47 protein-coding genes, 3 tRNA genes and 1 pseudogene (2 of these 51 running past the window's edge) are annotated in these 57,671 nt (G+C 42.9%); 25 read left to right on the top strand and 26 right to left on the bottom strand.

What is annotated here, in order from left to right:
- Nucleotides 1-329 carry the 5' end (the start) of a chromosomal replication initiator protein DnaA gene (gene dnaA / locus HQ39_RS01440; protein WP_036862947.1) on the bottom strand. The gene continues 1,045 nt to the left of window position 1, outside the view, so 329 of the gene's 1,374 nt are visible here — the first part of the coding sequence; its start codon is at nucleotides 327-329; its stop codon lies off the left edge, out of view.
- Between the two features lie 323 nt (nucleotides 330-652).
- On the opposite strand from dnaA, the gene HQ39_RS01435 reads away from it, so the two are divergent.
- The 4 genes from HQ39_RS01435 (at nucleotide 653) to HQ39_RS01420 (ending at nucleotide 5,547) form a co-directional block, all read left to right on the top strand.
- Nucleotides 653-1,240, top strand: a complete 588-nt coding sequence (locus HQ39_RS01435) for a LemA family protein (RefSeq protein ID WP_036849066.1) — start codon at nucleotides 653-655, stop codon at nucleotides 1,238-1,240.
- 110 nt (nucleotides 1,241-1,350) lie between these two features.
- Nucleotides 1,351-2,640, top strand: coding sequence for a TPM domain-containing protein (locus HQ39_RS01430; RefSeq protein WP_036862945.1), 1,290 nt, complete (start codon nucleotides 1,351-1,353; stop codon nucleotides 2,638-2,640).
- 76 nt (nucleotides 2,641-2,716) lie between these two features.
- Nucleotides 2,717-4,264, top strand: a complete 1,548-nt coding sequence (gene gltX, locus HQ39_RS01425) for a glutamate--tRNA ligase (RefSeq protein ID WP_036862943.1) — start codon at nucleotides 2,717-2,719, stop codon at nucleotides 4,262-4,264.
- Nucleotides 4,264-5,547 carry a 3-deoxy-D-manno-octulosonic acid transferase gene (locus HQ39_RS01420; RefSeq protein WP_036862940.1) on the top strand — a complete coding sequence of 428 codons (1,284 nt, stop codon included), beginning with the start codon at nucleotides 4,264-4,266 and terminating at the stop codon, nucleotides 5,545-5,547. The genes gltX and HQ39_RS01420 overlap by 1 nt, the downstream gene beginning before the upstream one ends.
- A gap of 236 nt (nucleotides 5,548-5,783) precedes the next feature.
- Here HQ39_RS01420 and obgE read toward each other — a convergent pair whose 3' ends face one another.
- The 3 genes from obgE to HQ39_RS01405 form a co-directional block, all read right to left on the bottom strand.
- Nucleotides 5,784-6,938: a GTPase ObgE gene (gene obgE / locus HQ39_RS01415; protein ID WP_036862937.1), complete on the bottom strand. Its 1,155-nt coding sequence runs from the start codon at nucleotides 6,936-6,938 to the stop codon at nucleotides 5,784-5,786.
- Between the two features lie 21 nt (nucleotides 6,939-6,959).
- Complete coding sequence (locus HQ39_RS01410) at nucleotides 6,960-7,535, bottom strand: adenylate kinase (RefSeq protein ID WP_036862933.1); 576 nt, start codon at nucleotides 7,533-7,535, stop codon at nucleotides 6,960-6,962.
- A gap of 70 nt (nucleotides 7,536-7,605) precedes the next feature.
- On the bottom strand, nucleotides 7,606-8,148 hold the full coding sequence (locus HQ39_RS01405; protein ID WP_036792472.1) for a phosphoribosyltransferase: 543 nt from the start codon (nucleotides 8,146-8,148) through the stop codon (nucleotides 7,606-7,608).
- A gap of 571 nt (nucleotides 8,149-8,719) precedes the next feature.
- Here HQ39_RS01405 and ychF point away from each other — a divergent pair.
- The 6 genes from ychF (at nucleotide 8,720) to mnmA (ending at nucleotide 14,936) form a co-directional block, all read left to right on the top strand.
- On the top strand, nucleotides 8,720-9,823 hold the full coding sequence (gene ychF, locus HQ39_RS01400; protein ID WP_036862931.1) for a redox-regulated ATPase YchF: 1,104 nt from the start codon (nucleotides 8,720-8,722) through the stop codon (nucleotides 9,821-9,823).
- 66 nt (nucleotides 9,824-9,889) lie between these two features.
- A complete protein-coding gene (locus tag HQ39_RS01395) occupies nucleotides 9,890-10,618 on the top strand; it encodes a Bax inhibitor-1/YccA family protein (RefSeq protein ID WP_052079317.1) in 729 nt (242 codons plus the stop codon).
- Complete coding sequence (locus tag HQ39_RS01390) at nucleotides 10,602-11,261, top strand: hypothetical protein (protein ID WP_235317631.1); 660 nt, start codon at nucleotides 10,602-10,604, stop codon at nucleotides 11,259-11,261. Before HQ39_RS01395 ends, HQ39_RS01390 begins: the two co-directional genes overlap by 17 nt.
- A 9-nt stretch (nucleotides 11,262-11,270) precedes the next feature.
- Nucleotides 11,271-11,741 (top strand): SsrA-binding protein, encoded by a 471-nt coding sequence (gene smpB / locus HQ39_RS01385; RefSeq protein WP_036862923.1) that lies wholly within the window; start codon nucleotides 11,271-11,273, stop codon nucleotides 11,739-11,741.
- 39 nt (nucleotides 11,742-11,780) lie between these two features.
- Nucleotides 11,781-13,832, top strand: a complete 2,052-nt coding sequence (gene metG / locus HQ39_RS01380; protein ID WP_036862920.1) for a methionine--tRNA ligase — start codon at nucleotides 11,781-11,783, stop codon at nucleotides 13,830-13,832.
- Between the two features lie 6 nt (nucleotides 13,833-13,838).
- Nucleotides 13,839-14,936 (top strand): tRNA 2-thiouridine(34) synthase MnmA, encoded by a 1,098-nt coding sequence (gene mnmA, locus HQ39_RS01375; protein ID WP_036792460.1) that lies wholly within the window; start codon nucleotides 13,839-13,841, stop codon nucleotides 14,934-14,936.
- Nucleotides 14,937-14,944: 8 nt separating this feature from the next.
- Here mnmA and menA read toward each other — a convergent pair whose 3' ends face one another.
- From menA to HQ39_RS01350, 5 genes are all read right to left on the bottom strand, one after another.
- Nucleotides 14,945-15,823: a 1,4-dihydroxy-2-naphthoate octaprenyltransferase gene (menA, locus tag HQ39_RS01370; protein WP_036792457.1), complete on the bottom strand. Its 879-nt coding sequence runs from the start codon at nucleotides 15,821-15,823 to the stop codon at nucleotides 14,945-14,947.
- Entirely contained in the window at nucleotides 15,816-17,150 is a 1,335-nt protein-coding gene (locus HQ39_RS01365; protein ID WP_036862916.1) for an aspartate kinase, read from the bottom strand. The genes menA and HQ39_RS01365 overlap by 8 nt, the downstream gene beginning before the upstream one ends.
- 8 nt (nucleotides 17,151-17,158) lie before the next feature.
- Nucleotides 17,159-17,845 (bottom strand): cell division ATP-binding protein FtsE, encoded by a 687-nt coding sequence (locus HQ39_RS01360; protein ID WP_036862914.1) that lies wholly within the window; start codon nucleotides 17,843-17,845, stop codon nucleotides 17,159-17,161.
- A gap of 192 nt (nucleotides 17,846-18,037) precedes the next feature.
- Complete coding sequence (locus tag HQ39_RS01355; RefSeq protein ID WP_160216096.1) at nucleotides 18,038-19,615, bottom strand: PH domain-containing protein; 1,578 nt, start codon at nucleotides 19,613-19,615, stop codon at nucleotides 18,038-18,040.
- 7 nt (nucleotides 19,616-19,622) lie between these two features.
- A complete protein-coding gene (locus tag HQ39_RS01350) occupies nucleotides 19,623-20,174 on the bottom strand; it encodes a PH domain-containing protein (protein WP_036849040.1) in 552 nt (183 codons plus the stop codon).
- Between the two features lie 577 nt (nucleotides 20,175-20,751).
- Here HQ39_RS01350 and HQ39_RS01345 point away from each other — a divergent pair.
- Both HQ39_RS01345 and HQ39_RS01340 read left to right on the top strand, forming a co-directional pair.
- Nucleotides 20,752-20,825 (top strand) — tRNA-Thr (locus tag HQ39_RS01345).
- A gap of 23 nt (nucleotides 20,826-20,848) precedes the next feature.
- A tRNA-Asp gene (locus HQ39_RS01340) sits at nucleotides 20,849-20,922 on the top strand.
- Between the two features lie 293 nt (nucleotides 20,923-21,215).
- Here the strand turns inward: HQ39_RS01340 and HQ39_RS01335 are convergent.
- Genes HQ39_RS01335 through HQ39_RS01325 form a run of 3 tightly spaced genes read right to left on the bottom strand, consistent with a single transcriptional unit; the run spans nucleotide 21,216 to nucleotide 27,077 of the window.
- Nucleotides 21,216-22,145 carry a hypothetical protein gene (locus HQ39_RS01335; RefSeq protein WP_036862909.1) on the bottom strand — a complete coding sequence of 310 codons (930 nt, stop codon included), beginning with the start codon at nucleotides 22,143-22,145 and terminating at the stop codon, nucleotides 21,216-21,218.
- Nucleotides 22,132-23,712, bottom strand: a complete 1,581-nt coding sequence (locus tag HQ39_RS01330) for a RagB/SusD family nutrient uptake outer membrane protein (protein WP_052079316.1) — start codon at nucleotides 23,710-23,712, stop codon at nucleotides 22,132-22,134. The genes HQ39_RS01335 and HQ39_RS01330 overlap by 14 nt, the downstream gene beginning before the upstream one ends.
- A gap of 11 nt (nucleotides 23,713-23,723) precedes the next feature.
- A complete protein-coding gene (locus tag HQ39_RS01325) occupies nucleotides 23,724-27,077 on the bottom strand; it encodes a SusC/RagA family TonB-linked outer membrane protein (protein ID WP_081965348.1) in 3,354 nt (1,117 codons plus the stop codon).
- Between the two features lie 410 nt (nucleotides 27,078-27,487).
- Here HQ39_RS01325 and HQ39_RS01320 point away from each other — a divergent pair, with 410 nt between their 5' ends.
- The 4 genes from HQ39_RS01320 to radA are packed head-to-tail and all read left to right on the top strand — an operon-like array spanning nucleotide 27,488 to nucleotide 31,955.
- Entirely contained in the window at nucleotides 27,488-28,006 is a 519-nt protein-coding gene (locus HQ39_RS01320) for an NAD(P)H-dependent oxidoreductase (RefSeq protein ID WP_036862901.1), read from the top strand.
- A 22-nt stretch (nucleotides 28,007-28,028) separates the two neighbouring features.
- A complete protein-coding gene (locus tag HQ39_RS01315; protein ID WP_036862899.1) occupies nucleotides 28,029-29,315 on the top strand; it encodes an L-fucokinase in 1,287 nt (428 codons plus the stop codon).
- Complete coding sequence (locus HQ39_RS01310) at nucleotides 29,312-30,550, top strand: hypothetical protein (protein WP_052079315.1); 1,239 nt, start codon at nucleotides 29,312-29,314, stop codon at nucleotides 30,548-30,550. Before HQ39_RS01315 ends, HQ39_RS01310 begins: the two co-directional genes overlap by 4 nt.
- 22 nt (nucleotides 30,551-30,572) lie before the next feature.
- On the top strand, nucleotides 30,573-31,955 hold the full coding sequence (radA, locus tag HQ39_RS01305) for a DNA repair protein RadA (RefSeq protein WP_036862896.1): 1,383 nt from the start codon (nucleotides 30,573-30,575) through the stop codon (nucleotides 31,953-31,955).
- A gap of 2 nt (nucleotides 31,956-31,957) precedes the next feature.
- Here radA and HQ39_RS01300 read toward each other — a convergent pair whose 3' ends face one another.
- Both HQ39_RS01300 and HQ39_RS01295 read right to left on the bottom strand, forming a co-directional pair.
- A complete protein-coding gene (locus HQ39_RS01300; protein ID WP_052079314.1) occupies nucleotides 31,958-32,668 on the bottom strand; it encodes an MgtC/SapB family protein in 711 nt (236 codons plus the stop codon).
- A 64-nt stretch (nucleotides 32,669-32,732) separates the two neighbouring features.
- Entirely contained in the window at nucleotides 32,733-33,209 is a 477-nt protein-coding gene (locus HQ39_RS01295; protein ID WP_036862894.1) for a helix-turn-helix transcriptional regulator, read from the bottom strand.
- 637 nt (nucleotides 33,210-33,846) lie between these two features.
- On the opposite strand from HQ39_RS01295, the gene recF reads away from it, so the two are divergent.
- The 5 genes from recF to HQ39_RS01270 are packed head-to-tail and all read left to right on the top strand — an operon-like array spanning nucleotide 33,847 to nucleotide 37,680.
- Nucleotides 33,847-34,962 (top strand): DNA replication/repair protein RecF, encoded by a 1,116-nt coding sequence (gene recF / locus HQ39_RS01290; RefSeq protein ID WP_036862892.1) that lies wholly within the window; start codon nucleotides 33,847-33,849, stop codon nucleotides 34,960-34,962.
- Between the two features lie 6 nt (nucleotides 34,963-34,968).
- Nucleotides 34,969-35,274, top strand: a complete 306-nt coding sequence (locus HQ39_RS01285) for a hypothetical protein (protein WP_036862890.1) — start codon at nucleotides 34,969-34,971, stop codon at nucleotides 35,272-35,274.
- 30 nt (nucleotides 35,275-35,304) lie between these two features.
- Entirely contained in the window at nucleotides 35,305-35,898 is a 594-nt protein-coding gene (locus HQ39_RS01280) for a thymidine kinase (RefSeq protein WP_036792427.1), read from the top strand.
- Nucleotides 35,899-35,903: 5 nt separating this feature from the next.
- Entirely contained in the window at nucleotides 35,904-36,449 is a 546-nt protein-coding gene (gene rfbC, locus HQ39_RS01275; RefSeq protein WP_036792895.1) for a dTDP-4-dehydrorhamnose 3,5-epimerase, read from the top strand.
- A 7-nt stretch (nucleotides 36,450-36,456) separates the two neighbouring features.
- Nucleotides 36,457-37,680 (top strand): anaerobic sulfatase-maturation protein, encoded by a 1,224-nt coding sequence (locus tag HQ39_RS01270; protein ID WP_036862887.1) that lies wholly within the window; start codon nucleotides 36,457-36,459, stop codon nucleotides 37,678-37,680.
- A gap of 124 nt (nucleotides 37,681-37,804) precedes the next feature.
- Here the strand turns inward: HQ39_RS01270 and HQ39_RS01265 are convergent, their stop codons facing one another.
- The 10 genes and pseudogenes from HQ39_RS01265 to HQ39_RS01215 form a co-directional block, all read right to left on the bottom strand.
- On the bottom strand, nucleotides 37,805-38,293 hold the full coding sequence (locus HQ39_RS01265; protein ID WP_036862884.1) for an HU family DNA-binding protein: 489 nt from the start codon (nucleotides 38,291-38,293) through the stop codon (nucleotides 37,805-37,807).
- Between the two features lie 235 nt (nucleotides 38,294-38,528).
- Complete coding sequence (locus tag HQ39_RS01255) at nucleotides 38,529-38,867, bottom strand: hypothetical protein (protein WP_036862879.1); 339 nt, start codon at nucleotides 38,865-38,867, stop codon at nucleotides 38,529-38,531.
- Nucleotides 38,868-39,093: 226 nt separating this feature from the next.
- Nucleotides 39,094-39,579, bottom strand: a complete 486-nt coding sequence (locus tag HQ39_RS09750; RefSeq protein ID WP_036862876.1) for a gliding motility lipoprotein GldH — start codon at nucleotides 39,577-39,579, stop codon at nucleotides 39,094-39,096.
- 79 nt (nucleotides 39,580-39,658) lie between these two features.
- A pseudogene (locus HQ39_RS01245) lies at nucleotides 39,659-40,810 on the bottom strand (stage 0 sporulation family protein); the annotation flags it as partial.
- A gap of 63 nt (nucleotides 40,811-40,873) precedes the next feature.
- Entirely contained in the window at nucleotides 40,874-42,925 is a 2,052-nt protein-coding gene (uvrB, locus tag HQ39_RS01240; RefSeq protein WP_036862874.1) for an excinuclease ABC subunit UvrB, read from the bottom strand.
- 20 nt (nucleotides 42,926-42,945) lie between these two features.
- Entirely contained in the window at nucleotides 42,946-43,764 is an 819-nt protein-coding gene (locus HQ39_RS01235) for a UDP-2,3-diacylglucosamine diphosphatase (RefSeq protein ID WP_052079312.1), read from the bottom strand.
- Nucleotides 43,764-44,102 (bottom strand): metal-sulfur cluster assembly factor, encoded by a 339-nt coding sequence (locus HQ39_RS01230; protein WP_410524592.1) that lies wholly within the window; start codon nucleotides 44,100-44,102, stop codon nucleotides 43,764-43,766. The genes HQ39_RS01235 and HQ39_RS01230 overlap by 1 nt, the downstream gene beginning before the upstream one ends.
- Nucleotides 44,090-45,124, bottom strand: a complete 1,035-nt coding sequence (locus HQ39_RS01225; protein WP_036862868.1) for a S41 family peptidase — start codon at nucleotides 45,122-45,124, stop codon at nucleotides 44,090-44,092. Before HQ39_RS01225 ends, HQ39_RS01230 begins: the two co-directional genes overlap by 13 nt.
- Before the next feature lie 14 nt (nucleotides 45,125-45,138).
- The gene (locus tag HQ39_RS01220) at nucleotides 45,139-46,095 is read right to left on the bottom strand and encodes a hypothetical protein (protein WP_036862865.1); all 957 of its coding nucleotides are present in this window, start codon (nucleotides 46,093-46,095) and stop codon (nucleotides 45,139-45,141) included.
- Complete coding sequence (locus tag HQ39_RS01215; protein ID WP_036862863.1) at nucleotides 46,092-48,758, bottom strand: DNA gyrase/topoisomerase IV subunit A; 2,667 nt, start codon at nucleotides 48,756-48,758, stop codon at nucleotides 46,092-46,094. The genes HQ39_RS01220 and HQ39_RS01215 overlap by 4 nt, the downstream gene beginning before the upstream one ends.
- A 959-nt stretch (nucleotides 48,759-49,717) precedes the next feature.
- On the opposite strand from HQ39_RS01215, the gene HQ39_RS01210 reads away from it, so the two are divergent.
- The 4 genes from HQ39_RS01210 to hydF all read left to right on the top strand — a co-directional run bounded on the left by HQ39_RS01210 (nucleotide 49,718) and on the right by hydF (nucleotide 54,945).
- Complete coding sequence (locus HQ39_RS01210) at nucleotides 49,718-51,184, top strand: monomeric [FeFe] hydrogenase (RefSeq protein WP_036792390.1); 1,467 nt, start codon at nucleotides 49,718-49,720, stop codon at nucleotides 51,182-51,184.
- On the top strand, nucleotides 51,168-52,214 hold the full coding sequence (hydE, locus tag HQ39_RS01205) for a [FeFe] hydrogenase H-cluster radical SAM maturase HydE (protein WP_036862861.1): 1,047 nt from the start codon (nucleotides 51,168-51,170) through the stop codon (nucleotides 52,212-52,214). Before HQ39_RS01210 ends, hydE begins: the two co-directional genes overlap by 17 nt.
- A gap of 86 nt (nucleotides 52,215-52,300) precedes the next feature.
- The gene (gene hydG / locus HQ39_RS01200) at nucleotides 52,301-53,722 is read left to right on the top strand and encodes a [FeFe] hydrogenase H-cluster radical SAM maturase HydG (protein ID WP_036862858.1); all 1,422 of its coding nucleotides are present in this window, start codon (nucleotides 52,301-52,303) and stop codon (nucleotides 53,720-53,722) included.
- 32 nt (nucleotides 53,723-53,754) lie between these two features.
- Nucleotides 53,755-54,945: a [FeFe] hydrogenase H-cluster maturation GTPase HydF gene (gene hydF / locus HQ39_RS01195; RefSeq protein WP_036792381.1), complete on the top strand. Its 1,191-nt coding sequence runs from the start codon at nucleotides 53,755-53,757 to the stop codon at nucleotides 54,943-54,945.
- Nucleotides 54,946-55,942: 997 nt separating this feature from the next.
- On the opposite strand, the gene HQ39_RS01190 is transcribed toward hydF, so the two are convergent.
- Nucleotides 55,943-56,014 (bottom strand) — tRNA-Arg (locus HQ39_RS01190).
- Between the two features lie 110 nt (nucleotides 56,015-56,124).
- Nucleotides 56,125-57,671, bottom strand: the 3' portion of a protein-coding gene (locus HQ39_RS01185) for a fructose-1,6-bisphosphatase (RefSeq protein ID WP_036848996.1). The gene runs 421 nt beyond the window's last position; 1,547 of the gene's 1,968 nt are visible here — the last part of the coding sequence; its start codon lies off the right edge, out of view — the gene reads right to left on this strand; it ends in the stop codon at nucleotides 56,125-56,127.

Genomic DNA, 57,671 nt, shown 5'->3' with positions numbered 1-57,671 from the left:
TTGTCAGAGTTTTTAACAGGTGTGCTTATGGCTTGTACATCTACCTTTTCAGCAGAATATTTGGGTACGGCAACACCCTCAAATATTTCGTATTCAAGCTCAAAATTTTCCCCAATATACTTTTCTAGAGATCTCTTAAACGGATCTTTATACTGCTTCTCTATATGGTCAAAATGAAGCTCCGAAGGTAATCTTAGCGTGAGCTTTTTACCCTCCAAACTAACAGGAACGATCGGCGCGAACCATCGGGTATAATCCGAAGGAGAGCTGATCTCTTCACTGATGTAGCTTAGACATTGCTGCCAAACTTGTTGGAGAATATGGTTCATTCTTTCTATATAGTTTATTATTAGAGCCAAGACTTTTGGCTTTCAACCAATGCAAAGTTTGGGAAAATAAAGAAGAAAAAAAAATGACCCTTTTGTTGCTTTTTTTGATGCCCCTTACTGACAAGAAATTAGGGATAAGTGGTTGCTTTGTAGTACTCTATTTTACCATCTAAATGTTAAATCATTGGGCAACAGATAGGTTCCTTTCAAATGTAAATAATGTTATTTTTTTTTAATACGAGCCTTCCTGTTTGATAGTCAAATAATTGAAAAATAAGGGCTATCTTTGTTACATAAATCGTTTAACAAACTACGAAATAAGTATGAGAAAATCTAAGACGTTAATTGCAGTAATAGTAGTATTGGGCATTCTTGCATTTTATTTGGGAAGCCAGTATAACAGAATGGTTGTATTGGATGAAGAGGTCAAGGCATCTTGGGGACAGGTGGAAAATGTTTACCAGAGAAGAGCCGATCTTATACCAAATCTGGTCAATACCGTAAAGGGATATGCCAATCACGAAAAAAGCACTCTGGAAAGTGTGATCCAAGCAAGAGCCAGTGCTACTCAGGTTAAAGTTGATCCTGATAACTTAACGGCTAAGGATATGGAAGAGTTCATGGCAAAACAAAGTGAACTTTCCAGTGCATTGAGCAGGCTTCTTGTTTCTGTAGAAGCATATCCGGATCTAAAGGCTAACGAGAACTTCAAAATGCTTCAAGTGCAGTTGGAAGGGACAGAAAACCGCATTACCGTGGAGAGATCTCGATTTAATGATGTTGTAAAGGATTATAATCAATACATCCGAAAGTTCCCGAAAAACTTGGTTGCAAGCATATTCGGATTTGGAGTAAAGCCTCTTTTTGAAGCCAAAGAAGGAGCAGATGTTGCTCCGGAAGTGCAGTTTTAACAGGGGAATCCTCTTAAAGAAATGCTAAGCATGAAGACCTAAACCTTCTTGCTTAGCATTTTTAGATATTAAATGTGCCTGTTCTTACCATATAAATATCAATCTGACCAATGAGTTGTTTTGATTTCAAACTTAAATCTCTCTTTTTTCTGCTTCTTGTTCTGAATACATCTTTCTTGAATGCTCAAACGATAAGGAATGTTGATGATGTCAAGAATGTTCAGAAAGCGGATGCCTCTCTGTATATAACAGATGAGTCGAAGCTTTTGAGCCCTTCGGCCTATAATGAAGCCAATCAACTGATAGGTAATATCCGAGAAGAGATGGGCGTCGAGATAGCAATAGTGATATTGGAAAGCATTGATGGGCAGGATCTGCAAAGCTTTGCACACAATATCCTAAATACATGGGGAGTTGGCTCTAAGAGTGATGATAATGGGCTGGTGATACTATATGTTTACAAGCCAGAAGAGAGAGGAATATCATTTGAAGTAGGTTATGGGTTGGAGCATGTACTGCCTGATGCTCTCTGTTATATGATACAGAAAGAAGATATGATACCTTATCTAAAGGCTGGAAATCCTGATAAAGCGATAATAGAGGGAATAAAATCTATAGAAAAGAACTTGAGAGAGGAGTATGACTCCACCACAAAATCTTTTACTGTTAGGACTCCGAGTGTCTGGGATGATAAAGAACTACAGCTGTATTGGACTATCATAAAGTATGGTTTTCTTATTTCATACATTTCGGGATTTCTTTTAATGTTTCTGATAACCGGTGCCAATATCAAGGGTGGAGATGGAAGAACTCCCGTGGAGCGTTATCTGAAAGCGGAGTTGACGGCGAAAAGATTATTTCTAAGTCTGTTTGCTATACTTTTTCTTCCCGTAGTTCTTTATTATAAGTTACTTTGGATTTTCGTCTATAAAAAGAAGCTATCTTCTCAGATGCAGAAATGCGTTGCATGCCACACGGACAATAGTATTACACTTCATCGTACTCCCAATGAAGTGCTTCCGTATCTTACGACAAAGGAGAGTATCGAACAAAATATCGGATCCGTATCATACATAGCGGCAACATGCCGATTTTGTAATAATAAAGAGGTATATGGGACTCTTAAATACTCACCATACATACAATGTCCCAATTGTAAAGGTATAACAATGAGAAAAGAAAATACCTCTATTACCCCAAACTACATATATACAACATACTTCTGCTTATACTGCAAACACACCAAGGAGGATAAGGCTTCTCGATTATCCTCTGCATCTTCTGCGGCACTCGGAGCAGCAATTGGGGCTGTTGGAGGATTTAGAGGAGGTGGAGGTTCCTTTGGAGGTGGCTTCGGGGGAGGACGATCTGGAGGAGGTGGAGCAACTACTCGTTTTTAGTAGTCCCTATAACACTCATATCATCAGTAATAACTACCTTTGTGATCCGTGATTATACATATAAAACAGTTCGTTTATGAAAAATAACAACATAGATAGAAGAGTTCGAGTACGTTTTGCTCCAAGTCCGACAGGCCCTCTGCACATAGGTGGTGCCAGAACAGCCTTATATAACTATCTCTTTGCTCGTCAAAACGGGGGAGATATGATTATTCGGATAGAAGATACAGACAGCCATAGGTTTGTTCCTGGAGCAGAAGATTATATCATAGAAGCACTTCACTGGTTGGGTATAGAGATAGATGAAGGTATCGGGACTACGCCGGAAGGTCCTCATGCTCCTTATCGTCAAAGTGAGCGTCGCGATATATACAGGAACTATGTAGGACAACTCCTTTCAGAGGGAAAGGCTTATTATGCTTTCGATACCCCTGAAGAGTTGGAGAAATACAGAGCCGAAATTCCGAACTTCCAGTATGACGCCCAAAATCGTCTTTCTTTGAGAAACTCTCTATCTCTTACAGAAGAAGAGGTAAAGAAGTTGATAGCAGATGGTACTCAGTATGTCGTGCGTTTGAAGATAGAGCCGGATGTTGATATAACAGTCAATGACATCATCAGAGGAGAGGTAGTCATCAACTCTTCTGTTCTTGATGACAAAGTGTTATATAAAAGTGCAGATGATCTTCCGACCTACCACTTGGCAAATGTCGTAGATGATCATCTCATGGAGATAAGTCATGTCATTCGCGGTGAAGAGTGGTTGCCATCCTCACCTTTGCACGTATTATTATATCGTGCATTCGGATGGGAAGATACCATGCCTCAGTTTGCCCACCTGCCTCTACTGCTTAAACCTGAAGGCAATGGCAAGCTAAGCAAAAGAGATGGAGACAGACTCGGATTCCCCGTATTCCCTTTGCTTTGGACGGATCCGGTTACTCAAGCCATAAGTTCAGGCTATAGAGAAAGCGGGTATCTCCCTAATGCTGTTGTCAACTTCCTTGCTCTGTTGGGTTGGAATTCGGGAACAGATCAGGAGATATTCTCAATGAAAGAGTTGATAGACTCGTTCGATCTGAAAAAATGTTCCAAGAGTGGCGCTAAGTTCGACTACGAAAAAGGAAAATGGTTCAATCATAAATATATCCAAGAACTCTCCGGAAAAGAGATTGTATTGCTTGCGAAAGCTCACATAGAAAGAGCCAATCTTCCTTATGATGAAGATAGACTCGCTGCAGCCACCGAGATCATAAAAGATCGTATAACGTTGCTTTCGGATCTCCCGGCTCTTATCTCTTTCTTCTTTGTCGCACCAACCTCTTATGACGAAAGTGCTATCAAAAAAAGGTGGAAGGAAGACACACCTGCTCAGCTACAAGAAGTGCGCTCTTTTCTTGCTTCAATAACGGATTGGAAGTCGGCTCATTTGGAAGATACACTCAAGTCGTTCATCGCCGAAAAAGGATTCAATCTCGGAGGCATCATGAATCCTCTTCGTCTTAGCCTTGTAGGAGCTCTTCAAGGACCTCATCTATTCGATATTCTTGAGTTCATAGGGAAAAACGAGACATTGGCAAGAATAGAAAAAGCGATAGATACAATAGGATCTCTCAAGCAGTAATGAGTAGTGTCTTATACAATACCGGAGTAAAGGCTTACTTCACTCTTCTTCGGCTGATCTCTCCTTGGCATCCGAAAGCAAAAAAGATGATACAAGGTAGGCGGTATGCTCTTTCTGACCTTGAACAGAAGAGAAAGAAAGGAGTACCTACGATATGGATACATGTCTCCTCTTTGGGAGAGTACGAGCAAGGGCATCCTCTTTTGGAGCGAATAAGGAAAGATCTTCCGGAAGTAGAGGTTGTGCTGACGTTCTTCTCTCCTTCGGGATATGATGTGCGCTGTAACACGCCATTAGCCGATATTGTAACCTATCTTCCGGCAGACACATCTCCGGAGTTGAAGACCTTTATAGAGACTCTGAATCCAACAATTGCACTCTTTGTAAAGTATGAGTTTTGGCTCAATACCATCTCTATATTGCATCAAAAAAGAGTTCCTGTATTCTTGGTTTCTGCCATTTTCCGTTCCAATCAGATCTTTTTCAAATCATGGGGAAAAGAGTTCAAAGAGGCTCTATGGCAGTATGATCATCTTTTTGTGCAGGATGAGAACTCCTTGCAACTGCTCAAAAGCATCGGTCTAAGCAACGATAAAATTACCATAGCCGGAGATACGAGAGCAGACAGAGTGTGTCAGATAGCAGCTCAACCGAAAAAGATAAAAGAAGCCGAGTATCTCAGGGAAGATGCCAAGCGAAAAGGGCAACTTGTTTTGGTCATCGGAAGCAGTTGGGAAGAGGACGAAAAGATCATCCTGCCCTATCTTCTCACTCTTGATAATATAAGACTTATCATTGCCCCACATGAAGTTCATGAAAAGCATTTGTCCCATTTGGAAGAGCTCATCGGGAAGTCCAATCTGGTCTATCTCTCCCACAAACCATCCGAAGCAGAGATAGCCAATGCCAAAGCCCTTATCATAGATGGTTACGGACTTCTTTCTTCGCTGTACAGATATGCGGACATTACCTACGTAGGAGGTGGTTTTGGGAAAGGGATACACAACACGCTCGAAGCAATAGCATTTGGAGCACCCGTCGTGTTTGGTCCTAAATATCATAAGTTCAGGGAAGCAGTCTCTCTCCTAAAAGAAGGAGGTGGTTTCTCCATCGCATCCAAGGAGGAGGCAGACCTGCTTATGGCAAAACTCATCTCCGATAAAGATTACCGCCAAACAGCAGGAGACAGAGCTGAAAGATATTTATCCGCAAACAAGGGAGCCACAGACGCTATTTTTGCAAAGATTTCCGATACATTGGAAAACCGGTTTAACAGCCGATAAATATGATGAAAGCTATATAGGAATCAGCTAAAAGCCATATAGGAATAAGCGGAAAGTCCATAAGGATTTCCGGAGAAAGGTTCTCGGACAGCTTCGGAAAGTGCATCAAAGAGGCTATTCCATAAAGATCAAGAAGGTCAAAAAACATTTGAGGAGACTTGTTAAAGCAACAAGCCTCCTCAAATATTTTTATCGAGCATGTAGATAAAGACTCTTTGGGAAGGGATCCATAAGAGTTACCAATCCACTTCTACATCGGTCTCATCGGGGTCATAATACTCCTCATCTTCTTCCTCTTCAAAGTAGATAGAGTCCATGTCGAAGTCATCCTCAAGGAATGATGCCGACAACCCCTCTCTCATATTTTTTCTCACGATGTTGGAGACATCATGTCTGTTGTCCGACACAATGGCTTGCCAGATCGTATCTTTCAGAAGTTGTAATCCCTGACCGGAAACAGAGGAGAAAAAGACCGTCTTTACTCCCTCCGGAAGATGTTCGGAGAGCATCTCTTTCAGCTCATCATCTATAAGATCGCACTTGGAAATTCCCAAGACACGATTTTTCTCAAGCAGTTCGGGGTTATACTTTTCAAGTTCGGACAGCAGGATCTCATACTCCTTGGCTATATCATCCGCATCGGTAGGGACAAGGAAAAGCAGAACCGAATTTCTCTCGATGTGCCTCAAAAAACGTAGTCCAAGCCCTCGACCTTCCGCCGCACCCTCTATGATGCCCGGAATGTCTGCCATCACGAAAGATTTGTGATCCCTGTACGAAACAATCCCCAGGCTTGGCTCCAGTGTGGTAAAAGGATAGTTGGCAATCTTGGGTCTTGCCGCGGAGACAGAAGAGAGGAGTGTGCTTTTCCCCGCATTTGGGAATCCCACCAAGCCTACATCTGCAAGCAACTTAAGCTGCAAGATAACCATTCTCTCCTGAGCAGGCTCTCCGGGCTGGGCATAACGCGGTGCCTGGTTGGTAGGGGTCTTGAAATGAGTATTCCCAAGTCCGCCCCGACCTCCTTGCAGAAGCAAAATCACTTCGTCATGATCGTTTACTTCGCAGATGTAATCACCTGTTTCGGCATCATACGCCACTGTTCCGCACGGCACATCTATATATATATCCGCACCGGCTTTTCCTGTGGAATTTTTGCTTGATCCCGGCTCTCCGCTTTCGGCAACCTTATGCCTGTCGTACTTCAAGTGGAGAAGCGTCCAAAAGTTACGGTTACCTCTCAGAAAGATGCTACCGCCTCTACCGCCGTCTCCTCCGTCCGGACCTCCCTTAGGGATATATTTTTCTCTCCTGAAATGGGCAGAACCACGCCCTCCCTTTCCGGATTTGCAATAGATCTTTACGTAATCTATAAAATTGGATTCTGCCATAGGAAAAACTTCTTTTGCTCTTTATAATACACTGTCTATTGCTTCGGATATGGATGCAAAGATGTCATCCATCTCTCCCAAACCATTTATGGGAGTGAGAGTACCTTCCTTTCTGAAATACTCTTTCAGAGGGAGAGTCTGACTATTATATACGACAAGACGAGACTTTATGGCCTCAAGGTTGTCATCGCTTCTACCGCTTATCTTTCCGCGTTCGAGCAATCGTCTGATTAGCTCATCTTCAGGTACGTTAAGATCCAATACAATAGAAACCTCACAATCATGCCTTGCCAGCATACGTTTCAACGCATCGGCTTGAGGAATGGTACGAGGGAAACCATCGAAAATGAAACCTTTGACCTTGCCCAACTTCCCTTCTAAGTGGTGTTCCAACATAGCTACCACATCTTCATCAGGTACAAGGTGTCCCTCCTTTATATAGTCTTGCGCCAATATCCCAAGAGATGTTTGGTCTGCAATCTCTTTTCTCAAGATATCTCCGGTAGAGATATGTTCCAACCCAAAAGTTTGGGCTATTCTTGCACTTTGGGTCCCTTTTCCCGAACCGGGCGCACCAAATATTAAAACATTTATCATAACAATAGGTTATTCTTGTGTTTGATACAGTTAGTTTTAGTGTTGTTCGCTCTCAAAGAGTGTGTCAGTTCTATTCTATAAGTTTATATATGTCTTTATAGAGACGTCCTCTTCCGTCATAATCCAAGCCATGACCTACGATAAAATCGGGTGGGATTTCCAAACCAAGATAGTCCGGTTTGACATCCACTACCTTCGGAGCATCCGGTTTATGCAGAAGCACAGCCAGCTTTACCTCTTTTGCTCCTCTCGATGTATAGAGAGCACGTATATGATCCAGCGTGAGACCGGAGTCGATCAGGTCTTCCAATATAATGACATGACGACCTTCCACCGAAATTTGAGGCTTCATAATCTCCTGAATAGCACCTGTCGAGCGTGTCCCGCTATAAGAAGCATATTGTGCGAAGCAGAGTTGATAGTCTCCATCTATCTCTCTCATCAGCTCGGATGTAAACATAAAGGAGCCGTTGAGAATGCAGATAAAAAGAGGATTCTTATCTCCCATATCGGCAACAATCTCTTTTGCCATTCGCTTTATCTGTGGCTGGATTTCAGAGTCATGAATATAGATCGAAAAACTCTTATCGTTAAGTGTTATTTGTGCTGGCATAATTCTTAGTCCATTATAATTAAAAGGAAGAACAAAGTTAGGGAAAAATAACATAGGTGAGACATATAGAGACGATTAGCGAGTCTCTTTTTTGAAAAACAGGGTAGTGGAGAGCTTTGTAAAAGAGTTTGAATCCGGAGTATGGTAAAGCGTTAGCCCTTTTCGGGTAATCCCAAAAACAAATCTGTTTTATCCTATTTGAAAGATGATTTGAACGTTAAAAGAAGTGTTTCTAAACATTTAGAGATTTATAAATCAAGCCCTTAATTGTGGAAATCAAGCCTTGAGTAGAGGCTTTCAAGATTTGATGTGCACCAATCAAGCCTTGAAACCAAAGTCTGAATATAAATAACCAAACTATTGTTAAGCTTAAAACACTTTTGGGAAGCTATTAAAAAATAGTAGGGAAGAGGGAGATTGTAGTAGCGAAACAGACAAGAGAAAATATCGGAAAGGATTTCGGAAACCACTTATCCGTCACAATGCACCTTACTTGTATTGGGCACAAAATCACTATCTTTGTAAACTCAAAAGATTATACACAGATAAATATAGAACTCAATACAAAGATATGGCTCTACAATGCGGCATAGTAGGTCTTCCCAACGTGGGGAAATCTACCCTTTTCAATTGTCTTTCCAATGCAAAAGCACAGAGTGCAAACTTTCCATTCTGTACCATAGAACCCAATGTGGGAGTTATAACCGTTCCGGATCCAAGACTTAACGAATTGGCAAGATTGGTCAATCCGCAACGAATAGTTCCCAATACGGTTGAGATAGTCGATATTGCCGGGCTTGTCAAAGGTGCCAGCAAGGGAGAAGGGCTGGGGAATAAATTTCTTGCAAACATTAGAGAGACGGATGCGATTCTGCATGTATTGCGTTGCTTTGACGATGATAACATAACTCACGTAGACGGATCCGTGGATCCCATTAGAGATAAAGAGATCATCGACACAGAGCTTCAGCTGAAAGATTTGGAAACGGTAGAGAGTCGCATCCTAAAGGTAAAAAAGCAAGCTCAAACAGGAGGAGATAAACTTGCCGCACTGCAATGCTCCGTATATGAACGCATCCAAGCTGCTCTTCTCAAGGGAGAGAATGCTCGTACCGTAACGTTTGACAGCAAAGATGAAGAGAAGGCGGCATCCGAGCTTTATCTGCTCACTGCGAAACCTGTACTCTATGTCTGCAATGTGGACGAAGGCTCTGCCGTTACGGGAAACAGCTATGTGGAGCAGGTCAAGGAGGCTGTCGCCGCCGAGAATGCACATATACTGGTTGTTGCGGCAAAGATAGAGAGCGAGATTGCCGAGCTTGAGACCTACGAAGAGCGTCAAATGTTTTTGAACGAAATCGGGTTGGAAGAGTCCGGTGTTTCTCGCTTGATAAGGGCGGCATACGCTCTTCTCAATCTGGAAACCTACTTCACCGCAGGTGTACAGGAGGTGAGAGCATGGCCCTACGTTAAAGGGTGGAAAGCTCCTCAGTGTGCAGGTGTGATACATACGGACTTCGAGAAGGGATTTATCCGGGCGGAGGTGATCAAGTATGACGACTATATCAAGTTCGGATCAGAGTCTGCCGTGAAAGAAGCCGGCAAAATGAGTGTCGAAGGCAAGGAATATGTGGTGCAGGATGGCGATATCATGCACTTCCGCTTCAACGTATAGAGTGATTCGAGAAAGTAATAATCATAAACCGGAAATATTATTTACCAACGAAAAACAGAATAGAACATGTACAACAATAACGATAGCTACAATGTATCTGCCCCTTATGGGCAAACGCGTATCCTGGATACGGTAACAATGCGCTCTATGTGGAGCAAGACTTATGGCTGGATGGCTCTGGCTCTTGTGGTATCTGCTTTTGCTTCTTATATCTCTCTTAGCACAAGTATATTTGATGCCATAATGACCAGCAAAGGTCTGTTTTTCGGACTCATCATTGCCGAACTCGTTTTGGTCTTTATCCTTGCAAGAAGTATAGGCAAACTCAACTCCATGATATCATTTGCCCTCTTCATGGTTTATGCCCTCCTTAACGGTGTAACCCTCTCTGCCATACTCTATATGTACACTGCAACCAGCGTACTCTCTACCTTCCTGATTACGAGTGGTATGTTTGCCACAATGGCTTTCATAGGCTTCTTCACCAAGAAGGATTTGAGCAAGTTTGGTTCCATCTTTATGATGGCTCTTGTCGGACTGATATTGGCTTCTGTGGTTAATATCTTCTTGGGAAGCCCTTTGATGTACTGGATTGTAAGTGTTGCAGGAGTTATCATCTTCTGTGGGCTTACTGCTTACGATATCAATAAGTTCAAAAAACTGTTTGAAGAAGGCTCCATCCCGGATACGGAATCTGCCAATAAAGTGGCTCTTATGGCAGCATTGAGCTTGTATCTGGACTTCATCAATCTCTTTATCTATCTTCTTCGCATTATAGGTGCAAGAAGAGACTAAGCGAAATATAGCTTTGAAGCGAGAAAACTTTCTATCTATCTTTATTCTACTCATATCTTCCCATGTTCGTCCAAAGAAGATATGGGAAGATCTGCTGGGATTGGAGAGCAGAGGTCTCTCCAATAATACCTCTTCCGAAAGTAGAGAGTTTTTCATGATTCGCTACTTCTTCCCGTTTTTGACCCTTATTGCTCTTGTGGCTTTGAGTAGGGAAATGGTAGAAGCAATCGCGGAAAGCGGATTTTCAAAAGAGATTCTTATCTATGCTTTTTTCAGAGTAGCATACTATATTGTGCTTATGCTTGCCTCCTTCTTTTACTGGAGAGTGGTATGCTCTATTCATGGAAAAAAGTTCATTAAAGATAGAGAGCAGTCCGGTGGCTGGGATTTGCCCATAATGGCAGCCTTGACTTCGACTTGGTTGGTACTACTATTGTTTGCACTCTTTGGGCAACCGCATCTTCAAATATTGTGGTTTTTACCTTTTGTGTTTGTTGCAGGGCTTTGGGGAGCATACAATACTTTGGTTTATGGATTGCAGATAACGCCTCCAATAAGCCGGAAAATATCTCTCTTTTTCGCTGTGGTGAATACGATGTTAATCGGTGTCGCAAGTGAAATTTTTTCTATCTTCCTGCTTTAGACCCTCGTCATGTCAAAAAAGAATACACAGAAAACAGTAAACATAAAGAATAAAAGGGCAACCTTTGACTACGAGATATTAGAGACTTTTGTCTGTGGTATAGTCTTGACCGGTACCGAAATCAAGAGTATACGCCTATCTAAAGCGTCTCTGGTAGATACATATTGTATAGTGGAAAGGGGAGAGGTATGGGTGAAGAATATGTACATAGCCGAATACTTCTACGGCTCATACAACAACCATACTGAGCGAAGAGAAAGAAAACTTTTGCTCTCAAAAAAAGAGATTAAGAGCATACAGGAAGCTATTAAGAACAATGGTACCACCGTTGTTCCTACTCGACTTTTCATAAATGAGAGAGGACTTGCGAAGCTGGTCATTGCAATAGCCAAAGGTAAAAAGCAGTACGATAAGAGAGCATCTCTTAAAGAGAAAGATCTTCGCAAGGAGATGGATATGGTCAAGAAGAAATCTTGGTAATAGTTTAGACAGATAACAACAAAAATAAATATAGACTTTATGAGTGGTAAGGAGTTTAAAAGAACATTGGTAACATCAGCACTGCCTTATGCCAACGGACCTGTACATATAGGACACTTGGCAGGTGTTTACGTTCCTGCGGATATTTATGTTCGCTATCTTAGATCAAGGGGGAGAGAGGTCTTGTTCATAGGAGGATCCGATGAGCATGGAGTCCCCATCACAATAAGAGCTAAGAAAGAAGGTGTTACGCCACAAGATGTTGTAGACAGATACCACACTCTTATAAAAGACTCTTTCGAGGAGTTTGGTATAAGCTTTGACATTTACTCTCGTACAACTTCTGAAACTCACAGAGAACTGGCTTCGGAGTTTTTCCGAACACTTTATGATAAAGGAGAGTTCCTGGAAATAGAGAGTGAACAGTTCTTTGACCCCGAAGCTGGACAGTTTCTTGCAGACAGATATATTGTAGGAGAGTGTCCTCACTGCCATAATGGTAAAGCGTACGGAGACCAATGTGAAGCGTGTGGTACATCCCTTAACCCGACAGACTTGATATCTCCACAGTCTGCAATATCCGGGGCAAAACCCGTTCTAAAGTCGACAAAGCATTGGTATCTTCCTTTGGATAAGTACGAACCTTTCCTTAAAGAGTGGATTCTTGAAGGGCACAAGGAGTGGCGTAGTAATGTCTATGGCCAGTGTAAGAGCTGGTTGGATATGGGGTTACAGCCTCGTGCCGTGAGTAGAGACCTCGATTGGGGTATTCCTGTTCCTATAGAAGGCGCTGAAGGGAAAGTACTATATGTCTGGTTTGATGCTCCTATCGGTTATATTTCAAATACTAAGGAGCTGTTACCGGATACGTGGGAAAAGTGGTGGAAAGACGAATCGACCAGAATGATTCACTTTATCGGGAAAGATAACATTGTATTCCACTGCATTGTGTTCCCTACGATGTTGAAGGCAGAAGGCTCATACATCCTTCCGGATAATGTGCCGTCAAATGAGTTTTTGAATCTCGAAGGGGATAAGATCTCTACATCAAGAAACTGGGCAGTATGGTTGCACGAATATCTTAGAGATTTCCCCGGTAAGCAAGATGTACTGAGATATGTGCTTACCGCGAACGCTCCCGAGACAAAGGATAATGACTTCACGTGGAAAGACTTCCAAAATCGGAATAATAATGAGCTGGTTGCTGTACTTGGAAATTTTGTTAATCGTACACTTGTGCTAACTCATAAGTATTACGATGGCATCGCTCCCACAGTAGAGTCATTACCGGAGGCGGATAAAGAGATACTTGCTGAGATTTCTAAGTATAAGGAAAAGATAGAACAGCTGTTAGAGACATTCCATATCAGAGATGCTCAACGTGAAGCAATGAATATTGCACGATTGGGTAACAAATATCTTGCAGATGCAGAGCCTTGGAAAGTGATTCGCACAGACCCGGATCGTGTCAAAGAGATTATGCACGTTGCCCTTCAGATCACGGCTAACTTGGTTATTGCTTTTGAACCATTTCTCCCTCACTCGGCAGAGAAACTTTCTCGAATGCTTCGTATAGATCTTGCTTCTCTCGATTGGGATATGCTTGGAGCTACAGACCTTGTACCGGGAGGACATCAAATAGGAGAAGCAAATCTGCTTTTTGAAAAAATAGAAGATGCCACCATAGAAGTTCAACTCAAGAAACTGGAGCAAACAAAAGCAGACAATGCAAAAATGGAGGCTAAGCCTGAACCATTTTTACCCGATACAGACTTTGATTCGTTTATGAAAATGGATCTTCGTGTCGGTACCGTGTTGGAGTGCGAACGTATACCAAAGAGTGACAAACTGCTTCGTTTTCTCCTTGATGACGGCTCCGGTTCTCCTCGTACAATCGTTTCAGGAATCGCAGAATACTACGCCCCGGAAACTCTCATAGGACAACAAGTTTGTTTTATAGCCAATCTTCCTCCCCGTAAGCTTAGAGGAGTAGAAAGTTCGGGAATGATTTTATCTGCAGTTTCTCCTGATAAAAAACTGATTTTAATCTCTCCAAAAGAGGAAATAGCTCCCGGCTCCAAAATTTCTTAATCCTATATGATACTTTCTCCCAATAGCTCTGTTGCTGCTCTCATATCGGGTGGTGTGGATAGTTCCGTAGCACTTCACCTGCTGTGTGAAGCCGGTTTTCGTCCCCATCTTTTCTATATCCAGATTGGGATGAAAGAGAGTGGCTTTTTGGACTGCCCCTCTGAAGAGGATATTGAAATGGCTAACTGGCTTAGCCGCCACTATAATCTTCCTCTTGAGAAAGTCTCTCTGCATAAAGAGTATTGGGATTATGTTGTTTCTTACACTCTTGAAACCGTAAAGGCAGGACTTACTCCGCATCCGGACATGATGTGTAACAAACTCATTAAGTTTGGATTCTTCAATACGTATTGGGGTAAAAACTTTGATGCAATAGCTACCGGACATTACGCAGATAAAGTTATCATTGATGGAATACATCATCTTGCTACGGCTGTCGATCCGGTAAAAGATCAAACCGATTTCCTTGCTCAAATCTCGTATGAACAGCTCTGCAAGGCGTATTTTCCGTTAGGGAGATTGCCAAAGAAAGAAGTCAGACAGATCGCTGAAAAGGAAGGTCTTGTCACGGCACACCGTAAGGATAGTCAGGGAATCTGTTTTTTGGGAAAGATCAACTACAATGACTTTCTACGTCAATACCTTGGAGAAAAACCGGGAAAGATTGTAGACATAGATACCGGTGCCGTCTTGGGAGAACACAAGGGGTATTGGTTTCATACGATAGGGCAGAGGAAGGGTTTGGGCTTGAGTGGTGGTCCGTGGTTTGTAGTGAGAAAGGAGGTAGAGGAAAATACTATCTTCGTAAGTCGTGGATACGATCCGGATCTTCAATATGGTAATATAGTGGATATGAATGAGGTTAATTTTATATCCATTAGTCCTTTCCCGGAAGAATCAGACTCTATACCTATTACATTTAAGGTACGGCATACACCGGAATTCACATCCGGTACACTTATTAAGGAAGATGGGTTTTATCGTGTCTATAGCCGTGAACGAATACAAGGAATAGCACCGGGACAGTATTGTACACTATATAGTCAGGATGCCAAACTTTGCTATGGATCCGGAATGATTATAGGAGGTGCAATGAAAGAATAACGCCTTCGCTATAATATGAATGCAATTAAAAGGATTGTACTGATAAGTCCGGTAATTTTAGCAGAGAATCCCAATAGGGGATTAAGACCTTTCCCTTTTCTTGAAAAGGTCGTTATCGTTCCGGTATAAAGGAAAAGAGCAATAGGGAGTAACCCGATAGTCGTAATGATATAACTCCCGGACATCACTCCTGCAACGATATAACAGACAAGAGCGAGCAGAGCATTGAACATGTATAGATAAGGTCCGGAGGCTTCTCCCATACGCACAATAAGGGTTCGTTTGCCGCTTTCCTTATCTTCCGGATAGTCTCTGTAATTATTGATTACCAAAATATTGGCGTTAGAAAAACCGATAGAAAATGCTGCAGGGATAAGATAACTTGGTAAGCTTTCTCCTATTGCATAATATCCTCCTAATACCGGAATAATCCCAAAAAACAGGATAACGGCAAGATCTCCCAAGCCATTGTAAGATAGGGGATAGGGACCGGCGGAATAAGCAATAATCCCCAAAAGGACAACTATCCCCAACAAGAGCAGCCACCAGGATGTTATAGCAGCCAACCAGATCCCTAATACAGCACATAACGATACCCAAAAGATTGATGCCAAAAGCATCCATCCGGGTGTAATATCTCCCGTAGTAATAAGTCTTTTCGGACCAAGTTTTCTTCTTCTATCTGCGCCACTGAGATAGTCAAAGTAATCATTCGTAACATTACTGGCAATCTGGGCTGTAAGAGCCACAGCAAGCACCAATAAGAAAGGTTTCAGCCGAAACAACCCATCATGAAGCAGTGCTCCGGCAATAACAATAACGGGAGCAAGAGATGCCGGTAAAGTCTTGGGACGTATGGTCTGAAACCAAATGCTTAGTCTACTCATGATAAAACAGATGGGTGCTCAATGCTTCCAAAGCCATCTCTTTGTGCTCTTTCTGCACGAGTACCGTCACATTGTAGTTACTACCTCCATAAGAAATCATTCTTACCGGTATTTCGTCCAATGCCCTTATAATAGCGGATTCAAAACCGATGTTCTTCCAATTGAGGTCTCCAACAATGCAGATGCTAACCATATCCGAGTCTATGGAAACAGATGCAAACTGCTTTAATTCCGAAATAATATCTTGTAAATGACTCGCATTGTCTATGGTTACAGATACTGAAACCTCAGATGTTGTTACCATATCCACAGCCGTCTGATGCCTTTCAAATGTTTCAAATACCCTTCTCATAAATCCGTGAGCCAAGAGCATTCTACTGCTGTTAATCTTTACTACCGTAATATTATCCTTTGCGGCTATGGCTTTAATCTTTCCCTCTTCGATGGAATTGGATATCAATGTACCGGGAGCCGAAGAATCCATAGAATTGAGCAAGCGAACAGGTATATTACGATGCTTTGCAGGAAGAATACAAGTAGGGTGAAGGATTTTAGCACCAAAGTATGCCAGCTCTGCAGCCTCTTCAAAGTGAAGTCGGCGAACAGGATCCGTTTTCTCCACAATACGAGGATCATTATTGTGCATACCGTCGATGTCTGTCCATATCTGTATCTCTTTCGCCTCCAGAACCGCACCAATGATAGAAGCAGTATAGTCGCTACCTCCTCTTTGAAGGTTGTCTATCTCATCATAAGCGTTCTTGCAGATAAAACCCTCTGTAATATAAATATGACTTTGGGGTAGGAGAGAGAGTTGCTCTTTAAGTAGCATCTCTGTCCTTTGCATATCCGGTTCACCATACTTATCCGTTCTCATAAAGTCCAGTGCCGGTAACTTTACGGCACCTATACCCGTTTCATTCAGATGCTGACACATCATTTCCGTAGAAATTAACTCCCCTACGGCAAGTACAGCTTTCTCTTCAAATATCGTAAAAGAGTCCTCATGAAAACTCCAGAGATAGTCCATCTTTTCCTGAACAAATGTCTTTACGGCTCTTCTTAGAGGCTCTCCTTTGTAGAGAAAATCTATCTCTTGCATATATTTTGACTTCAACTCGTCAATGCAATGTTTGGCTGCATTGAGATTGCTGTCATAGTAGTGTTTGGATATCTCAACGAGTTTGTTGGTCACACCTGCCATAGCAGACAGTACTATTATCTTTTCACGGCTGTCGCTTATGAGTGTTCCAACATGTTTTATTCTCTCGGCAGAACCCACAGAGGTCCCGCCAAACTTCATTATAATTGTTTTGGCAGTGTTCATTTTGCTTATTACTGTTTCAGCTCTACTTCTTGTAAAGATTCGTGCTGTATGCTAACGATGCGTGCCGGATAGTTTTTTATCAGATTATAGTTGTGTGTAGCCATTATCACGGCTGTACCTCCGCTCGCAATCTCTTTGAATATACCGAATATCTGTTTCCCTGTCTCAGGATCAAGATTTCCGGTAGGCTCATCAGCCAATATAAGATCAGGCTTATTCAGAAGAGCTCTCGCAATCACCACTCGCTGCTGTTCACCTCCGGAGAGTTCGTGTGGCATCTTGTAGCTTTTGCTTGTCATGTCCACCTGCTCAAGCACTTCCGAGATACGATGTGCTATATCCGTTCTGTTTTTCCAGCCTGTAGCACGAAGAACAAACTCTAAGTTTGCATCGATGGATCTATCCGTAAGTAGCTGAAAATCTTGAAAAACAATTCCCAATTTTCTCCTCAAAAAAGGAATCTCTTTTCTTTTAATCTTACACAAATCATAGTCCATAAATCTTGCACTTCCGGAAGCTATATCCGTGTCTTTGTAGATAGACTTAAAAAGGGTAGACTTTCCGCTGCCAACCTTACCTATAAGGTATAGCATTTCTCCTCTGTGCACATCAAACGTTATACCGGATAATACTTCATGTCCATCTCGTTTGAGAGCAACATCTTTGTAGGATAATATGATTTCTGTAGATGACATTTTGAGTTTCTCTTCTGTGTTTGCTGTTATCTAAGCCATAATCAGCCCAAAGATAGCTCTTTTTTGCTTTATATGTTACATCTTTTTCTCTTGAGTATTTCTATTTCGATGCACTCAATTTGACATAACTATGATTATAGTAAAAATATTCAAGAGAAACAGCAGACACTTATCTTTGGCACAACAATTCCCCTAAGAATCAATATCACTTCTCTTTACTGAGTCGGAAGAGGCATATCGGGGAAACTCAAGAAAGCAAAGTGTATGATCTCGAAAATTATTCAAAACATTCTTATCAATGTATGAAATCTGATGAGATGTACCTCGTGTTGCAAACTTCATATTTGCAGTTGTCCCATTTTTCTGCCTCCATCTTTGCCACAACACCATTGTTTCTACCTGATTTACAGGCAAAATAGTACGCTTGATAGTAAATGCCCCATGACCTATAAGCAGATGACTATGCTCAAAAGAGAACCAAGACTGTCTGTAAGACAGATAAGAATAGAACACTCCGGACAAAGCCACCAAAGGGACAAAATACCAAATGATATGGCTAAGGAAATAGGCAACGACAGCAGCAAGTAAAGTTATTATCGAAGAGAAGAACAAAAGTCTTCGGAGATAAGCAGACTTCGACTTGTAGCTTCGCCCTCTACTCGGCTCATAGCCGGGAAAAATACTCTCCATAAGCGGTATTGCGACACGCTCTTTATTTATTCCATATATTTTGATATCCGACTTTTTATCTTCCTTCTTTTCGTTTGCCGACACCATTGCAGAGGCAAAATGAATGTGTACAGTCCCTAATCCGACCCACTGTTCAACAAGATTTTGTTGGAATGTACATGAGACAATCCTGTCACATGTAGAAGATTGAAAAATCTTGTTGATAAGCCCCGCACTATATTTTAGCTGCCCTCCTTTGACAGAAATGTTCAGATCATACTGCTTGAGTATAAGGAAGATAGATTGAATGAGAAAGGATGAAACAAATACTCCCAAGAAGATTATTATCCCCACTGCAAGGGTTAGATTGGAAAACCATAGCTCTACACGGTCAGACCAGATCCGGATGTAGTCTACGAGATAATCGGATATTTCATTGAAAACAGTACCGACAGCACCAGCCGCCAATATCAAACCTCTTAGAGGATTTCGGGTAAGACCCGAAATCAGAAGCTCTTTCCTCGATATTGTGTAAGAGAATGAGCCCAAAACCGGACTCTCTCCCCTTTCATTCTCCGGCAGTTCCAAGCTTTCCTCTTTCATCTCTTCTCCATCCGAATCACTCATGGAAGACTGGAAACTTGCGGCATAATCTCTCATTGCCCGTACATCTTCTTGAGGCAATACAAGCTCAACTTCTACCTGATTGGAACCAAGAGACTCAAACTGTATGACCTCCATATCCAACATCTGTAACAGAAAAGATTGACTGCTTCTCAGCTGATACACCTTCTTCAGAGGCAGGTAAAGTTCTTTCTTTTTCAGCCCCGAAATCCTTATCTGTATCTTTTCGTCTGCAATAAAATATTTTGTCGTAAAATACTTGTAAAGAGCTTGAATTAAAACAAATACAAAGAAAAAGACAATAGCATATCCCAACTTTTGCCAGACAGATAGCTCTTCGGTTGCATAAGAAAGGAGAAAATAAAAAATAAAGGGCCATGTCTTCAAGGATGCAACAAGCTCTCTTATGTATAGGACCAACAGAGAGGAAAGCCCCATTCTACGAGGCTCCGACCACAGATTTCGATTTGTATTCAAGACTCCCCTACTCTTTAGAACGTTCGACATCCGATATCTGCTCTATAATCCACTCCTTATAGGCTTCCGCTTGTTCCTTCTCAAGACCTGCAATTATAAGGTCTTCTTCTATACCTCCGGCAGCATTGAAGAGAGAAAGACGGTAAAGCCCAAAAGGTCTATCGTATAGATGTTGCGAAAGGACAACGTGTTGTAGCTTGCTATACGGAACACTCTTCTCCTTCGGCATAAATATTCCGGATCGGTAGCTAACGTCTTTATCCCTGAAAAGATACCCTTTGAATCTGTATATTTTTACCATCAACATCTGATGCACAATACCAAAGAGAAGCAGAGCGGAGCAGATACTGAGTATTATCCAAAACGGTATATCATTCTTCATAATGCCTGCAACGATCGTAGCAACAAGCAGTAAGACTATCGGCACTATGGAAGACAATCTTAATACTTTGATATACTTAGGATTAAGAGGCTTATACGCCTCTCTTTCAAGACGAGGAATGTCCGTGAGAGAAATGGGATCATTCACAAACTGAGAAGGTTTATCTACGATACTCATAAGGAGATTTGTTTAAGATGAACGAAGATAACAATTTTTAATGACTGTATTTACTCTCATGCACCATCTGCTTACAAAAATCTGTAACCGTATTTATAAACTGCTCTATTCGTTAATAAAAACCAGCTTAATGCCTTTTAGAGTTCCGAATCAAGCTCCAACTTTCATGGACCAAACTTTGATGAGCTAAAATCGAGCTTTGATTTGTGGAGATCAAGGCAGGATTCGGACTTCTTACTCTATTAAACAGAAGAATTGAACCCGATAAGAGCATCTTTTGAACAGATTTAGTGGAATAAGTTGCCGATGAAAGGGTAAAAACTCATTTGGGAAATAGCCGGAGAGATCCGCTTAGAGCGCAAGGAATAAAAAAATACGACTTCTATCTTTCCTATTATTAGAGAGAAAGCTCCAAAAGAGTGCCCATGCGAGCTGATGGGTATTGCAGTAATAGAAAAATATCGTACCTTTGCGCTGGGTAAGTCCTATACGGCCAGCTCCTATTGAACTCCCCCAGGGCTTGATCGCAGCAAGGGTAGATGGTTGTAGCGGCGCGATGTAGTAAGCTTACCCGCCTGCCTCTTTAGCTCAGCTGGCCAGAGCACGTGATTTGTAATCTCGGGGTCGTTGGTTCGAATCCGACAAGAGGCTCAAGGATGACTTCATCCTTAACCGGTGTGGTAGTTCAGTTGGTTAGAATACCTGCCTGTCACGCAGGGGGTCGCGGGTTCGAGTCCCGTCCATACCGCTCAAAAACTGAGAAAGCGTCTTAATTCGTTGGAATTAGGACGCTTTTTTCTTTTTAGCTACCTTATATTTTGGATAAAAGACAAATGCCATTTACCTAATTCTATAGGGTTATGAGTATTCTTCCAAAACAGCTACATAATTTTCAGGTATATTCCCTTTCCAAAAAAAATAAAAAGAAATACTCCCCCCCTTTTTGAAAATAAAAGAAAAAATACGGACAGGAGACAAAAGCAAAGTCGCTAAATCCCCTATCCGTTTGTTTTCTTCTCCAAGCTTGTGTAATGTGCCCCTCTAACCTAAGTAGTCAAGACTTATACCCTTTTTCTCTATGAGTGCTTTCAGTATCTCCAGTTTGCGGATAACCAATGGATAGTCTGCATGAGACTTTCTCCACTCGGCTTCAGGCTTGCCTAAAAGTTCTTTGAGAAATACTTCCAAATCACGATCGGCAGGATAAAATGAGACCTTTTCTTTTTTGAAGTAATAGGACTTTAGGAATCCCAACTCCCTAATATCTTTAATATTAGGCATATTACCTTCTTCTTCCGAAAAAGCCTTGCCATAATAAGCTTCGCTAATGGCGTAAAAAGGAGCAAGAGTTTCTGCATCTGCTTGCTGTATCACTCGCATCACCAGGTTATTTAAGATTATTACTGCGAGCTTGTGTTGTTCATCATTGCTCTTAGTTCCGACATCTTTAAGATCGGCTATTGCCAATGTTTGCATTCCAAATACGGTGATATGCTTATCATCTGGCTTATCCATATTGTATGTTTTACGACTACGATCATAAGGATAAGAAGTAATGGTGTCTACCAATAACAAAGAGTACGGCATTGTGCTCTTGGCTACAAAAGAAGCTACTTTATTACGAATAAACTCGGCAGCCTGTCTATACTCGGACAATGATTGCAGATACTTCAGACGATATAGCTGTGCTTCATAATAGTCCGTACCGGTAATGGTAACACTATAAGGGATACTAAGGACTCTTGTATGATTGGCACGACGGAGTGTATCGTTAAAAAGGAGGTATGATCCGGTCTGTTCGTAAAAAGAGCGGCGTAGATTTGCCTCCTCCGATTGGTCTGCATCATCCGGAACAAAGAGATTTATTTCGGGAACTACATCTCCGGAGAGCTGTTCTTTGCTACAACTTGCAAAAAACAGACTCAATAAAAACATAGTGAACAGGATTGTATTATTGTTATTTGGTTTCATAATTATGTATTTTTGAGGGTTTGCGATCCAAGCGAGGATTATCCTGTATTTGATCATTGATACTACGTTGCTCACGAGGCAGAGGTAGAACATATCCTTCATCTTCTTCTGCCGGAAGAGTATAGTAGTAAGTAATATTCGGCTTGCTGTTACGTCCATCTTTTTTGTATATAGTATATGTATTCACCAGCTCTTCTTTGCTTGGATAAATACTGTTAACCCTGTAACGGCGAATATCAAACCAGCGTTGTCCTTCAAAACAGAGTTCCATTCGGCGTTCTTGACGTATTGCTTGTACAAGTTCACTGCTGGCAGACATTGTAATTTCGGAGTTAGCTCCTGCTTGGTAGCGACTCTTTCTCAATTTGTTAATCAATTCGACTGCCTCGTTATTCTTTCCTTGCATAGCCAGTGCTTCTGCTAAGTTGAGATAAATCTCACCACTGCGAAGCACAAAGACGTCCGAAACTTCACTACGATTAAAGTTTTTAGGATTTGTTTTAGTTACCTGCACATAGTGTCCTCCATCCAATGCTCCTTTAGCTTGGGAGCGAATCATATAACGCTGCGCTCGAAGGTCTTTCTTGTCATACAAAGCATACAAATCTTTGGATACTGCAAAACCGCCTATGGGAGCGTTACTCATTTCAGCTGCAATGAGTCCTCCTCCCATACTAAATATCAATTCCGGATTAGATGAAGAAAAGAAATACTCCTCCGCTCCCAAGCCATTCAAATTACATAGCTGAGGGTGCAAATCCATTGCCTTTTGAGCATAAAACTCGGATTTTTTCCAGTCTTGCATATAGAGATATACACGCGATGCAAAAAGGTTTATTCCGGCTTCTGATATTCTGTAAAGAGAAAGCTGTTTAACCCCTTGGCTCATCCTCAAAGCCTCATCAAGATCACTGATTATATGGTCATAAACCTCTTTGATGCTGGATCTTTGGAATTTCTTATTCTCGATATAGTGTGCTGTTTTAAGCGGAATACCGGGCTTATCCAAATTCTCAGGAGCATAAGGTTGAGCATAAAGATTTACCAAAAAGAAGTAGTAGGCAGCACGAAGAAAATGTGCTTCTGCTTTGATGCGATTCATTCGATTCTGATCTGCTTCTGTTGTACTTTTTATGCTTGATGCTTCATTCAATACAATGTTCAAAGTGATGATGTGGTTATATACACGCAACCAATCTACACTCTCCTTATAAGAAACCAAGCCATTGAATGCCTCCCCGATACGTTGTTGCCAAGTATAATAGCCGAACATACGTGGGCGGATATTGGCTTCCGGATTATAACGAGTGGTACCTATCAGCTCCTGAGTCTCATCTGACATATAGTGCAAATAAGGAAAGTAAAAGTTGTCGTAACGGCGAGGAGTAGTAGGTGCCACACTCATATAGCACGCACCGATAAGCAACTCATCAAGATCATCAGCTGTACGAATATAAGCAAGGTCATTCGAGCGTTCACGAAGAAAATCTCCACAAGAAGTCGTCATTATACTTCCTGTCAGTATCAGGAACAGACCGGCAAATATATTATTAACTATACGTTTCATCTGTTTTTTATTTATAAGGTAATATTTAATTGAAGCGTGTATTGCGGACGTTCGGACAGATTTACCTCTGTAAATCCTCCTTGAACGGGAGTCTGTCCTTTAAGTTCCGGTCTTGCCAGTACAAAAATATTATTGGTCGAGAAAGTAACACGCGCAGCTTCCACTCCACGATGCTGTAACCACTTAGAGGGCAGTTCGTAAGAGAGGCTAAGATCCGTACACTTCAAGTAATCGGCAGATACCACACGAATATCCGAATAGTTGTACATATCCCAAACATTCTCTGCTATTACAGGCATTTTACCCGATGTATAGCGAGAGTAGTGCCTGTTATATTTATCCGAAACAGCAGGCACCATCTGATCTACTACGGCAGGAATGTGTGTATAAAGTTCATCTCCCGGCTTACGCCAACGATCCATAAAGATTCTATTGACATTCATTTCGGGTAAGAAGTTTTTGCTTGAGCCATAAGGTTTGAAAAGTCTTGTCTTAGCTCCAATACTATATGATAGATTAAATCGAAGCGAGAATGCTCCCCAACGAATACTATTGCGGAAGCTGCCGAATGCTGTAGGATAGCGATTCCCCGACTTAGACAAGACTTCACTGAAAACTTCATAGTTTCCTTTACCATAAAATTCTTCTTTACGCTCTTCTCCATCATGGAACATCGGACCTCCATCTTCCGGATTGAGTCCACGGAAACGATAAGAATAGAATGATCCCAAAGCCTCCCCTTCCACCAAGGCGCGACCGTGCAAGAAGTCTCGAACTTTATATTGACCATATTGAGGTTTGCTGTCAAGACGATTGAAGCTCTTAGAAAAAGAGGTGGATACACGCCATGAGAAATCACGAACACGCACAGGCTCTACCGAAAGAGCAAGACTGAAACCGTGATTACGAAGATTTCCGCTATTGACAACATACGATGGGAACCCATTTACCAAATCAATGTCCAAATTCATGTAAGCATCACGAGTATATTTGTGATAATAAGACAAAGTGGCTGCAACACGTCTTTGCCATGCAGCAATATCCAGCTCCGCACTGAAAGAATTTGTCTTTTCCCAGCGAAGATTCGGATTAGGATAACGAGCCAGTATCGCCAACTTTTCATTGTAATAAGGATCTGTACTCAGCTTACGAATAACCGGTTCGGGAGACTGATCTCTCAACATATTACCTTGTGTGCCATAGGATGTACGCAAGTAAAGGTAATTGAACCAAGTACCATCGGCGAGGAGATGAGAGAAATCATAACTACCGGAAACAGACCATACAGGAAGAAGTCGACGATTGCTTTGACTTCCAAAACGATTAGAGCCATCGGTCCGTCCATTCAGTCCTAATGTAAGATTGTGACGAAAAGTGTACGAAATGGTTGCAAAAGCAGATGCTTGATTGAGTAAGTCGTCCGTACGTCTGGGTTGTGCCTCTTCACTTATAAGCCAAGCCTTATATGCAGGAAAGCGATCTATGTCCTCCGGAGCAACAAACTTTTCTCCATAATCACGGAAATAGCCTCTCTGTATCTGCTTCATACCTCTGGTATGAATGCTTTCAGCAGCAGTTCCTACTTGTATGTTCAACATATCTTCATTGTCGAATGTACGAGAATAGTTCAACATCAATCTTCCGGAGAGAGACTGATAACGCTCTTGAAAGTGATTGAGTTCTCCTCCGTATGGCAGTTCGCTATGTTCCAAAGCAACCTTATTGAAAGGCTTTCCATAATCTGTCCATCTCTTATCTGCCACGTAATAAGTTTTATCATCGTGGTGCTCCTCCCCGTTTGTATTGGAAGTGGCATAGGTCAATAAAGCTGAAGCCGATAGTCGATCAGAGAGCTTGAGGTCATACGCCACACTCAGAGAAGTGTTAAAGTGGTCTTGCTTATATCCACTATGTTCGAGTTCGTTTAGGATATTAAAATTATAGTTATATCTGTCATCCCCTCGTCTATAAAAAGAGTATGCACCATCCTCTCCATAGGTGGGGATGGTACGAGCTGTATTATAAGCATAATCTACCGGATTGATTGTAGAAGCATTATAACGACGCGACTCTATGCCCGTTCTCATCCAAACACTTAACTTGCTCTTGTTACTGAGATCTGCAATCACTTTAAGGTTACCTGTTGTACGCTGAGTTCTATTGCTTCTAACAACTCCGTTGCTAAGATTATACCCTAAAGAAGCATAGTAATTTAGATTTTCAGAAGTTCCTGATACAGAGAGGTGGTGATCTGTAGAAAGAGCATCACGCATCAATAGAGAGAACCAGTCGGTATTCAGAGACTCTATGCTCTGCACACGATTATTGAACTCTTCAAAACTGATCTCCTTATTATATAACTTCTTAACCAAGTGTTCGTATCCCACTTCGTACATATCAACAGGAAAATAGTAGTTGGATTCTACCAGTTCACGAGAAAAATTGACTCGCTCTCTTGAGTTCATCAAGTTGATATCCCTGTCTGTGTATCTTGGACGAAGAGACAGACTGCTACTTCCTGAATAGTTAATGCGTAACTTTCCATATTGCCCTTTTTTGGTAGTAATCATAATAACGCCATTGGCGGCTTGTACCCCATAAAGAGCTGTAGAGGCAGCATCTTTAAGGACATCTATACGCTCTATATCAGATGGGTTGATACCTGCGATAGCATTACCTACTCGATTGATAAAGTCAGGATCATTGATATCTTCTGCCGGAATTGTTACAGGATCTCGGACTACCACACCATCGACAACCCATAAAGGTTCACGTACTCCTAAAATAGTACTGGTACCACGTATTCGCAAACGAGGAGACGAGCCTATATCACCGGCGGAAGGCATAACAAGCATTTCAGGGACTAATCCTTCCAAACTCTTATCTATGGTACTGACACCGGGAAGAACAATCTCTGAGGCTTTAAGAGTTGTGGCTGCTCCTGTCCATCTACGTTTGTTTATTGTCTGAAAACCGGTTACTACGACATCTCCCAACTCGGAAGAGTCGTCTTCAAGAATAAAAGAAAGCTGTTTTTCTCCCTCATATAATAGTTTCAAAGGCTTCATTCCCACATAGGAAACAGCCAGAGTTATTTTTTCTTTGACATTCGGAATACGGATCAGACAAGAACCATCTTCACCTGTTACAGCCGTAGCTCTTCCGTTGACATAGATAGTTGCTCCAATAGCCGGAGAGTAGTCCTTAAACTGAACCTTACAACGCACGGAGCGTCCTACAGGTTTAGTTGTGGTAGTTACAGTCTTGCTCTGCCCCTCAACCAGAGAAGAAAAAAGAATAGAAGATGCAAAGAACAACACCGCGAAGAAAACTTTACAGACCCAAGGTCGTATGTCTCTTAACATAAACAATTGATACAATTAAAATGATACAAAATGTAGAATTCTACAGATTTAGCTTCATAAATCTGCATCACTATTTTTTAGAAAAGTCTCGCAAAGGTAGGTATTAATCCCTAAAGGTACTGGCTCTATTCCTTAAAAGATAATTATCAATATCCCAAAACCTTTAGTGCTTTCTCTCAAAACCTTTAGTGCTTTTCTCTAAAACCTTTAGTGCTTTTCTCCAAAACCTTTAGTGCTTTTCTCCAAAACCTTTAGTGCTTTCTCTCAAAACCTTTAGTGCTTTCTTCAAATACCATTTTCTAAACAACCTAGATCAATAGAGATCAGTCTCTCCATTTAGCAGAAGTAGGAAATGCTCTTAAAATAAATACCTACATTTGTGATAAAATCAACTTAAACCATATTGAACATTGAAAACATTAGTAGTAGTAGGACATCCACATCTTGAAACATCTGTTATAAACAGGGCATGGTATGAGTACATTCAAGCCAATAGTAAAGAGTTGAATGTGACGATACGAGTCCTTTCGGAGCACTGCCGAGAGAAGGGCTTTGATATAAAAAAAGAGCAAGAGATATTGTCAGAATATGATAGAATCATTTTGCAGTTTCCATTGTATTGGTACATGGTACCATCCATTATGAAAGAGTGGATGGACACCGTTTGGTGCGAAGGTTGGGCATACGGAGAAAACGGAGATAAGATGGAGGGAAAACTTATAGAAGTGGCTGTAAGTACCGGTGCTCCGGAGTTCGTTTTTGATGCAGGAATATCATTAGAGACTTATCTTAGCTTTGTCAAAGGTTCCGCAGGTTTTGTCAGAGCCAAGTCCGGACGCATTTTTGCATTATATGGAGCGGAGGTAAATATGACTCCTGAGCGTTTGCAAAAAAGTTGTGAAGACTATGCCGAATTTATAAAGTCATAACGAGAAATAGTTTTGTTTGGCTATGCATGAAAGCATCTACATAGTTTCTCTTCCATCAAATCATGTTGAATATCTAAATTCTTTTCCTAAAAAGGGAGAGGACAGAAATATATTCTTCTGCTCAGATCCTCCAAATGCTAAATTGGGATCTGGAGGAGGTTCGGTATATGCCATAATGCAAGCTCGTGATAAGAGGAAAAAGTTATATCACAGAGAGATTGTGATAAATAGTGATGGTGAAAGTAGAAGACTTCCTGCCTATTCGGTACAGGGAAAGGTAATGATGCCTCTTCCCGGGAAAGTTTATAAAACACTTTTAGACATCCAGGTAGAAACGATAGACACTTTTTTAGAATCCGATACAGATGGGTTTTATCGCACAGCTATTTCATGTGGTGATGTGTTATTGGATCTTAAGCAAGTTCCCTTTATTCCACACTATGATCTATTGTGTATAGGTGTAAAAGGCGAGTTAGAGAAAGCTTCAAAACATGGTGTTTTTATTGTTTCTCAAAATGCAAATATTTTCTCTATTCCGATACAAGTTTTACAAAAGCCTTTGGTACAACAACTTGAGATGCTTCAAGAAAAATTTGAGATAGCAATAGACTCAGGGCTTTGGTTGCTTTCCCAAAAGGCTTCAGACCTTCTTTTCAAAAGTAGCAGAGGGAAAGGAAGAGAACTAAATTATTTTGATTTATATTCCTCTTTCCCGGATATAATAAAAAGGCATAAACTCTCAATAGGAGTAATGTATAATGCATCCGACTCTCATTTCTATCATTTCGGATCCAGTAAAGACTTGCTAAGATCTGCAAAATCTCTAAACTTGGATATAAAGGAATCTTGCTGGATAGATTGCTCAGAACTAAATGATAAATGGATTCTCAAAGGAGATAATATCCTTACTCATATTCCAAAAGAAATGAAAGGCTGGGAGCTTCCGCATGGTGTATGTTTGGATTTTCTACCTTTGAAAAACGGTCTAAAGTGCCTTAGAGTATATGGCATAGATGATCTCTTCAAAGGGACAGCCATAGAGGGAGCCTCTTTTGTAAATGCTCCTTTATTAGAGTTAGCCGGAATAGCGAGTCTATCCACAACGACAGATATCTATGAGCTACCTCTCTTCCCTTGTTCTGAAGATATAGATGTACTTGCCTTTGTGGGAGAATGGTTATCCCAATGGCATCTATACTACCTCAAAAGCAGTAATAAAGAGGTTTTAGAAACATATAAAAAACTTCCTAAGATTGCCGCCAAAGAATTGGGATGCATGACCGACTTTGAAGAACTATATAGAAAATGAAGAGCAAAAAAGTTCATAGTACAGAAATACTGGGAACAAATTTGAAAAAGTCCGGTGATATCAGATCACAAATAGTAGCTCCCTACTTTAAGCAGACTCTCTACCCAAGTAGAAAGGTCTTTATGGATCAAATTGTATGGAGCAGGTCTCCTGTGAGAATTGATTTGGCAGGAGGATGGACAGATACACCTCCTTATAGCATGACAGATGGAGGACGTGTCATAAATATGGCTGTAAATGTCAATGGTCAAGAGCCTCTTCAAGTCTTTGTAAAACCAACACCAGAACTTCATATAATACTACGCTCTATAGATGCCGGACTGGATGAAAAAATCACCTCTTTGGATATGTTGGAGGAGTTTGACAAAGTTGGTTCTCCATTCAGTATTCCCAAGGCGGCTCTATGCTTGTGTGGTTTGAGCCCAACATTCAATAGTCATGTCTTTAAGTCTTTAGAAGAATATCTGAAACAGCTTGGGTATGGGGTAGAGCTCACCATGCTTTCTTGTATTCCTGCAGGATCGGGTCTTGGTACAAGTTCTCTTCTATGCTCAGCATGTTTAGGAGCTCTCAGCAATTTCCTTGGATTTGAATGGAGCCTTGAAGAAATCGCTCAAAGGACTCTTGCCGTAGAACAACTGCTAACTACCGGAGGCGGCTGGCAAGATCAATTTGGAGGAATGTATGGAGGAATAAAGGTTATAGAGTCTGAAGCATCTATTTTACAACAGCCATATGCCACAACACTACCAAATACACTTTTCACTGACCCTCTCTATGGATCCTATCACATGCTATATTATACAGGCATAACAAGAACAGCAAAAAATATCTTAGTTGAGATTGTAAATAGAATGATAGGTCAAGATATTAAGACATTAGATATACTAAGAGAGATCAAGACCCATAGCTATGCAGTAGAACACGCTATAAAAAAGGGAGATATAACAACGTATGGAAGTCTTCTGAAAGAGGCATGGGAGCTTAATAAGAGATTAGATCCCGGTGTATCTACACCCGAAATAGAACATCTGATTTCTGCTATAGATGATTGGGCTTTAGGATATAAACTTCCTGGAGCAGGCGGTGGCGGCTACTTATACATAGTGGCAAAAGATCTGAAAGCTGTAAATTTGATAAAGAAAACACTAGAGAACGATTTCATAAAGAAGAAAAATGCACGCTTAAGTGAAATGTCTCTTTCTCTAAAAGGTCTTCAAGTAACTTCTTCTTAAAAGAAATAATTTGCATTAGTATATGGGTAAGAACGTGGATAAAGTAATATTCCTATGTAAAGAGTGTGGAAATGAGTTTTCCAAATGGTCCGGAAAGTGTCCTATGTGTGGTGCATGGAACACTTTATCTGAATATAAAGTAAAGGACACCCCTTATGTACTTAAAGGTATATCTCCCAATAAAGAAAATAGTTCTTTTAAGATACTAAAAGAAGTCTCAGGCAAAGAGGCTGGAAGGTTGGATCTAAAAGACAAAGAATTAAATAGAGTTCTCGGAGGAGGTTTGGTAAAAGGATCTATTGTACTTATTGCAGGCGAGCCCGGTATCGGTAAAAGTACTCTTATTCTTCAATCTTTACTAAATACTAAAGAGATACGTACATTGTATGTATCCGGCGAGGAAAGTGAAAGACAAATAAAGCTGAGGGCTGACAGAGTGGTAGCAACCATCCCACACGAAAACTTTTTAATCTACTGTGAAACTCACTTAGAAAAGATATTAGATGTCTGCAAGGAGGCTTCTCCAGATCTTATAGTCATAGATTCTATTCAGACAATATTTACAGAACAAATAGACTCATCTCCCGGAAGCCTTACCCAAGTACGAGAGTGCGCAACAAGGCTTATGACTTATGCAAAGAATACAGACATCCCAATTTTATTTATTGGGCATATTACCAAAGATGGTAGCATTGCCGGTCCGAAGATATTGGAGCACTTGGTAGATACGGTATTGCAATTTGAAGGAGATACCAATTACCAGTACAGACTATTAAGAGCAAATAAGAATCGCTTCGGTAGTACATCTGAAATAGGGATATATGAGATGCGTCAAAATGGATTGAGAGGTGTTGAGAATCCGTCGGAACTACTGATAACAAGACGAGAAGAACAACTAAGTGGCATTTGTGTTGGATGTGCGATGGAAGGAGCAAGACCAATCCTAATAGAGATACAATCCCTTGTTAGTTCTGCTGTTTATGGGACACCTCAAAGATCTTCTACCGGAGTGGATGGAAAAAGAATGAATATGCTACTTGCTGTATTGGAAAAACGTGCGGGATTTAAGCTTATGCAGAAAGACGTATTCTTAAATATCACAGGGGGACTTAAATTGTCAGATACAGCATTGGATCTTTCTATTCTCGTAGCTGTGCTTTCATCCAACCTTGACCTTCCTGTGCCCACCAATATCTGCGTGGCTGGAGAAGTTGGTCTTAGTGGAGAAATACGTCCGATCAGTAGAATAGAGCAAAGAATTGGTGAAGCACAAAGAATAGGATTTGAGACGATCATAGTACCATCTCAGAACTTGCAAGGAGTAGATTTGAATAAATATAAGATCAAAATTATAGGAGTAACCAGAATAGATCAAGCTTTTAATTTTTTATTTCGTGGGAGATAAAACTAGTAAGTATTAGTTTTTACGCTACTCACAAAATCCAATTCACCTAAAGCTTTATTTACTTCGTAGCTAACTTTATCTCCACTTGATTTGGCTTCTATGTAAATATGACCGGTATCATTTTTGAAATTAGAGTCCAATGATACATTAGAGACTGAAACTTTCATAGAGGAAAGGACCCCCTTTATTGCATTGATATTGGGCAGAGCTGTTGTCGTGTCAACATTTATACCAAGGTTCTTCTGTCTTAATCCAAGTTTTTCTTCAACATATCCCATAACAACCAAAACAAAGAGTACCAACAAGGTAACAATAGCAGATGTCATATACATACCGGCTCCTATGGCCAAACCTAGTGCGGAACAGACCCATATTCCGGCTGCAGTAGTAAGCCCTTGAACATTATCTCCACGCCCCCTAAGTATAGCTCCCGCTCCTAAAAAACCCACACCGGACAGCACTTGTGCTGCTATTCTGGCAGGATCTCCCATTCCGGAAATGTCCGGAAGATAAATAGATATAAGCATGGCAACAGTACTACCGACGGTAATAAGAGTAAATGTCCTAAGACCGGCTCTTTGATAGCGCACCTGACGATTATATCCTATAAGCATACCGACAACTACGCTATAAAGCAACCGAACTACAACATCAACAGGTTGAAGTCCTCCATGATAAATACAAGATAGATCGAAAAACTCCGAAAAACTCATATTGTCATACTCTTTTACAAATTATCTAATAGTGAATGACTCAAAAATAGTGTTTTTTTTCTATTCATAGAGCATCTGTCAGAGTAAACACCTCAAAGGAATTATCCGAATAATAGACATATATCTTAGATATTCTTCTTTCGGATTTTTTATTAGCATTTTGCTCCTCTTTTATCGTAGCAGATAGATTCTCCACAGACTCACTTAAATTCGAAAGCTTTTGTGTGATTTCTAAATGTTTTATCAAAAAACTCTCATTAGAAACACCTTCTTCCTCTTCAGAAAATTCTATTGGGAATAAATCAGGCTGTAAGTAAGAAGGTTTTAGTATTTCTCCTTTTCCGGAAATAATCCATTCTACGTTGTACTTTGGGAAACTCGAGATCAATTTCTCAATTATTTGAATGCCGGGATTATTTCTTCCTCTCAAAATATGATTAAGAGTGGCTCTATTGATTTCTAATTTTTCTGCAAATGCCGCTTGAGAAAGCATTTCCCTTTCCATAATAAGGTTTATTCTGTTATTGATAGTTTGTTCCATAGCTCTGATATTTTTAAGAAGAAAAATCCTACTGTAAATTTCTATACAGCAGACAATTTGTTTAGAAATCTATTTCCTGGGATTTCTGTTTATATGTTTGCAAATATAGAAAATTAAATATAGATATCTATTCCATTGTCAATATGTTTACGTTCTTATACTCCGAATCTTAAATAAAGTGCCTATAAACAGCACAGATATAGTCATAATAATTTAGGTTATCAATTAGTTAAGATTTAAATCTCAATTAAAAGATCAGGAATAATATGTATTCATGAATATTATAATTCTGCCTCAATGTGATATTATAGATAACCCTCGTAAGCAACTGGTACAGAATAAGAACCAAACCCCAACAATGGAGTTGCAAAACTAAAAAACATATACTTGTAAAATTATCGGCAAGATATCTATACTCAGGTATAAAGAATAGTATAAGAATAGTGTTATATACAAGAATCAACAGGCTGTATATGTTTCTATGTAATGAAGATTCCGAATATATACAAAAAGTCGGGTTCTCTATATAGAATTGTATTTGAAGACTGCACTACATCCATCTTTCAAAAGATGTATTATTGCTATCTTTGTTGGTGTGCAAAATTTCTAATAAGAAGAAAGAATATCTGCGATAGCTATGCAGTTAAAAGAAATAGACATAAGCAACTATAAAAACATTAAGCAGGCTCATTTGACCTTCTCTCCCAAAATAAACTGCTTGATCGGACTCAATGGTATGGGGAAAACGAATTTGCTGGATGCCATATACTATCTCTCTTTTCTTAGAGGGCATTTTTATCTTCCGGATCACATGGTTATTTGTCATAATGAATCTTTTTGTCTTCTTGATGCACATTATCTAAGGAATAAAAATGAAGAGCATATAGTATGCAGTATCCGTCCGGGACATCAGAAAGTATTCAAAAGGAATAAAAAGGCTTATACCCGATTGAGCGAGCACATCGGAAAGCTTCCTATTGTGATGATTTCTCCGAAGGATTTTGATTTAGTACATGGAGGAAGTGAAGAGCGAAGAAAATATTTAGATACTCTTATTTCTCAGGAAAAGCCTAAATATCTTGAAGCCCTCATTGCTCATAAGAGACTGTTAGAACAAAGGAACAGCATCCTAAAGAGTGCTTCTCCCAACGTAGAAATATTAGATATACTCGAAGAGCAGATCGCCCAAGAGGCAGCACTTATACAAAAAGACCGGACAGACTGGATAGAGAGAATCGCTTCTCATTTTAGCTCTTTCTATAACGAAATATCGGGTAGCAAGGACAACGTCTCGCTCTCCTACCTGCCATCTATTGAGGATTACAGCGTAGAAGGAATCCGAGCTACTCTTCGCGATAACAGACAGAAAGACTTTGTACTCGGCTACACCTCTCAAGGCATTCACAAAGATGACATCGGGATGTACATAGACGGAGAGCTGATAAGAAAAATCGGGTCGCAAGGGCAAAACAAGACTTTTCTTATTGCACTAAAACTTGCTCAGTACGATATTCTAAAGGAGGCAACAGGGCTTAAGCCTCTTCTTCTCTTGGATGATCTTTTTGACAAACTCGATGCGGAAAGAGTGAATAAGATCATTCACATGGTAGCCGGGGACACGTTCGGTCAGATCTTCATGACGGATACGAACAGAACCTATTTGGACAAGATACTGAAAGAGAAGAAAGAGACTTCCTATCATCTGTTTTCGGTTGAGAAGGGAGCCTTTTCTCTGATTGCATCAAATGCTTGAGAGACGATGAAGCGCAGGTACACGAGTGATAAAATAGACAAAGTATTGCAGGACGCCACCGAAGAAGTTTCGCTCCTGTCTGCCGTCAAACGTTACAATGCCGTGCATGAGAGATGGCTTTTGTCCCCTCTTTCTCAAGGACTGACCGAGTCGGTAGAAATCTCTTTCGAGGGAGACGACACTATTCTTATCATCTGCAAGAGCAGCGTTGTCTGGCACCGGCTCAATCTTTCCAAAGAGTCCCTTCGGGAGTTGTTTGATGAAACCATGAGGGAGCATGGCATAAAAAAGATAGAACTAAAACGAGTGTAGAGCTCTCTTAAATCAAGGAAGATTATATATATGTATCAGTTTGAAGAAGACTCGGATATAAGAAGAAAAAAGATAAGAAGGCACGGAAGCATAGAAGTGATTTGCGGCTCTATGTTTTCGGGCAAGACGGAAGAGTTGATACGAAGGGTCAGGAGGGCCACCATTGCGCAGTTGAAAGTCGAGCTTTTCAAGCCCAGCATAGACACGCGCTACTCTCAGACGGATATTGTAAGCCACTCCCATGAGAGCATTCCCTGCACGGAGGTTTCTCACTCCATGAATGTCTATCTTTTGGGGTGCGATGCCGATGTTGTCGGCATAGACGAAGTGCAGTTTTTCGACAAAGGGATCACGGATGCCTGCGTGAAGCTGGCGGACGAAGGGGTGAGAGTGATTGTCTCCGGTCTGGATATGGACTTCAAAAGGGAGCCATTCGGTCCCATGCCCGATCTCTGTGCCGTGGCAGACAGCATCTCCAAAGTTCACGCCGTCTGTCTGGGATGTGGCAGGCCGGCACAGTATTCTCATCGTCTTGTTGCGGACACGCAGGTGGTTTTATTGGGAGAGACCGGAGAGTATATGCCTCTGTGTCGCTCTTGCTACTTGAAGATGAATAAAAAATGACCCCTATGAACACGACAACCATACCGACCTCCCTACCCGGAGTGTACATCATACAGACGAAGCGATACCCGGACGTTAGAGGATACTTCTCGGAGAGCTACAACAGAGCTTTCTGGCAGGAGATGTTTCCTCACGACCCGTTTGTTCAGGACAACGAATCTTATTCTCACCGCGGCGTGTTTCGCGGTTTGCATTCTCAGCAGGGAGATGCGGCACAGAGCAAGCTCGTGCGTGTCGTTCAGGGCAAGATCATAGACTTTGTCGTGGACATAGATCCCGGCTCTCCGACCTACTGCAAGTTTATAGAGGTAGAGCTATCTTCGGAGAACGGCAGGCAGCTCTACATCCCTCGCAGGTACGCACATGGTTTTCTGGCATTGGGCGAGCACAACATCGTGTCGTACAAAGTGGACAGATACTATGCGCCTCAAAGCGAGAAGAGTTTCAGGTTCGACGATCCGAAGATAGGGCTTGATCTTGCACGCCACATAGATTCGTCGCGGCTCATCATTTCCGAAAAAGATTTGCAGGGTGTTTTCCTGCCGGACTGAGCAGCTTATGTCTTTCACTCCCTTTTCGCATCCCTATTATATCTCCGTAAAACCCGTGGGTGCCGCGTGCAACCTGCGGTGCGAGTACTGCTACTATCTGGAGAAGTCGCGTCTGTATGCCGGCGAGCCGCGCAAGACGATGAGCGATGAGATGCTGGAGCTTTTCGTGAAGGAGTACATCGGCTCTCAGACTTCGCCCGACGTTCTCTTCACCTGGCACGGCGGAGAGACGCTGCTCCGCCCCATCTCTTTTTACGAGAAGGCACTCGCGCTGCAAAAGAAGTACGGCAGGGGAAAAAACATAGACAACTCTTTGCAGACGAACGGCACTCTGCTCACGGAGGAGTGGTGTCGCTTCTTCAAGGAGAACGACTTCCTGATAGGTATCTCCATTGACGGCACCTCGGAGCAGCACGACAAATACAGGAAGGATGCCAGGGGGATAGGCACGCACTCGGACGTGGTTCGGGGCATAGAGCTTCTGAAGCGGTTCGATGTGGCGTTCAATGTTCTTGCCGTTGTGAACGACTTCAATGCCGACCGCCCGTTGGAGTTTTACCGCTTCTTCAAGTCGTTGGGCTGCCGGTACATTCAGTTTTCTCCCGCCGTGGAGCGCATCTACTATTCGGACGAGGCGCTCTCCCCTCCCTCCGAGACGTTCGACCACGTCAGGGTGGCGCCCTATTCGGTTTCGCCTGCGCAGTGGGGTCGTTTTCTGATAGCGATCTTCGACGAATGGGTGCGGAACGATGTGGGAGAGATCTTCGTTCAGATTTTCGATGCCACGCTGGCCAACTGGGTCGGTGTCTCGCCGGGGGTCTGCATCTTTGCCGAGAGATGCGGCAACGCCTTGGCACTCGAACAGAACGGCGACGTCTACTCGTGCGACCACTTTGTCTTCCCTCAATACCTGCTTGGCAACATCCGCACCACGCCTTTGGTCGAGATGGTTTACGGGCAGCGGCAGCGAGCCTTTGGCGAGAGCAAGCGTGCTTCGCTGCCGGAGCAGTGTCTGTCGTGCACGTACCTCTTCGCCTGCAATGGCGAGTGCCCCAAGAATCGTTTCGCTTTCACGGCGGACGGCGAGCCGGGGCTGAACTATCTGTGCTCCGGCTACCATGCATTCTTCCACCATGCCGCACCTTACATGGATCGGATGAAAGAGCTGCTTCGCCGCCGCCTGCCTCCCTCTCTCATCATGCACCGGCTTGGAGAAGAAGAGCAGCCGTGAGAGGGCTTTGTGCTTCGGTTCGGAACAAAAAAGACTCTCCCCCATCAGACCGGGTCTGATGAGGGAGAGATTTTTTTACCCGGCTGCTTCGGGTTGTTTCGCGATGTGCCGGTATCCGTCCGGATCAGAAGCCGCCTTCTCCTCCACTACCGCCGGAAGAAGAGCCGCCGCCCTCGCTGCCGCCCGGCTTCTTGCCGGCAGACTTGTATGCAACGTCCAGAGCGGACTCTGCACGCTCGATGCGTACATCTTTCAGTGCGGTTCTGACCTTGATGCGGGGCGTATAGATCACTTTTGCCTTGCCCACGAGAGTGGCATCCACCTTATCGGCGGTTTCGACGCCCGCACCTGTTCTTACCGTGATGCTGGGGCGGAATGTTCCCATATCGCCGCAATCCACGCTTTTTCCGTCCTTGAGCAGGCGGATGAGGACCTTAGAAGCGCGGTCGAACACCGCCTTGATGTCTGCGGATGAGATGGTGGTTTCGTCAGAAACGAGTTCGATAAACTCCTCGAAATCTACGTTCGAGTGCAGGTGAATGGCAGGGTACCAAAGGGTTTTTCCTCCCTTGCTGAAGTCGGCTTTTCGCTCGACTGCTTTTATTTTTATCATAGCAGTATAATTTATTGTTAAACAATGAGTTATATCTCTCTGCGAATATAGTGAAATTTTTGTACGTACAAAAGTTTTTTTTTGTACGTACGAAAATTTTTTTTTGTACGTACGAAAATTTTTTTTTGTACGTACGAAAATTTTTTTTCGTGCGCACGTAAATTTTTTTTCGTGCGCACGTAAATTTTTTTTCGTGCGCACGTAAATTTTTTTTCATGCGCACGTAAATTTTTTTTCATGCGCACGTAAATTTTTTTTCATGCGCACGAAATTTTTTTTTCATGCGCACGTAAATTTTTTTTCGTGCGCACGTAAATTTTTTTTCATGCCCATGAAACTTTTTTTTCTTACCCATGAAACTTTTTTTTCTTACCCATGAAAATTTTTTTCCTTGCCCATAAAACTTTTTTTCCTTACCCATGAAACTTTTTTTCCTTACCCATGAAACTTTTTTTCTTGCCCATGAAAAATTTTTTTCCTTACTCATGAAACTTTTTTTCCCTACCCATGAAACTTTTTTTCCTTGCCCATGAAACTTTTTTTCCTTGCCCATGAAACTTTTTTTCTTGCCCATGAAACTTTTTTTCCTTGCCCATGAAACTTTTTTTCCTTGCCTGCGAAAATATTTTTCCACCCTCCATCAACTTTCCGGGCAATCGTCCCCTTCTTGCCGAACGATGCGGCGGAAGTTCAATGAAAAAGCACCAAAGGTTTCGGATAAAACCTTCGGTGCTTTTCGTGTAGTGCTGCTTGGCAGCTGCGATGAGCGGAGAGCTGTTCAGGAGAGAGGGCGGTCGGGGTCAGGTGCCGGAGGTGTCGCTCTTTACGATTCGCAGACCGATCTCTTCGAGCCCGACAAGGAGAGTGTCGGCCATCAGGTGCTGGAGCGAAATGGTGTGAACGCCCGGTGTGGCGAAAGATTTCTTCAGATAAACAGGCGTGCTCGTGAGGTGAAAGTGATAACCGCCTTTGGAGATCCGGGTGTCTGCTTCCCGAAAGCGGACCTCCACGGTCTCGGTCTGATACCGACGAGTGTTGGTCTCGGAAATGATGCCCAGCACGAGGTTGTTGTACGGGTATCTTTCGGTGTATCTGATGTCGATATGGATGTCGTACAGCTGCGTGGTGTCTTCGATGCTGAACGAGTAGAAGAGCTCTTTCTTGGAACGCCATCCCTCTTCGGGGACCTCGTGGAAGAGCGCGTAGTGGTACCCGCTCCGGCATGAAACAAGTACCGATGATGCTGCCAGAAGCAGCAGGGAAAGGATGCAAAATGTTCTTTTCATGTCTCCGCCGGGGGTGTGAGAGAGGGGGTGAGGATCAGTCTGCCACTCTGTCCGCTTTCGCTTCCTTGCGCCTGCGTGAGGAGGACTTGGATCTGCTGCGTCTCTTCTTCTCTCCCGCACCGCCTTCTCCCGAATCGAACCGGGAAATGCTCTCGTTGAGAATGTCTTTGGAGGGCTTCTCTTCTTTGCCTTTCTTGGCGTCGTGCTCCGGAGAGAACGGTATCTCGCCCTCTTTGTTCATGCGGATCACGCGGAATGCTCTGTCCGCAGAGATGGTTACGTAAGCCGGTCCCTCCTGTCTCTCGTTGCGGTTGTCGATGGCGTATGTGATGTTTTTTGCCAAAATGTCCGCCTTGAAGTATTTGTACATACCGAGCTGAGTGCGCAGACGTACTTCCCTCGACGGCATCTTCTTCTGTGCTTCGGCGTAGACATCGGTCTCGAAGTTGATACAGCATTTCAGCTTGCCACACTGCCCCGCAAGCTTCAAAGGATTCATCGAAAGGTCTTGGATGCGGGCTGCATTGGTGCCTACCGAAAGGAACGACGGCATCCACTGCGAACAGCAAAGCTCCCGACCGCACGGACCAATGCCGCCGATGCGACCGGCTTCCTGTCTCGCCCCGATCTGCTTCATCTCTATGCGGATGTGAAACTCTTCGGCAAGCTTCTTTATCAGCGTCCGAAAGTCTACACGATCATCGGATATGTAGTAAAAGATTGCTTTCAGCCCGTCCGCCTGATATTCGACATCTCCGATCTTCATATCGAGTCCGAGATCTTTGGCAATCTCCCTGGAGCGAATCATGGTGCTGTGCTCCAGGGCTTTTGTCTGATGATACTTCTCCATGTCCGACTCCTTTGCCAAACGATATATCTGACGAATCTCTCCGCCGGGATGGCGATAGCGGATCTTTTTCATCTGCAAAGCCACGAGCTTCCCTGTCAGTGTTACCATTCCTATATCATGACCGGGAGAAGACTCCACGGCAACCATGTCGCCCTGATGCAGCTCCAATCCCAACGGATTGGTATAGTATCCCTTGCGAGTGTTCTTGAACTGGACTTCGGTAAACTCGTATTCATTCGCCCCTTTCGGAAGATGAGAGAAATAGTCGTAAGAGTTCAGCTTTATGATAGGCGTCGCTCCCCTTTTTCTCTTACGACAGGGACAACATCTCTTCTGTGGCGATTGTTCCGTATCTATATGTGTGTCGTTATCTGTAACCATAACTGTCTGTTTGTTGTTGCACTAATATAAGTAATTATTGAAAAGAGGCTGCCATGCGGGTCTCTATCCTTTTTGATTCTCCTGCAGAGCGGACAGACGAAAATACTCATCTCTCCACTGAGCGGCAGAAATAAAGTCCAATGCTTTGGCTGCTTTCTCCATGGCACTCTTGGCAGCGCTGATCTTTTCGGACAGCTGTTGTGCCGAGACATACGCACTCTCGGCTTGCTCTGCAACCATCGCGGTGTCCGTTGCTTTGAATGAGTAGCTTGCCGCCTTTGAGTCTGCTTTCTTCCCGGTGGGCGCTCCCGTGAGATCCAATATGGAGGCAGAGTTCTTCACAATCTGCTTGGGAGTGATGCCATGCTTTTTGTTGTATTCGAGTTGTTTGTTTCGACGACGCTGAGTCTCCTCTATGGTGAGTGCCATACTTGCAGTAATAGTATCGGCGTAGAATATCACCCTGCCATTCAGGTTGCGAGCCGCACGCCCTGCCGTCTGGGTAAGAGAGCGATGAGAACGCAGGAAGCCTTCTTTGTCGGCATCCAAAATAGCCACAAGAGAAACCTCAGGAAGATCCAGTCCCTCTCTTAACAGATTGACGCCGACAAGGACGTCAAACTCTCCCGACCTCAAGCCTTCCATTATCTCAACCCTTCTCAACGTATCCACATCGCTATGTATATATTCGCACTTTATACCTGCTTGGGAGAGATACTCGGAAAGCTCTTCTGCCATCTTCTTAGTAAGGGTTGTTATGAGGACACGTTCGTCCGCTTCCACTCTTTTTCTCACTTCTTCCATGAGATGGTCTATCTGATTGAGCGTCGGATGTATTTCTATAACAGGATCAGGAAGACCGGTGGGTCGGATCACTTGCTCCACGACAACGCCTCCGCTTTTTTCAAGCTCGTAATCTGCCGGAGTTGCCGAGACAAAAATCGTATCTCCGATGATCTCTTCAAACTCTTCAAACTTCAGCGGTCTGTTATCTATGGCGGCAGGCAGTCTGAAACCATACTCCACCAAGTTTGTTTTTCTTGCGCGATCCCCTCCGTACATGGCTTTGACCTGAGGTATGGTTACGTGGCTTTCGTCTATCACAAGTAGAAAATCAGAGGGGAAATAGTCGAACAAACAGTAGGGTTTCTCTCCCGGCGCTCGCCCGTCAAAGTATCTTGAATAGTTCTCTATACCGGAACAGTATCCTACTTCTTTCATCATCTCGATGTCATACGATACTCTCTCATTGAGACGCTTGGCTTCCAATAGCTTCCCTTCTCGCTCAAAGAGACTGACCTGAATCTCCAGATCTTTTTGGATCTGCTTTATTGCTTGAGAAAGAAGTTCCGAAGATGTTACAAAAAGAGTGGCAGGATAAAGAGATAGTGAAGGAAGTCCCCCCAACTCCTTACCTGTAAGAGGTCTAAATCGAGTGATTCTGTCCACCTCGTCTCCCCACAACTCTATTCTGTAAGCGATACCATCATAGTTTTCTTCTGCCGGAAAAACATCTATGGTATCTCCCTTTGCTCTAAAGTTACCGGGTAAAAACTCTGCTTTATTGTGGATATAATAGGCATCTACCAATGATCTAAGAAGAGATTCTCTATCTATACGGCTTCCTTGTTTTATCTCTATACGCTTCTCGATATAGGCACTCGGATTTCCCATACCATAGATGCAAGACACAGAGGAGACGATGATAATATCCTGTCGTCCGCTCATGAGAGACATTGTAGTTCTCAGTCTCAACTTATCCAATTCGGCATTTATAGCCAAGTCTTTTTCTATGTAAAGATCAGATGCCGGAAGATAGGACTCCGGCTGATAATAATCATAGTACGACACAAAGTACTCAACAGCATTGTCCGGGAAAAAAGACTTGAACTCACCATACAACTGTGCTGCCAAGGTCTTATTGTGGCTCAGGATAATCGTGGGCTTGCCTATCTTTTCTATGACATTAGCAATGGTAAATGTTTTCCCTGAACCTGTTACCCCCAATAGCGTCTGACGGGACCTTCCACTATTAAGACCATCAACCAAAGCTTTTATCGCTTCAGGTTGATCTCCTGTGGGCTTAAATTTAGAATTCAGTTGAAACACACTCATCTCTCTACTCCTTATATCATTTACTTTTCGTCCTCTTCATAGATATCCAAAGAGAATTGTTTACCATCCCATTTGGCATACGAGTGGAACTTGATCCAATCCCCCAATATTACGACTCTTTTTTGTTCGGGAATCATCAGATCCACAAGCATGTGTAGATGTCCAAAGATAAAAAAATCGGGCTTTTGATGACTTTCTTTTGCTTCGGTCAAATATTTTTTAGTCCAAGATATGAGATAGTTATTGTGCTCATCCACAAAGTCTGCATCGTCTCCATATCTTTTTTCTACTCCTTTTCTTCTGCTATAATTGGACCATGAGTGAGCAAAACCGACAGTCCATCTGGGATGAATAGAAGCATAAAGCTTTTGACAAAACCTATTGTGGAATATAGATCTGATCACTCTGAAGCCTTTGGATCTGTAATCATACTCATCGCCATGAGCCATAAGGAATCTTTTCCCTTCTATCAAACATTCCCAGCCACTTGTATGAAGTTTTACTCCAAGCTCTTGCTCCAAATACCCAAAACTCCAAATATCATGATTCCCCGTAAAAAAGTGAATCTCTATGCCGAGATCAGACATTCTTGAAATCTGACCTAAGAAACGAGTAAAACCTCTTGGCACAACATCTCTATACTCAAACCAGTAATCAAAAATATCTCCCAACATCACGAGCATACAAGCATCCTGCTCAATAGACCTTAGCCACTGAACCAGACGGCGTTCCAATGCTACGGGATCTTTATAAAAAGGTGATCCCAAGTGGACATCCGAAAAGAAATATACCGCTTTCCCGGATGGTATGCTGTATGATGTGATACCTGAGTCTGTCATTATAAAAATCCAAGCTCCAACAGAGCCTCTTCACTCATCATCTCCTTAGACCATTCCGGTTCAAAGGTCAGATTTATAGTAACCTCTTTAATTCCTTTAACGCTCTCTACCTTCATCTTTACGTCCTCCATGATGAAGTCCGCAGCAGGACAGTTGGGAGCGGTCAGCGTCATCGTAACCACTACATGTCCGTTATCCTGAATATCTATATCGTATATCAATCCAAGATCATACACATTCACCGGAATCTCCGGATCATATACTGTCTTAAGCATACGTACGATCTCTTCTTCTTGCATTAGCAACGGGTTGTTATCACTATTGCTCATAAATTCCATTTTGAATAGATTATCTCAATACCTTTCTCTATAATATCATCTCTATCCTTAGATCCACTAAGAGACATTTGCACTTCCGGTTCTATTCCCTGTTCATGGGAGAGAAACTTTCTGTCCAGTCCGGCAGCAGTAGAATATCTCACTCGCCATCCGTTGGGCAATTCTGCCATTGCAGGCAGACCTGCACCTCCTCCGGATCTAAGTCCCACTGTCGTAATATTCTCCTCATAGACGGCTTTGTACAGAAAGTCATTCGTTGCGCTATAACTGCCGGCATCTTGAAGTACAACAATGGGAATATCTCTCCAAAAAGCATTCTGTCCGTAAGGAGAAACAAATTGAGGGCGAGGATCGGAATAATCTCCCCTCTTGTTGCTTTTCTTGTACTTCGTGTACCCGACCAATGTTTTCTGAGAGAGAAAATAAGAGAGAAGTATATCCGAATTGGTTACCAAGCCTCCTCCGTTTCCTCTGAGATCTATTATGACCCCCTTACAGTCACTAAAGTAAATGGAAAGAAACTGCATCTCTCCGAGTGAGTTCATAAAACTTGGATAGATGATATATCCTATATCCTTATTGCCATCGTCAATAGCTGATGATGACTTTATTTTTGTATAGATCATTCCGTGAGATACTCTGTACTTATCTCCCAGATAGATTTTTCTTAAAGCAGGGTCCAACGACTCCTCTCCATTGGGATTAGTCCACGTGTAATTTCCTTGATCAAAAAATGAGATCAGATTACAATGCCCATCTTTCAGCTCTCTTATCATATCCGAAAGCAGATCAAAAAACTCAAGGGTCGTCAGTTTTTTTGCATTCAAACGGCTCTGATACTCCATTTTTATGGCATCCCAGTCTATATTCTTCTCTTCAAAATAGCAGTAATTATCATTCAAGATATTCCAAAGAGCCTCAAAGTTTTCCTGCTGATTCCCTGAATTTTCTACCTCAATCTTCTTGCAAGAAGGGAGGAAAAACAGCAATATTGCAATGGCTATACCACCAAACCTCTTCATGATTTCCTGTATTTTTAGAAGTGAAAACTTTTATCTATCCGATCAGTTCTGATACTGCGCGATCCGCTCAACTTAAAATAGTCGAAAGAATATCCCAAAACCAAGCCAAAATAAAGTTCTCTGAACTTTCTGTTATTCAGCCTCATATTGGTATATCCATGCTCAAATCCCAATATCAGAGTAGAGTGAGCAAACGGAATGTCTGCCGTAAGCATCTGCTTTACCCTCAATCTGTTCCATGGTTGAGTGAGATAAAACTTGAGTGGCGCGCCATTCTCTCCTCCGATATAGTCATAATAAGGCTGCCCAAAACCCGGATGAAAAGTTAGATGAAGGGCAGAGAGTTGTGCCTTGTAATGAAGATACATCTTGTACTCCTTTATCTTTATGGGGAAAAGCACTCCTGTGGCTAAGTCTAAACCGGCAGAGAGTTTTAGATTGAATACATTGTTGGTATTGGCAGACTTTATGGTAGACCCCAAGACAAGATTTCCCATTAAAGCCAAATCCCATTTCAACCACTTCTTTTCCAGAAGATTCCAGGCCGGTCCGAATGCTCCATCAAACTGCAAAAACTGCATCCCCGAACCATTTACGGGATTTCGATAGAGAGCCGCATGAATATCCATAAGAGATTGCCAGGATCCGATACGCAACCAATCCTGCCTCTCTCTCTTATATCCCTCTCTTTTCAGCTTAAAGAATATGCCTTCGTGAGGAATGGGAGAAAGGTAGTCATCCAATGCCTGCCCCATTCCGATCGTGAGAAATCGCCTGCTATGAGTTGTGGGAAGAGGATCGAACTTAGAGAAGGGCTCCCCTACGTAGATCGTATGTAAGGCTCTGCTTACCACTTCCGAGAAGGTTCTCTTCTTGGATGTAGATGTCCGGACGGAGTCTTTCTGAGCCATAGCGGGAAAAGCCAAACAGCAGAGCAATCCGACGACATAGATTTGCACAAACTTTTTCATTCTTCCACCTCCTTCTCTTCCGTTTCATTACCAAAAGGAATACTCTTCATCCCGGTAGCCTCTCCAAGAAGACGATTGGTCTCCATAAACTCTTCATTGTCATCCGATGCCGAATCTTCCAAGCTTGAAACCTCTTCATCTTCAGTTGCGACCTCCACTTTTCTGCCCTCCTTCTCTTCTATATCTCCCACCTCAAAGGTACTCAAACGCTTACCTTTAGCTCTAATGCCCTTTACGGCAATATACTCTTCCACATCTATGACTACCGGAAGGCGGTGCTGATCTTTTCCTTTGAAAGAGACTTCAAACAGAGGATAAGATTCATCAGAAAGGGTTATCATCTCGCAACCTTCGCCCAAGATGTTTTCTCTCTTTGCAGAATCTTCCACTTGGAAACGTTTGATATAGGTGTATCCTTGCTCCGAATCGAAATAGATCAATGTCCAAACCTTATTCGGATCATACTTTTCTATAATGAATATATCGTTCTCAAAGTGATTTGTATCGCTAAACGATGTAGTGTATATCTCCCCATTCTGACGGATGACCAATATCTTGTCTTCAGGGAAAAACTCTCCCAAGAAAGCTCCTCGTTCGTCATAGTTGATTCTATTGACATCATGATCGAACCAGACCATCCTACCTCCAAGAGTCGATACTCCCTTTTGCTTCAATACGATCTTGTGTACATCCCCTTTTGTGAGCAGGTATCCTCTCGACGAGCGTCCCATAATCCGGATAGAAGAAAAGTCTTTCTCAAATACCAGCTGACGCTGATTGGGCTTCGGCTTAAGTACTACTCTTACCGTCTCGGCTTCGCCATTAGGATTGGCGGAGAAGTAGACAAACTTGGATCCTTCTCCTCCATATCCCACGGGATAGTCCCTATCTCTCATGAAAGAGGTTACACTAAAACGTTTGATGAAATAGTGTCCATGCTTTCCCTCTCTATGGATCGTGTTGTAGACCGTCCGCTTATCATTCTTCACAAAACGGGCTACGTGGATAATATCTTTCCCTACAAAAGCTTTTTCCGCAACCTTAGTGATGATATACCTTGCATCCTTAAAGAAGACTATGATATCGTCTATATCCGAAATGTTACAAACGAACTCATCTTTCTTCAAAGCGGTTCCGATAAAGCCCTCTTGCCTGTTGACATAGAGCTTCTCATTCTTCTCTACCACTTTGGATGCCTCTATGGTATCAAAGCTACGCACTTTGGTACGACGCGGATATTTGGCGCCATACTTTTCCAACAAGGAAGAGTACCACTCTATCGTATATTCCACAATGTGATCCATCCTGTACTGAGCCAGCTCCATCTCTTTCAAAAGAGACTCCAGCAGTATTTGATTCTTCTCTTCATTGAAGCGCAGAATCCTTGCCATACGGATTTCCAGCAGTCTCCTAAGGTCTTCATCCGTCACGGGACGTACGAGATCTTTAAGCTCTTTAGCCAATGCGGTTCGGATGTAAGCCACAGCCTCTTCGGTGCTTTTAGCCTCTTCAAACTTCTTATCCTTGTACACCCTCTTCTTGATGAACAGCTGCTCCAAGTATGCAAAAAGATGCTTCTCTCTCAGCTCATCGTATTCCACTTGAAGTTCGGCATGAAGATGATTTTTGGTGCGCTCTACATTGTCTTTCAGGACATCCGATACGGAGACAAAGACAGGCTTATCATCCTTTATCACGCAGCAGTTTGGAGAGATGCTTATCTCACAGTCCGTAAATGCGTAAAGGGCGTCTATTGTCTTATCGCTTGATGTTCCGGGAGCCAGCTGAATCTCTATATTGGCCTTTTCGGAGGTCTTATCATCCACCTTTCGTATCCGGATCTTACCTCTCTCGTTGGCTTTGAGTATGGAGTCTATAAGCGAAGAGGTGGTCTTTCCGAACGGCAGCTCGTCTATAATGAGAGTCTTAGAGTCTTTCTTTATGATATTGGCACGCACTTTTACGTTGCCGCCTCGTTCGCCATCGTTATACTTTGAAACATCTATGTGTCCTCCGGTCTGAAAGTCCGGATACAGCCTGAAAGCCTCCCCTTTTAGGTGAGAGATACAAGCCTGAAGTATTTCCGAGACATTGTGCGGCAGTATTTTGGATGAGAGACCAACCGCTATACCCTCCACGCCTTGTGCCAATAAAAGAGGAAACTTTACAGGCAGACGCACCGGCTCCTTATTGGCTCCATCATAGGATGGACGGTATTCCGTTATTTTAGGACTGAATAGCACCTCTTTTGCAAACGGAGTCAGACGAGCCTCTATGTAACGTGCTGCGGCAGCCCCATCCCCTGTAAGGATGTTTCCCCAGTTACCTTGACACTGGATAAGAATATCTTTCTGACCGAGCTGTACCAAGGCATCCGAGATACTTGCATCGCCATGTGGGTGAAGCTGCATAGAGAACCCCACGATGTTTGCTACCTTTATGAGTCTGTCATCCATCTGCGACATCGTATAAAGTATACGACGCTGAACAGGCTTCAAGCCATCCGCAATGTGTGGTACGGCTCGTTCCAGTATGACATAAGAAGCGTAGTTGACAAACCACGACTTATACATCCCGGTAAGGATATAGGTTGATCCCGATGAAGAGACTCGTTGCGACTCTTCCGGATACTCTGTATATTCTTCTATTTCTATACTACTCATATACTCTCATGATGTATCGGTACAATCTAAGCAAAGATACAACTTTTTCCTCTTTCTATTTATCGCTTTCCGGACAGGATACAAGAGGTGCATTTTTTACCATACTACGGCAAAGAAAACTTGATCACTAAAACAAAGATCAAAGACATATACAAAAAACCAAAATTACACTCTTGAGGGATGATTTTTTTAATCTTCTTTTTGGAGCAAAATAAGAGCTTTTACAAACGTCATTTTTATATATTCCATCCCGAAAAATGCTCACTTTTTTCGCTCTCTCTATTTTGATCGGAAGGGTCGTTTTCAGAGCACGACCGAATTGTTAAATCCGCCCCATGTTATTAACACAATTTCCGATACTCGTTAAGCCAAAATGCTAAACGAGCATATTTTGTCGGCTTAACGTGTTTAATTTTTCAATGAACACGTTTACTGATTTCATTAAACACGTTTACCGGATTCAATTAACGTGTTTAGAAATTTCAGTCATTGCGCTAATATCCAACAACTTACCTGTTTCTACCCGAAAAATGGGCTTTTTGGCACAATTTCTTTATTAAGAATTCATCACAATTAGACCTCTTAAATTTCACCTCTATTAACTCGAAAATGGGGCATAAAACCGATCAAGAGGAGAAAAGTTCCGAAATTCGGGACATTTCACATCCTATTGATATACAGACAAATAAACATTAAAAACAAGAATTGGAGAGTAAAATCTTCAAAAAACGTCCCCTTTGTCCCGGAGGATAGAGCCCTCCATTTTTATATAAAAGCTCCCTCCAAAAAAGAGATAAATCCGGCCACTCTCTTATCAGATTTAAGCTATATAAAATGGAATTATAGCTTTTAGTTCTAAAAAGAGTTACGAAATAGTTGTGTCATATCACTTTTGGGCTTATCTTTGTGGCGCAAAAGCAGATTATTTATATATATCTCTATTACAACATCTCTATAGTATGGCCTACACCAACAATGTAATGATTGTCCGACATAAGCTTCTGGCAACTCTTGTCAAGCTATGGAAAGAGGGACAGCTCGTAGAAAAAATAGACTACCTTCCTATTGAATTTTCCCCTCGAAGGTCGAAAGTACTTGGAAGGTGTTGCCCTCATAAAGAGCGCGCAGTGTGGAAATACAAATGTTTTCCACTGCTCGGCTTCGATATGACGGATGAAGAGAGCGAAGTGGACATGCTTTCCAAGTACGCAAAGAAGGCTCTTGAGCGTGAAGCTCCAAACAAAGAGAACCTTATGTGCGTCATAGACGAAGCGTGTACATCCTGTGTACAGATCAACTATGAAGTCTCTAACCTCTGTCGGGGATGCGTGGCTCGAAGCTGCTATACCAACTGTCCGAAAGACTCCATCAGCTTTCAAAAAAACGGACAGGCACAAATCAACCACGACACGTGCGTGAGTTGCGGCATATGTCATAAGTCTTGCCCCTATCACGCTATCGTTTACATTCCCGTTCCTTGCGAAGAAGCTTGTCCGGTAAAAGCCATTTCAAAAGATGAGTATGGTGTAGAACATATAGACGAAAGTAAGTGTATATACTGCGGAAAGTGTCTGAACGCCTGCCCGTTTGGTGCTATCTTTGAAATATCGCAGACCTTCGATGTCCTCCAAAGCATCCGTAAGGGAGAAGAGGTCATTGCCATCATTGCTCCTTCTATACTCGGTCAGTTCAAGACAACCATAGATCAGGTTTACGGAGCATTCAAACAGATTGGCTTCACCGATGTTGTAGAAGTAGCTCAAGGAGCAATGGATACCACAAGCAACGAGGCTCACGAACTTCTCGAAAAACTTGAAGAGGGGCAACCCTTCATGACTACCTCTTGCTGTCCATCCTATATAGAGTTGGTGAACAAGCATATTCCGGAAATGAAGCCATTCGTTTCGTCCACCGGATCGCCCATGTACTACACTGCACGTATTGCACGCAAAAAATATCCGAACGCCAAGATCGTGTTTGTAGGTCCTTGTATCGGTAAGCGTCAAGAGATACGCAGAGACGAAGAGGTGGATATGATCCTGACATTTGAGGAAGTGGGTGCTATCTTCAAAGGAATGGACATAGAGCTTCAACAAGCTCCTGCTTACAAGATGGCATTTAACTCTGTACGTGAAGCACATGGCTTTGCACTGAATGGAGGTGTAATGGGTGCCGTAAAAGCGTATCTGGGCAAAAATGCCGATAAGGTCAATGGCATAGAAGTGGCAGACCTTAATAAGAAGAATATCACAATGCTCCGCAGCTATGCTAAAACAAAGAAAGCTCCGGGACAATTCATAGAAGTAATGACCTGTGAAGGTGGTTGCATATCCGGGCCAAGCGCATACAACGATATTGTATCGGGACGTCGTCAGCTGAATAAAGAGCTTACGAACGTAAAGGAGACGTATGCGGACAATAATTGATCTTCTGAAGAGAGATCATACACTATCGGATAGAGACCTTATATATCTTCTCTCCTCTTCTGATGCAGATACCATACAATATCTGCATCAGAAGGCAAGAGAAGTTACTCTCGAAATCTTTCAGAACAAAATCTATCTGAGAGGACTGATAGAGCTAACCAACTACTGTCATAACAACTGCTTCTATTGTGGTATTCGCAAAGACAATAAAGAAGTTTCGAGATACCGCCTTTCTCATGAAGAGGTATTGGAATGCTGTCGGGAAGGATACGATCTCGGCTTTAGGACTTTCGTCCTTCAAGGAGGAGAAGACCCCCGACAAACAACTCCCTGGATAGAGTCCCTTGTACGCGATATACGCACAACATTTCCGGAGTCCGCCATAACGCTCTCCCTCGGTGAAAAGTCTTACGACTCATATCTTAAATTCTATAAGGCTGGAGCAAACCGGTATCTGCTGAGACATGAAACGTTTGACTCCGCACACTACTCCTCGCTTCACCCTTACACCATGAGCCATTCTCGGAGACAGCAATGCCTGATGTCTCTCAAAGAGATTGGCTATCAGACAGGAACAGGGATAATGGTAGGAAGTCCGGGACAAACAGTGGAACATCTGCTTCAAGATATTAGATTTATCGAACGATTCAAACCGGAAATGATCGGCATAGGACCTTTCATACCTCATCATGCCACTCCCTTTTCCGGAGAAAAGGCCGGCAGTGTGGATATGACACTACGACTCTTATCTATATGTCGCCTCATGCTGCCCCATGCTCTTATCCCTGCAACCACGGCATTGGCTTCACTTCCCGGAGAAGGACGCCTTGGAGGGATCCTTGCAGGAGCTAATGTCATCATGCCTAACCTGTCTCCGGCTTCACGTCGCAAGGAATATTCGCTGTATGATAACAAGGCTGCTTTCGGAAGTGAATCGGCACAAGGAATTATAGATTTAGCTGCACAACTGCACACTATTGGGTATAAAATCTCCATGGAACGTGGGGATCATCCTGAATATCAGAATTAAGATTCTACCTACTTATATGTATTAAGAACAAAAAATATATTACTTTTGTTCTCTCCTCAGGAAATATTTGAAACCTTATATGTAAAATGGCATATAACAAAACATCAAGAAAAGCCGAAGAGTTTATTTCTCACGAAGAGATTTTGGATACTCTCGCTTTTGCCGAAGCAAATAAAGACAACAAAACGATTATTGAAGAGATCCTTGTAAAAGCAGCAGAAGGGAAAGGCATAGATCACAGAGAAGCTGCTATCCTCCTTGAGTGCGAAGATCCGGAAATACAGCAACGAATGTTTGACATTGCAAAAAAGATCAAGCAGAAGTTGTATGGCAACCGAATTGTAATGTTTGCTCCTCTGTACCTATCCAATTACTGCATCAATGGGTGTACCTACTGTCCTTATCACGCAAAGAACAAGACCATCCACAGACGCAAACTCACGCAAGAAGAGATAGTCAAAGAAGTGATTGCTTTGCAGGATATGGGGCACAAAAGACTTGCTCTCGAAATGGGAGAACACCCTACTCTCAACAGCATGGAATATCTTTTGGAGTCCATCTCTACAATATATGGCATCAAGCACAAAAATGGTGCGATACGGCGTGTGAACGTCAATATTGCAGCGACAACGGTAGAAAACTACAAGAAGCTGCACGAAGCAGGAATAGGGACATACATCCTTTTCCAGGAGACTTATCATAGAGAAACCTACGAAGCACTGCATCCGACGGGGCCGAAGAGCGACTATGTCTATCACACCGAAGCCATGGACAGAGCGATGGAAGGAGGCATAGACGATGTCGGTATTGGCGTTCTTTTCGGACTCAATACCTATAAGTATGACTTCACCGGACTATTGATGCACGCAGAACACTTGGAAGCAACTTTCGGTGTAGGTCCTCATACCATAAGCGTACCGAGAATATGTCCTGCGGATGATATTGACACGGCAGACTTTCCCAACTCTATTTCGGATGACATCTTCCGTCGTATTGTGGCTATTATACGTATTGCTGTTCCGTACACCGGCATGATCATCTCCACGCGAGAGTCTCAAAAGTCTCGCGAGAGTGTACTCGAAGTGGGCATCTCACAGCTCAGCGGAGGTTCTCGCACCACGGTCGGAGGCTACACAGAGGAGAAAGAGAAAGCACACGATACGGCACAGTTTGACCTTAGCGACACTCGCACGCTCGACGAGATAGCCGCCTGGCTCATAGACCTTGGATACATACCGAGCTTCTGCACGGCTTGTTACAGAGAGGGACGAACGGGCGACCGTTTCATGGCTCTTGTCAAGAGCGGACAGATAGCCAACTGCTGCGGTCCCAACGCCATCATCACCCTGAAAGAGTACCTTGAAGACTACGCTTCGAATGAGACCAAGAAGAAAGGAGAAAAGCTCATTCTGAACAGTCTTAAGATGATTCCGAACCTCAAGATACGAGACAAAGCCACTCGCAACCTTTCCGATATTGAGAAAGGAAAGAGAGACTTCCGATTCTGACCCCTATATTCGTCTACCTCGTACACAGACTCATGGAACAGACACCTCGATCCGAACGCCTCCACATCGTACTTTACGGCTGCACCAATAGTGGCAAGTCTTCCCTCATCAATGCACTCACGGGGCAGACGGTCTCTCTTGTTTCCGACACTCCGGGTACAACAACAGATCCCGTCAGTAAGGCGATGGAGCTCCCGGGTCTGGGAGCATGCGTACTGATAGACACCGCCGGATTCGATGACACAAACGAGTCTCTCGGCAAGCTCCGCATAGATCGCACGCGCCGGACGCTGCAAAGCGCAGACATCGCCATTGTCGTGCTCTCATCCGAAGAGCTTTCTCCCGAGTTAGAATGGATAACACAGCTTCAGGAGAAGAATATCCCGGTCATTCCGGTCTTCAACAAAGCGGACATACACGCTTGTCCGGACGCATTACGCACAACACTCAAAGAGAAAACCGGGCTCTCCCCCATCATCGTAAGTGCACACACCGGCTTCGGCATGGATACACTGCTGGAGACGCTCCGCAGCACAAACACCCGGACACAATCTGCCGAAACCATCACCGGATCACTTGTTTCGGAAGGCGACACAGTATTGCTCGTAATGCCTCAAGACGCCCAGGCACCGAAAGGCAGACTCATCCTCCCACAAGTGCAGACCATACGAGAGCTCCTCGACAAGGGCTGTCTTCCCATCTGCTGCACACCCGACACCATGAAGCAAGCCCTCGATGCGCTACAGCATCCGCCCAAGCTGATCATCACAGACTCACAAGCCTTCAAGAACGTATATGAGATCAAGCCGGCAGCAAGCCTGCTCACCTCCTTTTCGATACTCTTTGCAGCATACAAAGGAGACATCGACAGCTTCGTACAAGGCGCCCAAGCCATCGCGAGCCTTACTCCCCACTCCAAAGTCCTCATCGCCGAAGCGTGCACACATGCACCGGTCACGGAAGACATCGGACGAGTAAAAATACCCGCCCTGCTGCGCAAACGCATATCCTCTTCGCTACAAATCGAGATCGTCTCCGGCAAAGACTTCCCCGAAGACCTCACGCCATACGACCTGATCATCCACTGCGGCGCCTGTATGTTCACCAGAAAGATGGTCATGAACCGCTCCGAGCGGGCACAACAACAGCACGTCCCGATGACCAACTACGGCATCACGATGGCTTATCTCACCGGTATTCTCGACAAAGTAGCCCTTCCTTAAGCAAAAAACTCAAGACATTCAGGCAAAAACAACAGGAGAAGAATGGAGCGATCACCTCTGTTCTTCTCTTTTTTATGCCTCACCCTCCGGCAAATGTTGCTCATGTCAAGAATGAAATCAACGCCTGAAAGCACAAAAACCAATAGGGAACCGACTCGAAATCTCCTTGACATAAATCCAAAAACATTCAATCAAAAAATAAAGACCAATCCATCTGAAATCATCTTATTCCTAACGACCAATTCTATATTTATAAGTAAGAATAGAACTTTTGCTCAGTAACTCCCAACCTCCTCCTCAACAACCTGCACCCGACTATCCAACAGCTCACATCCGAATCCTCAACAACTCACATCCGAATCCTCAACAACTCACATCCGAATCCTCAACAACTCTCATCTGAATCCTCAACAACTCACATCCGAATCCTCAACAACTCTCATCCGAATCCTCAACAACTCTCATCTGAATCCTCAACAACTCTCATCCGAATCCTCAACAACTCTCATCTGAATCCTCAACAACTCTCATCTGAATCCTCAACAACTCTCATCCGAATCCTCAACAACTCACATCCGAATCCTCAACAACTCTCATCTGAATCCTCAACAACTCACATTCTCCTGCCCAATAACTCTCAAGTTTTTACCTAACAATTTTTATTCTTCTACTGATCTAAAATTTGACTCTTAAGCACCTATTATATATTTCACGGCGAGAAATATTCGTTTCACGGCGAGAAATATTCGTTTCACGGCGAGAAATATTCATTTCACGGCGAGAAATATAGAACTACTTGATAAGAATAGAGTTTTTACTCGGTAATTTTTGAGTTTATGCTTGGGAGTTTTTTGAGGAAATGTCTCTCTTATCGCACAGAAGACCGACAAATGCAGAGAAGCAGGAGGAAAAGATGGAGCGTTGGTGTGGGAACGGAGAATAAAAAATGCACCGATATACATATTATATATCAGTGCATCGACGTTGTTGTGGTGAGTAGCCCCGACGGGAATCGAACCCATATTTGAAGTTTAGGAAACTTCCGTTCTATCCGTTGAACTACGAGGCCCCGGTATTTTTGTTCCTCACTACCGTTGTGAGAGTGCAAAAGTAAGGCTTTTATTTCTAATCGCCAATACTCTTTTGCTGCTTTGCAAGTGAGGAAAGTGCTTCTTACAGCTAAATCTTTCCGTACTTGTAGGCTTCGAGAAGAGCTTTAAGGGCGTCGATCTGGCTTCTGAGCACTTTGCCGTTGTCTGTGTCTCGAACATAGATGCGATGGGAGGTGGCGGCTTTCAGTACCGTAGAGCTTTGAATGTCCTCCATCTTCTCTATTGCTCTCTGTGTGGAGCAGAATGGCTCGTGCTGTATCAGATGCAACCCGTGAGAGTTGAAGATGAGCGTGTAGCCCGCAATGCCGGTGCTCTTCTGGTAGGCTTTGCTGAAGCCTCCGTCGATGAGCATCATGCGACCTCCGGCTTGTATGGGCTGCTCTCCTTTTACGGCTTTTACGGGAACGTGTCCGTTGATGATATGAGAGTCGGGGCCGGAAAGTCCGAACTCTTCGAGTATCTTGATACACACCTCTTCTTCTTTCCGATAGACGAAGTAGTAACCTTTCTGCTCGTGATGAGTGGCTTTGTCTTCCACAAGATAACGCTCCAGTGTGGTCATTGCCGACTTGTCGAAGAGTGGAGAGTCCGGACCGCACCAGAGATACCACATGAAGTCTATCGCCATCTGTTTCTCTTTCTTCTTCGCAACACTGCTGCTCACCCTTGCTTCTCGCACAATGCTGTCTATCTTGTCGTACAATGCTTTTCCGGAATAAGAGGTTTTCCCGATGCGCAAAGCTCGGAATGTCTTGTCTTCGTTCATCGGAATGGAGGCATGATAAAGCAGGTTGCCGTTATATGACAAATACATGCTGCCGTGCTTGTAAAGGATGTCAATGTGTTTCTGTAGCTTTTCGCTGTGTCGGAAGTTGATCAACAGTCTTTCGACGATCTCTTTCTCTTTGTCGGACAGTTTGTAAGGATCTTTCGGATCTATCGTTGGGAAGTTGGTGTCCAAAAGAGGATAGCTCTTTCCGTCCGGCAGAGTAATGGTCTTGGCTGCCAGATCCATCTTATGCAGCAGATTCCTGTCCTCCATTCCATACTCAGGGTGTCGGGAAATGATTTCGTGCTCCAGCTTGAACTGAATCACGGATATTGCCTTGTGCATCTGAGCGATGAGGTAAGCGCTGTTCTCATCGTAAAGTTTGTCCGCAGAGCCAAGTTTGGGACGGAATACCTTGCACTCGTCATTGGCGTAAGTCTCCATTGCAAAGCGAGCAAGAGGAAGCAGATTGATTCCATATCCTTCTTCCAAAGTATTCAGGTTGGCATAGCGGAGAGAGACTCTTAAAACGTTTGCCATGGATGCAGCATTGCCACAAGCGGCTCCCATCCAAAGCATGTCGTGATTACCCCACTGAATGTCGAAGTTGTGATACTTAGAGAGCGTATCCATCACGTGATGAGCTCCCGGCCCTCTGTCATATATATCCCCAACCACGTGAAGATGGTCTATGACAAGCCGCTGTATCGTCTGGCACAATGCAATGATAAAGTCCTCTGCCTTTCCGGTTTCGATGATGGACTTGAAAATGCTGTGGTAGTAAGCGGACTTGTGATCATTGCCGGCATCTTCGTGCAAAAGCTCCTGTATAATATAACTGTACT

It is taken from the genome of Porphyromonas sp. COT-108 OH2963, from assembly GCF_000768895.1.
GTDB classification, from domain to species: domain Bacteria; phylum Bacteroidota; class Bacteroidia; order Bacteroidales; family Porphyromonadaceae; genus Porphyromonas_A; species Porphyromonas_A canoris.
This window is presented reverse-complemented; position numbering and strand designations above follow the sequence as displayed.

Excerpts from the sequence above, each read along its gene's own strand:
- HQ39_RS01435 (WP_036849066.1), top strand. The coding sequence starts at position 653 with ATGAGAAAATCTAAGACGTTAATTGCAGTAATAGTAGTATTGGGCATT.
- HQ39_RS01430 (WP_036862945.1), top strand. The coding sequence starts at position 1,351 with ATGAGTTGTTTTGATTTCAAACTTAAATCTCTCTTTTTTCTGCTTCTT.
- gltX (WP_036862943.1), top strand. The coding sequence starts at position 2,717 with ATGAAAAATAACAACATAGATAGAAGAGTTCGAGTACGTTTTGCTCCA.
- HQ39_RS01420 (WP_036862940.1), top strand. The coding sequence starts at position 4,264 with ATGAGTAGTGTCTTATACAATACCGGAGTAAAGGCTTACTTCACTCTT.
- obgE (WP_036862937.1), bottom strand. The coding sequence starts at position 6,938 with ATGGCAGAATCCAATTTTATAGATTACGTAAAGATCTATTGCAAATCC.
- HQ39_RS01410 (WP_036862933.1), bottom strand. The coding sequence starts at position 7,535 with ATGATAAATGTTTTAATATTTGGTGCGCCCGGTTCGGGAAAAGGGACC.
- HQ39_RS01405 (WP_036792472.1), bottom strand. The coding sequence starts at position 8,148 with ATGCCAGCACAAATAACACTTAACGATAAGAGTTTTTCGATCTATATT.
- ychF (WP_036862931.1), top strand. The coding sequence starts at position 8,720 with ATGGCTCTACAATGCGGCATAGTAGGTCTTCCCAACGTGGGGAAATCT.
- HQ39_RS01395 (WP_052079317.1), top strand. The coding sequence starts at position 9,890 with ATGTACAACAATAACGATAGCTACAATGTATCTGCCCCTTATGGGCAA.
- smpB (WP_036862923.1), top strand. The coding sequence starts at position 11,271 with ATGTCAAAAAAGAATACACAGAAAACAGTAAACATAAAGAATAAAAGG.
- metG (WP_036862920.1), top strand. The coding sequence starts at position 11,781 with ATGAGTGGTAAGGAGTTTAAAAGAACATTGGTAACATCAGCACTGCCT.
- mnmA (WP_036792460.1), top strand. The coding sequence starts at position 13,839 with ATGATACTTTCTCCCAATAGCTCTGTTGCTGCTCTCATATCGGGTGGT.
- menA (WP_036792457.1), bottom strand. The coding sequence starts at position 15,823 with ATGAGTAGACTAAGCATTTGGTTTCAGACCATACGTCCCAAGACTTTA.
- HQ39_RS01365 (WP_036862916.1), bottom strand. The coding sequence starts at position 17,150 with ATGAACACTGCCAAAACAATTATAATGAAGTTTGGCGGGACCTCTGTG.
- HQ39_RS01360 (WP_036862914.1), bottom strand. The coding sequence starts at position 17,845 with ATGTCATCTACAGAAATCATATTATCCTACAAAGATGTTGCTCTCAAA.
- HQ39_RS01350 (WP_036849040.1), bottom strand. The coding sequence starts at position 20,174 with ATGAGTATCGTAGATAAACCTTCTCAGTTTGTGAATGATCCCATTTCT.
- HQ39_RS01335 (WP_036862909.1), bottom strand. The coding sequence starts at position 22,145 with ATGAAACCAAATAACAATAATACAATCCTGTTCACTATGTTTTTATTG.
- HQ39_RS01330 (WP_052079316.1), bottom strand. The coding sequence starts at position 23,712 with ATGAAACGTATAGTTAATAATATATTTGCCGGTCTGTTCCTGATACTG.
- HQ39_RS01325 (WP_081965348.1), bottom strand. The coding sequence starts at position 27,077 with ATGTTAAGAGACATACGACCTTGGGTCTGTAAAGTTTTCTTCGCGGTG.
- HQ39_RS01315 (WP_036862899.1), top strand. The coding sequence starts at position 28,029 with ATGCATGAAAGCATCTACATAGTTTCTCTTCCATCAAATCATGTTGAA.
- HQ39_RS01310 (WP_052079315.1), top strand. The coding sequence starts at position 29,312 with ATGAAGAGCAAAAAAGTTCATAGTACAGAAATACTGGGAACAAATTTG.
- radA (WP_036862896.1), top strand. The coding sequence starts at position 30,573 with ATGGGTAAGAACGTGGATAAAGTAATATTCCTATGTAAAGAGTGTGGA.
- HQ39_RS01300 (WP_052079314.1), bottom strand. The coding sequence starts at position 32,668 with ATGAGTTTTTCGGAGTTTTTCGATCTATCTTGTATTTATCATGGAGGA.
- HQ39_RS01295 (WP_036862894.1), bottom strand. The coding sequence starts at position 33,209 with ATGGAACAAACTATCAATAACAGAATAAACCTTATTATGGAAAGGGAA.
- recF (WP_036862892.1), top strand. The coding sequence starts at position 33,847 with ATGCAGTTAAAAGAAATAGACATAAGCAACTATAAAAACATTAAGCAG.
- HQ39_RS01285 (WP_036862890.1), top strand. The coding sequence starts at position 34,969 with ATGAAGCGCAGGTACACGAGTGATAAAATAGACAAAGTATTGCAGGAC.
- HQ39_RS01280 (WP_036792427.1), top strand. The coding sequence starts at position 35,305 with ATGTATCAGTTTGAAGAAGACTCGGATATAAGAAGAAAAAAGATAAGA.
- rfbC (WP_036792895.1), top strand. The coding sequence starts at position 35,904 with ATGAACACGACAACCATACCGACCTCCCTACCCGGAGTGTACATCATA.
- HQ39_RS01270 (WP_036862887.1), top strand. The coding sequence starts at position 36,457 with ATGTCTTTCACTCCCTTTTCGCATCCCTATTATATCTCCGTAAAACCC.
- HQ39_RS01265 (WP_036862884.1), bottom strand. The coding sequence starts at position 38,293 with ATGATAAAAATAAAAGCAGTCGAGCGAAAAGCCGACTTCAGCAAGGGA.
- HQ39_RS01255 (WP_036862879.1), bottom strand. The coding sequence starts at position 38,867 with ATGGGCAAGAAAAAAAGTTTCATGGGCAAGGAAAAAAAGTTTCATGGG.
- HQ39_RS09750 (WP_036862876.1), bottom strand. The coding sequence starts at position 39,579 with ATGAAAAGAACATTTTGCATCCTTTCCCTGCTGCTTCTGGCAGCATCA.
- uvrB (WP_036862874.1), bottom strand. The coding sequence starts at position 42,925 with ATGAGTGTGTTTCAACTGAATTCTAAATTTAAGCCCACAGGAGATCAA.
- HQ39_RS01235 (WP_052079312.1), bottom strand. The coding sequence starts at position 43,764 with ATGACAGACTCAGGTATCACATCATACAGCATACCATCCGGGAAAGCG.
- HQ39_RS01230 (WP_410524592.1), bottom strand. The coding sequence starts at position 44,102 with ATGGAATTTATGAGCAATAGTGATAACAACCCGTTGCTAATGCAAGAA.
- HQ39_RS01225 (WP_036862868.1), bottom strand. The coding sequence starts at position 45,124 with ATGAAGAGGTTTGGTGGTATAGCCATTGCAATATTGCTGTTTTTCCTC.
- HQ39_RS01220 (WP_036862865.1), bottom strand. The coding sequence starts at position 46,095 with ATGAAAAAGTTTGTGCAAATCTATGTCGTCGGATTGCTCTGCTGTTTG.
- HQ39_RS01215 (WP_036862863.1), bottom strand. The coding sequence starts at position 48,758 with ATGAGTAGTATAGAAATAGAAGAATATACAGAGTATCCGGAAGAGTCG.
- HQ39_RS01210 (WP_036792390.1), top strand. The coding sequence starts at position 49,718 with ATGGCCTACACCAACAATGTAATGATTGTCCGACATAAGCTTCTGGCA.
- hydE (WP_036862861.1), top strand. The coding sequence starts at position 51,168 with ATGCGGACAATAATTGATCTTCTGAAGAGAGATCATACACTATCGGAT.
- hydG (WP_036862858.1), top strand. The coding sequence starts at position 52,301 with ATGGCATATAACAAAACATCAAGAAAAGCCGAAGAGTTTATTTCTCAC.
- hydF (WP_036792381.1), top strand. The coding sequence starts at position 53,755 with ATGGAACAGACACCTCGATCCGAACGCCTCCACATCGTACTTTACGGC.